Raw genomic sequence first — 57,671 nt, forward strand, 5'->3', positions numbered from 1 at the left:
CCCCCCCCCCCCCCCCCCCCCCGGGCCGGGTGGGAGCGCGGGCCCGCCGGCCCGGCCGGCGGCTACTCGGCCACGTAGGTGGTGCGCGTCCAGTGGAAGACGCGGAGGGCGCGCTCGCCGTGCGGCACCGTCTCGGCCGTCGGCGCGAAGTGCGCGTAGTGGTTCCCGCGGTGCAGCTTCAGCGTCGCCCCGGGGTCGTGCACGTACCGGATGCGTTCGTGGTCGGGGAGGTCTGCCGCGGGTCCGCCGCGGAGGATGACGTTGGCCTCTTCGGCTACGGTCGGCTGCGTCAGCACGTCTTCGGTCACGAGTTCATGGGTCACGGTGGGAAACTCCTCCGGTGAGCGGCACTGTGGAGGCGGCGAGTGGTCTCCAGTGAACGGCGGGTGGGCCTCTCCCGGGCACAGTTCAGCAGCAGGTCAGCGCCCCAAGTAACCCCTAAATCCGATTCGTCGGGCCGCGGGGGTTTCTGGGGGCCCTAGGGGCTTGGCAGTGACCTACGCCACTGACGTCGATCCCGTGGCCGGGAGGTGGCCGGCGAGCAGCGCCCGGGTCACGGCGTGCTGCGGCGCGTCGAACACCCGCCGCGTCGGCCCGGATTCGACGGCGCGGCCCCCGTCGAGCACCAGCACCGCGTCGGTGCGGTCGGCGACCAACCGCAGGTCATGGCTGATCAGTACGAGCGCGAGCCCGTGCCGGTCGCGCAGCGCCCCCAGCAACTCCATGACCGAGGCGGCCGTCGCTTCGTCCAGGGCCGAGGTCACCTCGTCGCACACCAGCACGTCGGGGCCGGCCGCGAGGGCGCGGGCGATGGAGACGCGCTGGCGCTGCCCGCCGGACAGCTCGTGCGGACGGCGCGCCGCGACGTCGGCGTCCAGCGCCACCTGGGCCAACAACTCCACCACCCGGGCCCGGGCCGCGGCCCCGGCCATGCCGTGGTGCAGGCGCAGCGGGCGGGCGAGCGTGGCGCCCGCCGTACTGCTCGGGTTGAGGGCTCCGAGCGGGTTCTGCGGCACGAGTTGGATGCGCCGTCGCTGGTCACGGGTGCGCCCGCGGACCGAGGCGGCGAGTGGCGCGCCGGCCAGGTGCACGTCGCCGCCGGCCGGTTCGTGCAGCCCCACCACGCAGCGCGCCAGCGTCGTCTTGCCCGATCCCGAGACCCCGACGACGCCGATCGCCGCGCCGGCCGGCAGCGCGAGCCCGACGCCGTGCAGTACGCCCCGGCGGGCCCGGCGCGGCCCGACGGCCGCGGACAGCGCGCGTACGCGGAGAAGTGGTTGCGGTGGGTCCTCGGTGGGGTGGTCCGTGGTGTCCGCGGCGCCGGCCGTGCCCTGGCTCGGGGCCTGGCTCTCAGCCCTGCCGCCGTCCGCGTCCCTGATTCCGCTCGCGCTGGGGGGACGGGTGTCCTCACCCGTACGCGAATCGCTGATCGGTGTGCCGGTGCCGGCCGCCCCTGGTGCAGCCACCGCTTCCCCGCGGCGCGAGGGGCCCGTGTGGTGCGGTGATGCCGTAGAGGCGATGCGGGGAGTGGGCGGGTGGAGTTCGACCACTTCGTCGGCGAGGCGGGTGAGGAGGTCGGTGTCGTGGCAGGAGAGAGCGATGGCGAGGCGGTGCTCAGCCGCCAACTCCCGTAACAGGTCGGCCACTTCATCGCGCAGCGCCGGATGCAGGCCGGCCGTCGGCTCGTCGAGGAGGAGTACGGCGGGTTCCCTGGCCAGAGCCCTGGCGAGGGCGACGCGGCGCTGTTGCCCGCCGGAGAGGCTGCCGGGGCGGCGGTCGGCAAGGCCCTCGTCCGCCGGTAGTCGTACCGCGGCCAGCAGGCGGCCGACCGCGTCGGGGTCGCGCCCCGCCGCCGTCTCGCGCAGCAGCGAACGGACCCGCATCCGTGGGTTGAGCCCGGAACCCGGGTCCTGCCCCACGTACGCGACGTGCCGCCGGCGCAGCTCCCGCAGTTCCCGCTCGGCGAGTTGGAGCACGGGGTGGCCCAGTACCTCGACCGTGCCGCCGACCCGGGCCGTCCCCGGTGGCAGCGCCCCGCAGGCGGCCCGTAGCAGGGTGGTCTTGCCGGCCCCCGAGGGGCCGGTGAGCGCCACCACCTGGCCGCGCCGTACGGTCAACGAGCCCTCGCTTAAAAGGAGTTGGTCGGTCGCGGTGGTCGCTACGGTGAGGGCCGTGATCTGGATCGCCGGTCGGTCGGGGGTGGCGGGGGCGGCAGCGGCAGCCCCGGTCAGGGGGCGTCGCCATGCCCGCGACCCGTCCTGCTGTCGGTCCTGTTGGCGGCCCAGCCGTGGGCCTCGGCCGTCGCGCCAGGGGGAGTTCACAGTGCGGTCACCGCCTTCCGACCGGTTGGTGGGGCGAGGGCGACGGCCGCCAGGTTGACGCTCATGGCCAACAGGCCGATGGCGATGCTGGGGGCGACGACCGCCCAGGGGTTGAGGAGGATGCCGGCCGCGTTCTCCCGGATCATCAGCGCCCAGTCGGCGGCCGGCGGCTGCGGCCCCACCTGGAGGAAGCTGGCGGTGGCGACCAGGTAGACGGCGGCGACGAACCGCAGCCCGAAGAGGGCGAGCAGGGTGGCCCGCATGTTCGGCAGTACCTCGCGCACCACCAGGTGCGCGAGGCCCTCGCCGCCGGCCACCGCCGCCTCCACGTAGCCGGCGGTCGCGATCGGCGCCGCGGCGCCCGCCGCCAGCCGGACCGCGTACGGCACGCCGAGCACCACCGCGGCCACGATCACCGCCAGCCGACCGCCGTCCGGCCAGGAGAGCGCGACCAGCAGGATGCCGAGGACCGCGGGCAACAGCATCAACACGTCGGCCAGCCGCTCGATGAGGGCGCCGACCGCGGGGCGCAGCGCGCTGACCGCGCCGAGCACCGCGGCGACCCCGGTGACCAGCACCGCCACCAGCAGCGAGGTGCCGATCAACTCCCGGCCGCCGGTCAGCAACCGGCTGAGGACGTCCCGGCCGAGCTGGTCGCCGCCGAGCGGGGCACCGCCGCCGGGCTGTGCGTACGGGGCGGTCACCGGCGCCGCGGCCGGGTGCGGTGCCCACCACGGGCCGCAGGTCGCCAGCGCCACCAACAGCAGCGCGGGCAACGTCCGCACCAGGACCGGCCAGCGGCCGGGGCGGCGCGGGGGCGCGGCCGGACGCGCGGCCCGGGCCCGACGGCGGGCGTGGCCGCAGCGCAGTGGGCTCCGCAGCGGGTTGCGCGGTGGGGTGCGCCGTGGGGTGGCGGTCATGTGCGGCCTCCGGAGGACTTGGCCCGGATCAGGTCGGCGAGCAGCAGCACACCGGTGATGACCGCACCCGTCAGCGCCACCACACCGGCGATGACGGGGCCGTCCCGATCGGTGACGGCGCCGGCGAGCACCGAGCCGATGCCCGGATAGTTGAAGATCGTCTCCACCACGACGGCGCCGCCGAGCAACATGCCCGTCGAGGTCGCGAACCCGGTGGCGATGGCCGGCAGCGCGCCGGGCAGCAGGTGGTGGGTGAGGACGCGGTGCCGGGGCAGCCCGTCGACGACGGCGCTCACCACGTGCGGGGCGGTGGCCTCGTCGGCCAGGGCCGCCCGCACGATCCGGGTGTTCCAACCGATCTGCGGTACGGCCAGCGCGAACACCGGCAGCACCAGCATGTCCCAGGAGGCGGGCGCGCCCGACGCGTCGGTGAGGGTCACGGCCGGCAGCCAGCCCGTCCACTGCGAGAACACCAGCACCAGCGCGACCGCCACCACGAACTCCGGCAGCGCGAGCACCGCCGTGGCCGCCCCGGACACCACCCGGTCCACCGGCCCGCCCGGGCGCAGCGCGGCCCAGCAGCCGAGCGCGAGCGAGAGCGCCACGGTCACCAGCAGGGCGAGCCCACCGAGCAGCAGGGTGTTCGGGAACGGCGTGCCGAGCAGCGAAGCGACCGGTTCGCCGCGCGCCGAGGTGCCCAGATCGCCGGTGGGCAGGGCGGCCATCCAGTCCACGAAGCGCTCGAACACCGGCTTGTCCAGGCCGAGTAGCCGGCGCCGGGCGGCGAGGTCGGCGGCGGACTCGCCGCGTTCGGCGGTGGCGCTCGCGGTGTCCCCGGGCAGGAGCTCCACGGCCCCGAAGACCAGGGCGAGGAGGACCGCGAGCAGCAGGGCGCGCCGGGCCAGCAGCCAGGCCAGCCGCAGCGCCAGCGCCGCCGCGCGGGTCGTCCGTCCGGCGGCCGGCGCCGCGCGCCCGTCCGGGGACGCCGGCCGCCCGTCGACCACGGCCGTCCGGGCGCCCGGCCCCCGCGCCCCGCCCTTCAGCGGGCCAGCCATGCGCCCGCGAGCTGGACGCGGCTGTACCCGGGCAGGTGGGGCAGCCCGCGCACCGGCGCCGCGGCCAGGTCGATGCCGTCGGCGACGCCCCACAGCAGATAGCCCGACCGCTCGTACTGGATGCGCTGGAGCCCGCGCAGCAGCATGGTGCGCTGCTTGACGTCGGCGGTGCGCATGGCCTTGCGGTACGCGGCGTCGAAGGCCGGGTCGTGCCAACCCGCCTCGTTCTGCGCCGCGTCGGAGGCGAGGGTCTTGCTGGCAAAGAACACCACGGAGTCGTTGGTGCCCCAGTAGGTGGTGTAGAGGTCGCCCTTGAGCCAGGTCTCGTCGTAGAAGGCGGCGGACTCGCGCCGTACGACCTTCACCTTCACGCCGGCCTCGCGGACCTGGTGGGCGAAGAGCGTGGCGGACTCGGCGAGCGCGGGCACGTCCTCGGTGGTGACCAGGTCGTACGTGGCGGAGCGGTCGAAGCGCGCCGCGGTGAGCAGCTTCTCGGCCCGGCCCAGGTCGCGGACCCGCTGCGGCAGGGAGCGGTCGTAGGCCGGGTCGCCGGTGCCGAGCACGTCGTTGCCGACCGTGCCGTAGCCGGAGAGCGCCTGCTTGACCATGGCCTCCCGGTCCACCGCGAGCCGCAGCGCGGTGCGCACCCGCACATCGGCGAACGGGCCGTCGGCAGCCCGCATCACGATCGGCAGGGCCATGTCATTACGGCGGCGTACGACCTGCACGTCCCGGCGCCGCTCCGCGGTCCTGGCGGCGACCGCGCCGACGTTGGACGCCAGGTCGAGCTGGCCGGCGAGCAGGGCGCTCGACATCGCCTGCGGGCTCTCGAAGAGCCGCACCTCGATCGCGTCGAGCAGCACCTCGCCCCCGTACCAGGCGTCGTTGCGCACCAGCCGGGCGTTGCCGCCGCGGAACCAGTCGAGCTTGAACGGCCCCGTACCCGGGCTCCGGTGGATCGCGCGCTCCGGCGTGCCGTGCTTGAGCACGAACGTGGAGAGCCGCAGGAGCTGGGGCAACTCCGCGTTGGGGTAGTCGGACACGAGCTCCACGCCGCGCGGCCCGTACGGCCTGATGTGCTGCGCCGAGATGCCGGGCAGCCGGGAGGCGCCCGACGGGGTGCCGCGCAGCCGGCGCAGCGACCAGACCAGATCGGCGGCCGTGACGGGCGAACCGTCGTGGAAGGCGGCGCCGTCGGCGAGCGTGAACCGCCAGCGGGTGAGGTCGGCCGACGAGGTCCACCGCGCGGCGAGCCGGGGCACGGTGGTCGTCTTCTCGCCGGGCGTGGTCAGTGTCTCGTAGCAGAGGGCGATGATCAGGTAGTCGCTCTCGTTGGCCTGGACGCCGTGCGGGTCGCGGGTGACGGCCGAGGCGCGCCCGAGCGCGCCGACCCGCAACGTGCCGCCCTTGCGGGGCTTCTCCGAGCCGTGCGGACCGGCCGCCGACTGCTGGTCGCCGCCGCACGCGCCGAGCAGCGCGGTGGTCCCGAGCGCACCGCCCGCCCACAACAGTTGCCTTCTGGTCGCGTTCACACGGCCCCCGATCCGCAGGTGTGTTCGTCCTGTTCAGACGCGGCTCGAACAGTAGGTAAGGCATGCCTAAGGGGCAATGGGGGGCGGGGCGGTGGCTGGTGCCGGTCGTCGCACGGCGGAGGTGCGTGCGCCTTGCGCGCCGCCGCGCGCCCCCGCGCGGACGTGACGCGCGCGGGGGCCCCGGTCACCGGTTCGGTCAGGAACCGTCCTGCCGGACCGGTCAGGAACCGTCGCGGATCCAGCCCCCTTCGGATGACCAGTAGCCGTATTCAGGGCGCCCCTTGAGACCGCTGGTCCTGAAGGGCCGGCCGCCGTCGTCGATCCGTACCGTGCCCTGCCGATCACCGCTGGTCCAGTCCAGCTCCAGGTACCACTGGCAATCGCAGTCGACGGTACGGGCGTTGACGCGCAGCACCTCCGGGTCGGTGGCGGAGACCCGGTAGGGGAAGCGCACCGCGGGCAGCGGGCGCCCGCCGTCGTTCCCGTCGGTCGGCTTGGCCAACGGGCGGGCGGCGTCGAGGTCGACGGCGAAGGCGCGCGGGGTGAGCGAGCCGCCGCAGCCGTTCTCCATCGCGAACGAGGGCCAGGCCAGCGGCGCTTGCCGGCCCACCACCCGCACCTGGAGCCCGCGCAGCACCACCGCCCGGTCCGACCGCCCGGCCACCGTCACCTCCACGTTGGTGGTCCCGCCGTGGACGGCCCCGTGCGCCGCGGCCCACCCCGGCGCGTCCTGCTCCACCGGCGGCGGGGCCACCGCGGTCGGCTCCCGGTCGACGAGGTAGCGGTGGTCGCAGCCGTTCTCCCACACGTGCGAACGGGTGCTGACGGTCAGCGGCGTCCCCGCCCCGGCCGCGGGTCCCCGCCCGGGGTTCGGGCCGCCCCGCGTCGGCTGGGGGCGGGGGGAGGTGGCGCCGCCGGGCGATGGGGTGGCCCGGGGCCCCTGCGTCCGTGGCGCGGGCGCGTCCCGGCCGTCGGCTGGCCGCTGACCGTCGACCCGCCGCCCGGTGCCGTGCTCCCGCCCGTCGCGCCCCTCGCCGACCGCCCCGGCGGTCTCCCCGGCCTCGTCCGCACCGCCGTCTCCCGTGGCGTCCGCCGGTCGCCCGGTGCGCCCGCCCGAGCCGGCCGGAGCACCGGTCTCCTGACCTCCGGTACGCGCCGGCGCCGCCTCCCGCGTGGTGCGCCCGGCCTCCGCCTCGCCCGAGGACGAACGGGCCGCCGCCACCCCGATCAGCGTCGCCGCAGCGAGCCCACCGGCCGCGGCCCAGACCACGGCCCGCCGCCCGCGCCACCGGACCCCGGACAGCAGGGCGGTGGCACGGCGCCGGGCCGGCGTCGGCGTACGGGCCGGGGCGAGCAGTACGGCAGGACCGTCCGGAGCGGCGCCCGCCGGCAGGTCGGAGGCCGTGGCACCGGGGACCGCGCCGCTCGTTGCGGCCGTGCCGACTGCTGGGTGCGTACCGCTCGTTGCGGCTGTACCGCCAGCGGCGCCCGTGCCGGCGGCGACGCCCGTAGCGGTGGGAACGCTCGTACTTTCGGTGGCGTCCGTACGGTCTGTGCTGTCCGCGGCGTCAGCACGGCCCGGGCCGCCCGCGACGCTCGTACGCGCGGCAACGCCTGCACTCGCGGAAACCCCCGTACTACCTGCAACCCCCGTACTACCTGTAACTCCCGCGCTACCCGCGGCGTTCGCACCGTCTGCGCGATCCGCATCGCCCGTACGATCCGGGCCCGCTGTGCCGCCCACGGCTCCCGCAGCGCCCACCGCGCCCGCACCGCGGGGCGTGCCAGCCACGCGGCCCGGGGTCGTTCGGCGGGTTGCGTCCGCGCGGAGCCAGAGGCGGTGCAACTCCACCTGTTCGTCCGGGGTGGCGGCGCACAGCCTGGCCAGTCGCTCGATCGGTGCGTAGGACGCGGGTACGGCATCGCCGTTGCAGTAGCGGTGCAACGTGGAGGTGCTGACGTGCAGTCGCCTGGCCAGCGCCCCGTAGCTGCGTCCCGACCGTTCCTTTAACTCCCGCAGACGGTCGGCGAACTTCTCCCCATCGGCCGCGCTCCCCACCCGCGCCACCCCCTGTTCCTCTTGATCCCGCACGGTGCTCGGTACCGGCGGGCGTCGGCCCGCCGCGTCACGCCACGCCCTACCGGCCCGTCGCTGCGGGGCCGTCGGCCCGGTCGGCCCACCCGTGGTCGCACGGGCCGGGCCGACCGCGGTCGACACCGGGGCCGGGCGCGTCGCCGATGACCTGCCCTCGCGCGCGCCCGCCCGCACGGTGAGCGGCGGTGACACCCAAGGTGACCGCTGTACGGCCGGCACGGTTGCGGTCCACGGGCCACGGATTGGATCAGGGGCGGCGGGGCAGCCCGCCCACCCGCACCGTCATGTCGGAAAACCGCCAGCCGCGGCGGGGACCGGGCTGGTGAACTGGCCCGTATGAACGACGGAACGCACACCCCTGCCGCCACCACCGACCCCGCCGCCACGGCTCGACGGGCCGAACTCGCCCGCTCCCTGCACGCACTGCACTCCGGTGGGCGGGTGCTGGTGCTGCCGAACGCCTGGGACGCGGCCAGCGCCCGGCTGATCGAGGACGCCGGCGCGAGCGCCGTGGCCACCACCAGTGCGGGGGTCGGCTGGGGACTCGGTTCGGCCGACGGTGAACGGCTGGCCCGACAGCGGGCGTTGGAACTGGTCAGCAGCGTGGTGGCCGCCGTACGGGTACCGGTGACGGCGGACATCGAGTGCGGCTACGGGGACGACCCGGACGCGGTCGCCGATACGGTGCCCGGCGTGCTCGCGGCAGGCGCGGTCGGCGTCAACCTGGAGGACGCCAGGTACGGGGCACAGGGCGCCGCGGTGCGCCCGGCGGACGAGAACGCGGCCCGCATCGCCGCCGCCCGCTCCGCCGCCGACGACGCCGGGGTTCCGCTGTTCATCAACGCCCGCACCGACATCTACCTGAAGTCCGTGGGCGATCCGAAGGAGCGGTTCGCGGAGACCGTACGGCGCGCGGGCGCGTACGTGGCGGCCGGCGCCGACGGCATCTTCGTGCCCGGCGTGGTGGACCCCGAGACCGTGGCCGCGCTGGCGCGCGAGATCACCGTGCCGCTCAACATCATGGCCGGCCCCGGTGCGCCGAGCGTCGGCGAGTTGGCCCGCCTCGGCGTGGCCCGGATCAGCGTCGGCGCCGCCATCGCACAGGCGGTGCACGCGCTCACCCAGCGGGCGGCGCGCGAACTGCTCACCGACGGCACGTACACCAGCTTCGCCGACGGGCTCGGCTATCCGGAGCTGAACGGCCTCTTCAGCCGCCGCCCGTAGCGCGCCGCCCCCGACCGCGCGGTGCGGGGCTGCGCGGGGCGGGGCCGCGCGGTCAGCGCCGGGCGCTGCACGGCGAGCAACGCCATGTCGTCGGCCGACGCGCCGCCGGCGTGCCGGAGCACGTCGCGGTGGACCGCGTCCAACAGTTCGCCGGGCGCGGCGCCGCCGAGGCGGGCCAGCCGCGCCAGCGGGTCGTAGAAGTCGCCGTCGGCGTTGCGCGCCTCGGTCAGCCCGTCGGTGACCAGCAGCAGGGTGGAGCCGGCGGGGAAGGGCAGTTCGTCGTGCGGGCGGGCCGCGGCCGGGCGCCTGCCGGGCGTGTCGCGGGCGCCCGGCCGCGGCCCGTCGCCGTCCGGCCCCGGGTCAAGCCCGAGCCCGAGCGGCAGCAGCCGCCGACCGGGTTCGAGCCACCGGGCCCGGCCCTGGCGCAACAGCAACGGGGCCGGATGGCCGCGGTTGACCAGCCGCACCCGGCTCCCGTCCACACTCACCTCGACGACCAGCACGGTCGCGAAGTGCTCCGCTGCCTCGGCGTCCGGCACCGCATCCGCATCCGTGCCGGTGGCCGCATCGATGTCCGCAGCCGTGTCCGCGGCCGTGCCCGGTGTCCCGACGACGGCGCGGTGGCGCGGCCGGCGGCGGTACGGGGCGCGGCGCCCGCGGCCCGGGCGGCGTCGTCGACGCGTCCCGTGGACGGCGCGGCACCCGCACGGAGCGGCGCGCCGTCGGCCACCGGGTGCGGCCCGAGGCCGGCCGGGTGCGCGGGCTGGGTGCCCGCCCCCAGCAGCGCCCGCTCCAACACCTCCACCAGCGCGGGCAGCGTGGGCGTCCGATCGGCGGCCTCGGCAAAGGCGCGGTGCAGCGCGGCGGCCCCCACGGCGGCGCGCGGGCCCTTGCCGCGCACGTCACCGATGAGCAGCCGCAGGCCGTACCGGGTACGGCGCACCGCGCACACGTCGCCGCTGGCCCCGCTCACCGCGTCGGCGGCCAGGTTGCGGGCCGCGGTCATGAGCACCGGTAGCCGGGCGGTGGCGGAGCTTGCCGCCAGGCCCGGCGCCTTCCGGGCCCGCGGTGCCTGCTGCGCTTGCTGGACCTGCCGTGCTTGCCGGGCCTGCTGCGGTGCTTGCTGGATCTGCCGGGTCTGCTGGGGCTGCCCCTCCGGCAGCCGGGCCGGGGAGCCGGACGGGCCGGCCGCCGGCTGGGCCGGTCTGCGTGGCCCCGGCTCGGCCGGCCGGGCCGCCGCAGCGGGCGCCTGGCCCGGGCGGGCGCTCCCGCAGCGGACGCCCATCGGCTCAGGCATCCCGCAGCAGGGCGGTCAGTTCGGCGTCGACGTCGAGGTGCCCGCCCTCGTCGCCCGCCGCCACCAACGCGTACGAACGCCCGAGGAACTCGCGCACGTCAGCGGTGTGCAACTGCACCATGGCCATGCCCTCCACGGCGCGGAACTCCAGCACCGTACGCTCTGGGCCGCACGGCCAGACGTGGACGTCACCGCGCCCACTGGGCCGCAGCGTCCCCGCCTCCAGCAGCTCACGGCCGAAGGTCCACTCCACCTCGTAGCCGTCCAGGGAGGCGGCGGGTGGGAAGGAGACCCGGACCGCGAACGGGTCGGCGGGCTCGTAGCGCAGTCGTGCGGGAATGGCGCGGCTCCCAGGCGCCGAGGCGATCAGTTGGGCCCGGATGGCTTGGTCAATGACGATGGACAACGCCTGCTCCCTTGCTCGTGGTGCGGGTCCCTGCCTCTTTGAACCGTTAGACGGCCCGTTCATTACGGCCGTGCACTCGATACATCCGTGAGTTGTGTCACCACGGGGTGGCTGCGGGGCTCGACGGGCGGCTTGCGAAAATCCTGGCAGTGCCCGCGAGTCCCCGCGCAGCCCCGTGCCACACCCCGAGGTGCCCCCCACATGACCGAAGCTTCCGCTGCGCCGGACACGGACGCCTACGCGCGGCTGTACGAGCGCGAACACCCCCGCCTGGTCGCCTACGCCCGCTCGCTCACCGGCAACCCCTGGGTCGCCGAAGACCTGGTGGCCGAGGCGCACTTCCGCGTCTGGCGCCGGCTGCACACCGGGCACCAGATCGACAACGTCTCCGCGTACCTGACCACCACCGTGCGGCACCTCTCGTCCGCCAACGCCGGTCACAGCGCCCGCGAGATACCGCAGGACCCGGCGACCGCCGCCGAGGACCGGGGCGGGCCCGATGAGCGCCCGGCGAGCCAGGACCCCGCGCAGCGCGTCGCCTACGTCGACCTGCTCGCCCGGGTCATGGGCCAGTTGCCCGAACGCTGGGTGAAGGCGCTGTGGCTGGCCGAGGCCGAAGACCAGCCGCTGGAGACCGTCGGCCGACAGATCGGTGCCAACAGCGGGGCCACCGCCGTACTGCTGCACCGCGCCCGCGAGGGCATGCGGCAGGCGTTCCTGCGCGAACACCCGGGCACCCCGGACGACCCGGCGTGCGCGGTCCACTGGGAGCGGATGCCCGCCCACGTCCGGGGCACCGACTCGCCCCGGCAGGCCGAGTCCATGGCGCTGCACGCGGACGCCTGCACGGACTGCCGCGACCGGCTCGCCCTGCTCGCCCAGGCCAACACCCGGCTGCCGGCGCTGGTCGGCCCGGCGCTGCTGGTGCTGTTCGCCGGTGGCGGGGCGAAGTTCCTCGCGCCGCTGTTCGGCGCCGGCGCGGCGGTCGGTGCCGGAGCGGGCGCCGGCGCCGCCGGCAGCCAGGCGCCCACCCCGGGCGCGGCCGGCTCGCTGCGGCACCTCCTGCGCGGCCAGGTCGGGCAGGCCGGCCCGGTGGCCGCCACGGTGGCCGGGCTCGGCGTCCTCGTGGTGGCCGGGGTGGCCGTCGCGGCCGGCCTGTCCCTGAGCGGGAGCGACGGTACGGGCTCGCGCGCGCAGGCGCCCGCAGTGGCCTCGTCCACCACCCCCGACCGGACGCCCGCACCGGCCACTCCAGGCCCGGGGACCACCCCGGAACCGGGCGTCACCGTGCCGGACGCGACCGACCCCCGTACGCCCGGCGCCGACCGGCCGGCCGCGCCGGACCGCCCGCAGTCCGCCACACCGCAGTCCGCCACACCGCCGTCCGTGCCCACCGCCGCCGCGTCCGGGCCCGGGCGGGTCCAGCCACCCGTGCCGGCAACCCCCGGCGCACCGACCGGCCCCACCCGGCCGAGCAAGCCCACTGAGACCATCGGCCCCACCGGGCCCGCCGGGTCACCCGCCCCGACCCCGCCGCGCACCCGGCCCGCGCCGCAGCCTTCGGGCAGCGCCGCCACCCGACCCACCCACACCCCCAGCGCCACCCCGCAGCACCCCACCCCGCCCCGGCCGAGGCCCACCCCGCCGGGCCTGCCCACACCCACACCGGACCCCACCGAGCCCACCCCAGGCCCCACCGAGCCCACCCCAGGCCCCACCGAACCCACGCCCACCCCGCCCGAGCCGACGCCGGAGCCCACCCCGACCGTCGAGCCCACGGCACCCACCCCCGAGCCCACCGGCAGCGCCCTCATCTGCAAGCCGCTGCTCCCCGGGGTGACCCTCTGCTGGTACGGCTGAGCCGTCCGGCGCGCCCTACGGCCCCCGCTCCGACCCCGCTGCTCCCGGGCGGCCGGACCACGCGTCCGGCCGTACCGCCATCCTGCTCCCGCCCCGAGCGGCCAGCGTCCGCGCCGTAGCCGTACGACCACCCCGTAGTCAGCCACCACCGACCGTGTTCGGCGCCGTCACCACCCGAATCCGCCCAAGACCACCTGCAACCACCCGCTCACGCGCGCGCAGCCGTGCGGGGGTGCGGGCGGTGCCGCGCCGTCCGATGTGTCCAGACCGTGGACGTCGCCGGGGGAATGGGCTAGCTTCCAGCGCCATATGACGGCCATGGGGACAGTGAGGCGTATGCGGCAGATGAGGCAGTTGAGGCAGACGGGTCGGGTCGGTCGGATACGGCGCGTGATCACGGCGGGGCTGAGCGGGGTGGCCGTGGCGGCCGTGCTCGTCACGCCGGCCGGGGCCGCGGACGCACCGGGCACCGACGCACCGGGCACCGCCGCACGGAGCGCGGCCGACCGCGGCCAGGCGGCGCGCGCGACGACCACCGAACCCACCGCGGCGGCGTTCGGCCGCTCACCGCTGAGTTGGCGGCTGACCGAGAGCGGCAGCGACGCCAGGTTCCGGGGGCTCGCCGCCGTCAGCCGGCACACCGCCTGGGCCGCCGGTACGAAGGGCACCGTGCTGCGCACCGTGGACGGCGGGCGGAGTTGGCGCGACGTGTCACCGGCGGGCGCCGAGGCGCTGGAGTTCCGGGACGTGGAGGCGTTCGACGCGCGGCACGCGGTGGTCCTGGCCATCGGCGAGGGCGAGGCGTCCCGCGTCTTCCGCACCAGCGATGGCGGAGCCACCTGGACGGAGAGCTTCCGCAACACCGACCCCGCGGCCTTCTACGACTGCATGACCTTCTTCGACCGCAAGCACGGCATCGCGCTCAGCGACCCGGTGGGCGGCAAGTACCGCATCCTGTCCACCGCCGACGGCGGCCGGAGCTGGCGGGTGCTGTCGTCGGCCGGGATGCCCGCGGCCCAGCCCGGCGAGGCGGCCTTCGCGGCCAGCGGCCAGTGCCTGGTGAGCTCCGGCAGCCGGGACGCCTGGATCGCCACCGGCGGTGCCGCCACCGCCCGGGTGCTGCACTCCGCCGACCGCGGACTGACCTGGAAGGTGGCGCAGGCCCCCATCCCGGCCGGTGACCCGGCCCGCGGCGTCTTCGGGCTCGCCTTCCGCGATGCCAGGAACGGCCTGGCCGTGGGCGGCGACTACCGGCCCGGCGAGCCGTCGCCGCTGACCGCCGCCACCACCAGGGACGGCGGTGCCAGCTTCACCCCGGCCGGGCAGCAGCCGCCCGGCTACCGCTCCGGCGTCGCCTGGGTGCCGCACACGCGCACCGCGGCCCTGGCCGTCGGCCCCACCGGCAGCGAGCTCACACTGGACGGCGGCCGGCGCTGGCACACCTTCGACACCGGCTCCTTCGACACCGTCGACTGCGCCCCCGACCTCGGCTGCTGGGCCGCGGGCGAGCAGGGGCGGATCGCCCGCCTCGGGCTCGGCGGTCGCTGACCGCGCCGCACGGTCGCCCGGCCGTGCGGTGGGGTCGCTGACTGTGCCGCCGAGCCGGGGTCCGGGTCGCGCCCCGTGGCGCAACCCGGATCAGGCCGGCGGCTGCTGCCGGTAGGCGGCGAGCTCGGGTCCGGTCTTGGTGGCCACGAACTCCGTGATCCGGTACGTGGCGACGCCCTCCACGGTGAACGGATCGGCCGCCACCACCTCCTCGATGCCCGCCCGGTCCGCGCCGACGGCGATGATCACGCCGCCGTCGCGCGGTTCCTTGCGGCCGGAGGCGATGAAGGTCCCCGCGTCGTAGTGCGTGGTCAGCCAGTCCACGTGGTCCTCAAGCAGGGCGTCGACGCGTTCCAGCGGAGCGGTGTAGGTCAGCTCTAGTACGAACATGCCCGCCAGGCTAACGCCGGGCGCCCGCCGGTGATCGCCGCGGCCGGTGCCGGGCAACCGTTTCGCCTCCCGTAGCGTGCTCCCTGCCATGAGACCCAGCACTCCCGCGTCATCCCCCGCCCCCCAGAACCCGCCGGCCGTGGCCCGGGTGCCCGCCGACTGGCCGCGTACCGAGGCCGAGGCCACCGCCGTCCAGGAGCGGCTGCGCGCCGGCGTCGACGCGACCAGCACCGCCTTCGCACCCGGCGCGCCCGGCGTGGTGGTCGGCGTGGACGTGGCGTACGACGACGCGCGGGACCTGGTCGCCGCGGCTGCGGTCGCGCTCGACGCCCGGACGCTGACGGAGGTTGCCCGGGCCACGGCGGTCGGCCGGGTGACCTTCCCGTACGTGCCGGGGCTGCTGGCCTTCCGGGAGGTGCCCACCGTGCTGGCCGCCATCGAGCGCCTGGGCCATGCGCCCGACCTGGTGGTCTGTGACGGCTACGGCCTCGCCCACCCGCGCAGGTTCGGGCTGGCCAGCCACCTCGGGGTGCTGACCGGCCTTGCCACCATCGGCGTCGCCAAGAACCCCTTCGCCTTCCGGTACGACCCGCCGGGCCCGGGCCGTGGCGCGAGCGCGCCCCTGTGGGACGCGGCTACAGCCGGGACGGCAGCCGGAGCGGGGACCGGACCAGCCGAGCCAGGGGAGGGGGCGGAGGAGGTGGGCCGGGCGCTGCGCACCCAGCCGGGTGTGAAGCCGGTCTTCGTCTCGGTCGGCCACCGCATGACCTTGGACGCGGCCTGCGCCCACACGCTGCTGCTCAGCCCCCGCTACCGGCTGCCGGAGACCACCCGGGCGGCCGACGGCGCGTGCCGCCGGGCCCTGGCCGCGCTCGCCGCCGAGCACGGCTAGCGACACCGGCCGCTCGGGGTGCCGACGCGTTTATCGGTATCTTGAGGGCATGGCAGAGCATGACTACCAGTCGATGAACCGGTCCCGTTGGCAGCGCCGGGTGGACCCGATCGTGGCCACGGTGCTGATGATCGGCATCGTGTACGGCGCGTTCTGGCTGACCTGGCAACTGTGCACCTCGTACGCGGGCGTGATCAGCAACCTGTGGGACTGAGCCCCGCCGCACCGACCCCGCCCCACCGGACGGCCCTGATCCACCGCCCGCCCCGGCCCACCTGGCGGCCAGCACGCACCGGCCCGCCCCGATCCACCGCGCCGCCCCGATCCGTCAGGCCGCTCCGGCCCGCCCGGCCGCCCGGGCCCACCGGGGCGTGAGACTCACGCGGCCCCGGCCGAGCCCACCCGTCGGGTCTCCGCGTGGAAGCAGCCGAACTCCACGGCCCTGATGTGCACCGCGGCCACCCGCGGGTCCTCGTACCAGGTGGCAAGCGCCTCCTCCACGCTCTCGCCGTGGTCCGCGCTCCCCTCGATCAACAGTCGCCCGCCGAGGATCTGGCCGGTGGCCCCGTAGGCGCGCAGCACCCGCCGCTCGCCCCGCATCGGCTCCGGATAGCGGCCCGCAGCCGCCGCGTCCGGGGTCCAGCCACCGCACGGCTCGGGGTGGATGAAGACCGGGCCGACCTCGTCGTACGCGCCCGGGTCGGCGCCGGTCTCGGCGGCCCAGCGGCGCAGCGGCGCGTACGAGACGAGCAGCATCCGCTCGCCGGGCTCGCTGCGGCCCAGGCAGCAGCGCAGGGGTGTGCCGCCGTTCTCGCTGACGTGGGTCCGGGGCGCCTCGCCCGCGTCGTCGCGCACCCGCAGCGCGCTCACCACGTCGGGGGCGATGGCCCGGATCTCGTAACGGGGCGCCGCTGCTGCGGAGTCGGGCGCGACTCCGGCGGCGGGGCGAGCACGCTGGGTGTGCTCTGCGTTCTCTGTGCTCTCTGTGTGCCTTGTGTGCCCTGTGTGCTGGGTGTGTGTGTCGGTGCTCATGCGCACCATCGTGGTCGTCTGCGGATGGAGGTTCTGGCGGATATCGGACATCGCGTTCCGGGTGGCGGATGGGCCGCGGGCGCGCGGGACGGACCCGGCCCGCCCGCGGGGTGGCCGCCCGCCGAGGGGCGGCGCGGGCGGGGCGGTGGCCCGTGGCAGGGCGGCGCGGGCGGTCGCGTCACCGCGATGACTGGGCGCGGTGCGGCCCGGGACGCCGCTGCCGCACCTCAGCCCTGTGCCACCACCCGGAAGACCAACCCGGCGCGGACCAGCCGGGCGGTGAGGGCGTCGCCCATCGCCGTGGCCGGCGTGACCTGGCCCGCCGTGGTCGGCAGGTCGTCCTGGGTCAGACAGAGCGCGGCCTCGGCCAGCATCTTCGCGGTCTCCGCGTAGCCCGGGTCGCCGCCGGAGACCTCGGTGACCACGCGCCGCCCGCCGCCGCGCCCCACGAAGCGCACCGCGAACCAGCTCTCGGCCCGCCGCTGCGCGTCCGGCCCATCGCCCGGGCCGCGGCGGCCGGCGAGCCAGGCCCGTACCGGCGGCACCTGTACGGCCGCCGCCAACGCCCCGGCCCCGGCCACCGCGGCGACGGCCACCGGCAGCCGCTGCACGGCCGCGAAGTGGCGGTAGCTGAAGGCCGGCCCGTACCGCTCGGACGCGGCGGCCGAACGCGCCACCACCTGCGGGTCGATGGTCGGCAGCGGCAGCCCCCAGGCCCCGACGGCCCGGCTGTGGTGCGGCGCACCCAGCGGTGCGCGCACCGTACGCCCTGCCGGGGGCGGCTCCCTGCGGCGTCTGGCCCGGGCCGTGCGCGCCATCGCGACCGGCCGGGAGATGACGGTCAGCGCCGAGGCCAGGGTGCCGCCGGAGATCGTGGCGTTGGTGCGTACGTAGCCGTCCACCCGCAGCGGCGCCCCGGTCGGCAGCAGGCCCACCGTGTAGCGGGCGCCGAGGTCGGCCGGCACCGAGTCGAAGCCGCAGGCGTGCACCAGGCGGGCCCCGGTCGCGTGGGCGCGCGCGTGGTGGCGCAAATACATCAGGTCCACGAACTCCGGTTCCCCGGTCAGATCGAGGTAGTCCGTACCGGCCGCCGCGCACGCGGCGACCAGCGGCTCGCCGTGCGTCAGGTACGGGCCGACGGTGCTCGCGACCACCCGGGTACGGGCCGCCAGCGCGGCGAGCGCGGCCGGGTCGGCGCTGTCAGCGGTGAGCAGCGGCAACTCGGCGTGGGCCGGGTCCGCGGCGGCCAACCCGGCGCGTACCGCCGCAAGCCGCTCCCGACTGCGCCCGGCCAGCGCCCAGCGGAACCCGGGTGGCGCATGCTCGGCCAGATACCCGGCGGTCAGTGCGCCCGCGAAGCCGGTGGCGCCGAAGAGCACCAGGTCATAGGCGCGCGGTGGGCCGGGATAGGAGCGCGACATGGTGTCCTTCCACGGTCACGGGCGGGCCCGGGGACCGGTCGTACGGGGGCGGTTGGGCGGGAATTCACGGGAGTGGTGGGGCGGGCGAGAGGCAGCGGGAGTTGCGCGGTGGGTCGGGTGGGAGAGGGCAGCCGGGTGGGCAGGGATACCGGGGCCGGCCCGGGGTGCGGTGGGGGGCGCCGCGAGGCTGGTGCGGGGGGAGGGGCGGGAAGCCGTCACGCTAGGCAGCTCTTGACGATCAGTCAATGCGCCGCGGCCGGGCGCCGTGTGCTTGACAGGCGTGCGGCGCTCCGTCACATTCACCCCCATCATGGGACGTCCGACGTCCTTATTATCGCCATTACAGCATTCTCGTGGTTTTCGTGAATTTCGCCGTCCCAGCCGCCGCCCTCGCTACCGTCCCCGTCCCCGCCGTCGCGTCCACCACAGCCGTCGTGTCCGCCGCAGTCGTCGCTCCCGCCGCCGTTGGCGGCGCACTAGCGCCGCCCCCCACCCTGGCCGACACCCCCGTAGAAAGCTGGTCCTGATGCGCTTTCCGGTTCCCCTCACCGGCGTCGTCCCGCCGCTGTGCACCCCGCTCACCCCCACCGGCGACGTGGACACCCGCTCGCTGGCCGCGCTCACCCGCCGGCTGCTCGACGCGGGCGTGCACGGGCTGTTCGCCCTCGGCTCCAGCGGCGAGGCCGCCTACCTCACCGACGCCCAGCGCCGCACCGCGCTGGAGACGGTGGTGACGACCGCGGCCGGCCGGGTGCCGGTGCTCGCCGGGGCCATCGACATGACCACCGCCCGGGTGCGCGAGCACGCCGCCAGCGCCGCGGCCAGCGGCGCCGACGCGATCGTGGCCACCGCCCCCTTCTACACCCGCACCCATCCGGTCGAGGTCGCCGACCACTTCCGGCGCATCAGGGCCGGCAGCCAGCTCCCGCTGTTCGCGTACGACATCCCGGCCTCCGTGCACACCAAGCTCACCGCGTCCGTGGTGCTCCCGCTGGCCGTCGAGGGGACGCTGGCCGGGCTCAAGGACAGCAGCGGCGACGCGGGCGCACTGCGCCGGCTGCTGGTCGAGGCCCGGGAGGCGGGCCTGGCCGACCGGTTCTCCGTACTGACCGGCAGCGAACTGGTGGTGGACGGGGACCTGCTGGCCGGCGTGCACGGCGTGGTGCCCGGCCTCGGCAACGTGGACCCGGCCGGCTACCTGCGGCTCTACGCCCACGCCAGGGCCGGCCGATGGGCCGAGGCCGCCGCCGAACAGGACCGGCTCGTCGCCCTGTTCGCCCTCACCGACGCCGGCGACCCGGCCCTGATGGGCGGCAGCTCGGCCGGGCTCGGCGGCTTCAAGGCCGCGCTCCACCTGCTCGGCGTCATCGACCACCCGCACACCGCCGCCCCGCAGGTCCCGCTCGACGCCGCCGCCGTGGAGCGGGTGCGCAAGCTGCTGGAAGGGGCGGGTCTGCTCTCATGAAGGACAGCGGTCACGTGAAGGGCACCGGCGGCACGGCCCGCCCGCGCTGGTACCGCCAGGTGTCACCGGGCCAGTGGAAGGCCATGTTCGCGGCCTGGCTCGGCTACCTCCTGGACGGCTTCGACTTCGTCCTGATCACCCTGGTGCTGACCGAGATCGCCGACGAGTTCGACCTCAGCGGGGTGCAGGCGGCCAGCCTGGTCTCCGCCGCGTTCATCACCCGCTGGCTCGGCGGCGCACTGCTCGGCGCGCTCGGCGACCGCTACGGCCGCAAGTCCGCCATGATCATCAGCATCCTGCTGTACTCCCTCGGCACCTTCGCCTGCGGCTTCGCCTGGGGCTACGCCAGCCTCTTCGTCGCCCGGCTGCTGATCGGCATGGGGATGGCCGGCGAGTACAGCGCCAGCGCCACCTACGTCCTGGAGAGCTGGCCGCCGCGGCTGCGCAACCGCGCCTCCGGATTCCTCATCTCCGGCTACGCGGGCGGCACCATCATCGCCGCCAAGCTGTACGAGTGGCTGGTCCCGCAGTGGGGCTGGCGCTGGATGTTCTGGATCGGCGTGCTGCCCGTGCTCGTCGCCCTGTGGGTACGCCGCGCGCTGCCGGAGGCCGAGGAGTGGAGCGCGCAGGCGGCCACCGGCGGGCAGCGGCCGAACCCGTTCGCCCCGCTCTTCGCCGACCGCCGCCGGAGCTGGCTCAACGTGACCCTCACGGTCGTCGCCAGCGCCGCGCTGTTCTGCGTCTTCACCCCGCTCGGCAAGGGCCTGGTGTGGCCGTTGTCGCTGCTGGCCGCGGGCGCGCTGATCGCCTTCGGCGTGCAGGTCGGCGGCCGGCGGCAGTGGATCCTGTACGTGTCGCTGATGGCCACCGTCTTCTGTGCCTTCCTCTACAGTTGGCCGATCCAGGCTCTGCTGCCCACCTACCTCAAGACCGAACTCGGGTACGCGCCGGGCCAGGTCGCCGACGTCATGTTCTACGCGGGCTTCGGCACCATGTGCGGCTGCTGGCTCGCCGGCTTCGTCGGCGACTGGATCGGCACCCGGCGCGCCTACGCCCTGACCCTGACCGGTTCGCTCGCCTTCGTCTTCCCGGTCTTCGCCGTCCAGGACCACCTGGTGGCGCTCGGCGTGCTGCTCTTCGGACTCCTGGCGCTCAGCCAGGGCATCTCCGGCATCCTGCCCAAGTACATCGCCAGCCACTTCCCGACCGGCAACCGGGCCGCCTCGCTCGGCTTCGTCTACAACGTGGGCGCGCTCGGCGGCGCGGTCGCCCCGGTGCTCGGCGCCCATCTGGCCGAGGGGATGCCGCTCGGCCGGGCGCTGGCCGTGCTCACCTTCGGGCTCACCCTGGTGGTGATCGTGCTCGTCGGCTGCGACGTGCCGCGCCGGCTGGCCCGGCTGACCGACCCGGACGGACCCGACGACCACCTGGTCCCCACGGCCCGGCCCACCCCGCGGGTCCCACCGACTCCACCGGCCCCGACCGGACTGCCGGACCGCGCCCCGGCCGACTGAGGGCCACCGCCCGCGGCCCCGCGATCACCCACGGCCCCGTGACCACCCGGGGCCGGCCACCGCCCACAGATCCGCGATCACCCACAGGCCCCTCCACCGCCCGGGGGGCCGGCCACCGCCCACACACCGCCACCACCCACAGCACCCGCGGCGCGCGCTTGCCGCGGCCCCCGTCACCGGCTCAACTCGGCCGCCCGACGGGGGCTTTCGGTCTTTCCGGGCCGGGCCGCCCGCGCCCCGCCGCCGACGCGCCGGGGGCTTGTGGAAACTGGAACGTGTTCTTAGCATCGGCGGTGTTACAGCAGAAGTGTCACAACGACGTGGGGGCCGGATGACGGCAACACCGCACGGTCCGCTCACCGGGGTGCGGGTCGTGGAGCTGGCAGGCATCGGCCCCGGCCCGTACGCGGCGATGGTCCTCGCCGACCTCGGCGCCGACGTCGTCCGCGTCGACCGCCCCACCGGCCCGGTCCTCGGCATCGTCCCGGCGCACGACCTCACCAACCGCAACAAGCGCTCGGTGACCGTCGACCTCAAGTCCGACCGGGGGCCGCACACCGTGCTCGACCTCGTCGAGCGCGCCGACGTCCTCATCGAGGGCATGCGGCCCGGCGTCGCCGAGCGGCTCGGCGTCGGCCCCGACGCCTGCCTGGCCCGCAACCCGCGCCTGGTCTACGGCCGGATGACCGGCTGGGGCCAGCACGGACCGCTCGCCCCGCGCGCGGGACACGACATCGGCTACCTCGCCACCACCGGCGTGCTCGGCATGATCGGCGCCCCGGACGCGCCGCCCGCCATCCCGGCCAACCTGCTCGGCGACTACGCGGGCGGCTCGCTCTACCTGGTCATCGGCGTCCTCGCGGCGCTGCAACACGCCCGCACCCCCGGCGGCACCGGACAGGTCGTGGACGCCGCCATCGTGGACGGCGCCGCCCACCTGTCCACCATGATCCACGGCATGTTGGCCGCCGGCGCCTGGCAGGACCACCGCGGCGTCAACCTGCTCGACGGCGGCTGCCCGTTCTACGGGGTGTACGAGACGGCCGACGGCGGCTACATGGCCGTCGGCGCCCTTGAGCCGCAGTTCTACGCCGAGTTCACCAACCTCATCGGGATCGCCGACCAGGCTCCGGGACAGGGCGACACGACCCGCTGGGAAGAGCTGCGCGCCCAGGTAGCGGCCCGTTTCAAGACCCGTACCCGGCAGGAGTGGACCGAGGTGTTCGAACCGTCGGACGCGTGCGTGGCGCCCGTGCTCTCGCTGCGCGAGGCGCCCACCCATCCGCACCTGGCCGCCCGCGGCACCTTCACCGACCACGCCGGCGTCGTGCAACCCGCGCCCGCGCCCCGCTTCTCCGCCACCCCGGGCAGCGTGCGCCGGCCGCCCGCGCTGCCGGGCGCCGACACCGCCGAGGTCGCCGCGGACTGGGACGTCCCCCGGCTCACCGGGCCGACCGCCGCCCCCTAAGCCCCCGCCGGCGCCCCGCCCGCCGGCCCGCCCGCCCGCAGGACCCGTACGGCAGCCCCCGAGGAGAACCGAGTGAAGCGCCAGATCTTCGCCGCCGAGCACGAGGCGTTCCGCACGACCGTGCGCACCTTCCTGGCCAAGGAGGTGCTGCCGCACTACGAGCGCTGGGAGGCGAACGGCATCGTGGACCGCGACGCCTGGCTGGCCGCCGGGCGGCAGGGGCTGCTCGGCCTCGCGGTGCCCGAGGAGTACGGGGGCGGCGGCACGCCCGACTTCCGCTACAGCGCCGTACTCGCCGAGGAGTTCGCCCGTGCCGCCGCCCCCGGCATCGCCATCGGCCTGCACAACGACGTCATCGGCCCGTACCTGACCTCGCTCGGCACCGAGGAGCAGCGGCGCCGCTGGCTGCCCGGCTTCTGTAGCGGCGAGCTCATCACGGCCATCGCCATGACCGAACCCGGCGCCGGCTCCGACCTCCAGGGCATCCGCACCACCGCCACTGACCAGGGCGATCACTGGCTGCTCAACGGCTCCAAGACCTTCATCTCCAACGGCATCCTCGCCGACCTGGTGGTCGTCGTCGCCAAGACCACCCCCGAGGGCGGCGCGCACGGCACCAGCCTGCTGGTGGTCGAGCGGGACACGTCCGGCTTCGAGCGGGGCCGCAACCTCGCCAAGCTCGGGCAGAAGTCGCAGGACACGGCGGAACTCTTCTTCCACGACGCGCGCGTCCCCAAGGAGAACCTGCTCGGCGAGCTCAACGGCGGTTTCATCCACCTGATGAACAACCTGGCCCAGGAGCGGCTGCACATCGCGATCTCCTCGCTGGCCGGCGCCGAGCACCTCCTCGAACTGACCACCACGTACGTCAAGGAGCGCGAGGCGTTCGGCCGGCCGCTGGCGAAGCTGCAACACGTGCGCTTCGAGATCGCCGAAATGGCCACCGAATGCGCCGTCACCCGCACCTTCGTGGACCGCTGCATCGTCGACCACGACGCCGGCGAACTGGACGCCGCCCACGCCTCCATGGCCAAGTGGTGGGCGAGCGAACTCCTCAAGCGGGTCACCGACCGCTGCCTCCAACTGCACGGTGGATACGGGTACATGGCCGAGTACCCCATTGCCCGGGCCTTCACCGACGGCCGCATCCAGACGATCTACGGCGGCACCACCGAGATCATGAAGGAGATCATCGGCCGGTCCCTGCTCTCCTGACCCCACCGCCCCGGTGCGCGCGGACACGCCGACTCCGGTGGCCCACCCCGTACCGCACCCCTGAAAGGCTTCCGACGTGAGCACCGAAGCGTACGTATACGACGCGATCCGCACCCCGCGCGGGCGGGGCAAGGCCACCGGCTCCCTGCACGGCACCAAGCCCATCGACCTGGTGGTCGGCCTCATCCACGCGCTGCGCGAGCGCCACCCGGGCCTGGACCCGGCCGCCATCGACGACATCGTGCTGGGCGTCGTCGGACCCATCGGCGACCAGGGCTCGGACATCGCCAAGATCGCCGCCCTGGCCGCCGGACTGCCCGACACCGTCGCCGGAGTACAGGAGAACCGCTTCTGTGCCTCGGGCCTGGAAGCCGTCAACCTCGCCGCAGCCAAGGTCCGCTCCGGCTGGGAGGACCTGGTGCTGGCCGGCGGCGTCGAGTCGATGTCCCGGGTGCCGATGGCCTCCGACGGCGGCGCCTGGTTCGGCGACCCGATGACCAACCTGGAGACCGGCTTCGTACCGCAGGGCATCAGCGCCGACCTGATCGCCACCATCGAGGGCTTCAGCCGGCACGACGTCGACTCCTACGCCGCGCTCTCCCAGGAGCGGGCCGCCCAGGCGTGGAAGGACGGCCGCTTCGACCGCTCCGTCGTCCCGGTCCGCGACCGCAACGGCCTGACCGTCCTGGACCGCGACGAACACCTGCGCCCCGGCACCACCGCCGAGTCGCTGGCCTCCCTCAAGCCCTCCTTCGCCGCCATCGGCGACGCGGGCGGCTTCGACGCGGTGGCGCTCCATAAGTACCACTGGGTGGAGTCCATCAACCACGTCCACCACGCCGGCAACTCCTCCGGCATCGTGGACGGCTCCGCGCTGGTGGCCATCGGCAGCAGGGAGGTGGGGGAGCGGTACGGGCTGACGCCGCGCGCCCGCATCGTCTCGGCGGCCGTCTCCGGCGCCGACCCCACCATCATGCTCACCGGGCCCACCCCCGCCTCCCGCAAGGCGCTGGCCAAGGCCGGTCTGACCATCGACGACATCGACCTGGTCGAGATCAACGAGGCGTTCGCCGCGGTCGTCCTGCGCTTCGTCAAGGACATGGGCCTGAGCCTGGACAAGGTCAACGTCAACGGCGGTGCCATCGCGCTCGGCCACCCGCTCGGGGCCACCGGCGCCATGCTGCTCGGCACCGTCATCGACGAACTGGAACGCCGCGCGCAGCGGTACGGCCTGATCACGCTGTGCGTGGGCGGCGGCATGGGCGTCGCCACCGTCGTCGAGCGCGTCTGAGCGCCCCGCCGCCAACCCCTCATACGGAGACAGACAGATGAGCACCGAGCAGTCCCCGCAGCCCACCACCATCCGCTGGGAACAGGACGACACGGGCGTGGTCACCCTGGTCCTGGACGACCCGGACCAGTCGGCGAACACCATGAACGCCGCCTTCAAGACGTCGCTGACCGCCGTCGCCGACCGGCTGGAAGCCGAGCGCGACACGGTCCGCGGCGTCATCGTCACCTCCGCCAAGAAGACCTTCTTCGCCGGTGGCGACCTGCGCGACCTGATCGCTATCACCCCGGACCAGGCCCAGCAGGTCTTCGACGCCAGCCTGGCGCTCAAGCGCGACCTGCGCCGCATCGAAACCCTCGGCAAGCCGGTCGTGGCGGCCATCAACGGCGCCGCGCTCGGCGGCGGTTACGAGATCGCCCTCGCCTGCCACCACCGCATCGCCGTCGACGGGTCCGGCGGCAAGATCGGGCTGCCCGAGGTCACCCTCGGCCTGCTGCCCGGCAGCGGCGGCGTGGTCCGCACCGTACGCCTGCTCGGCATCACCGACGCGCTGTTGAAGGTGCTGCTCCAGGGCACCCAGTACGCCCCGGCCCGCGCCCTGGAGGCCGGCCTGATCCACGAGCTCGCCGCCGACCGGGACGAACTCATCGCCAAGGCACGGGCGTTCATCGACGAGCACCCCACGGCGCAGCAGCCGTGGGACACCGATGGTTACAAGATCCCCGGCGGCACCCCGGCCCACCCCAAGTTCGCGGCCAACCTGCCCGCCTACCCGGCCAACCTCAAGAAGCAGCTCAACGGCGCCCCCTACCCGGCGCCGCGCAACATCATGGCCGCGGGCGTCGAGGGCGCGCAGGTCGACTTCGAGACCGCGCAGACCATCGAGGCCAGGTACTTCACCGAGTTGGTCACCGGCCAGACCGCCAAGAACATGACGCAGGCGTTCTTCTTCGACCTCCAGGCCGTCAACTCGGGCGCCAACCGGCCGCAGGACGGCGCGCAGCACACCGTGCGCAAGGTCGCCGTGCTCGGCGCCGGCATGATGGGCGCCGGCATCGCCTACTCCTGCGCCAGGGCCGGCATCGAGGTCGTCCTGAAGGACGTCAGCCAGGAGGCCGCTGACCGGGGCAAGGGTTACTCGGAGAAGCTGTGCGCCAAGGCGGTCTCCCGCGGCCGGACCAGCCAGCAGAAGGCGGACGCGCTGCTGGCCCGCATCCGGCCCACCTCCGATCCGCAGGACCTGGCGGGCTGTGACGCGGTGATCGAGGCGGTCTTTGAGAACACCGAGCTCAAGCACCAGGTCTTCCGCGAGATCGAGTCCGTCGTGGCACCGGACGCGCTGCTGTGCTCCAACACCTCCACGCTCCCCATCACGCTGCTGGCCGAGGGCGTGCAGCGGCCGGTGGACTTCGTCGGCCTGCACTTCTTCTCGCCGGTGGACAAGATGCCGCTGGTGGAGATCATCAAGGGCGGCAAGACCGGGGACGCGGCGCTGGCCCGCGCCTTCGACCTGGTCCGGCAGATCAACAAGACCCCGATCGTGGTCAACGACTCCCGCGGCTTCTTCACCTCCCGCGTCATCGGCCAGTTCCTCAACGAGGGCGTCGCCATGCTCGCCGAAGGCGTCCCGGCCCCCACCATCGAACAGGCCGCGGGCCAGGCCGGCTACCCGGCCAAGGTGCTCTCCCTGATGGACGAACTGACCCTGACCCTGCCGCGCAAGATCCGCGAGGAGAGCAAGCGGGCCGTCGAAGAGGCCGGCGGCGTCTGGCCAGGACACCCGGCGGAGGCGGTCATCGACCGCATGGTGGTGGAGTTCGACCGCCCGGGGCGCAGCGGTGGCGCCGGCTTCTACGACTACGTGGACGGCGAGCGGGCCGGCCTGTGGCCCGGCCTGCGCGAGCACTTCGGCGAGCCGGACGGCGCGCCCGACGTGCCCTTCGACGACCTGGTGGAGCGGATGCTGTTCGCCGAGGCGCTGGACTCCGTGCGGTGCCTCGAAGAGGGCGTGCTGACCTCGGTGGCCGACGCCAACATCGGCTCCCTCTTCGGCATCGGCTTCCCGGCCTGGACCGGCGGTGTCCTCCAGTACATCAACGGCTACCGGGGCGGCCTGCCCGGCTTCGTCGCCCGCGCCCGGGAACTCCAGGCCGGCTACGGCGACCGCTTCGCGCCGTCGACCCTGCTGCTGGAGAAGGCCGAGCGCGGGGAGCGGTTCACGGACGCGTGAGTGTCCACCCGGCCGGGCACGTCACCCGGCCGGGTCGCGCTCCCCGTAGCCGGCCCGCAACTCCTCGCGCAGTGACCGCTGGAAGGCGGTCACCAGGGCCTGGACGACCATCGGTTGCATGTGCGCGGACAGCGACCGCATGGCCGACAGGTCGGGGGCCGGTTGGCCGGCGCGGTGCGGGCCCCACACCTCGTCGCGGAAGAGGCGGCTCAGCTCGCGGGCCGCGGTGCGCGAGTGGTCCAGGACGACGGCGCGGGCCGCCCGCACCGTCTCCAGCGGGATGGGCACGTCGAGCAGTCTGATGCCCAGGTGCAGGATGGCCGGGTCGACGCGGAACACCTCGGGGTCGGCGGTGCGCTCCAGCACGTCCATCGCGGCCAACCGGTCCAGGTCCTCTTCGGTCAGGGCCCGGCCGGCCCGGCGTTCCAGCGCCGCGCGGTCGGTCTCGGCCGCCGCGTCCGGCGTCCAGGAGGCGACCAGCGCCCGGTGGATGGCCAGGTCGTGGGCGCTGATGTCGGGCGGCAACTGCTGGAGGTAGCGCTCGATGGCGGCCAGCGTCATGCCGTGGTGCTGGAGTTCCTCGATCAGGGCGAGCCGCGACAGGTGCTCGGGCCCGTACCGGCCCACCCGGCGCGGCCCGATGAGCGGCGGCGGGAGCAGGCCGCGGGTGCCGTAGAAGCGCACCGTGCGCACCGTCACCCCGGCCCGGGCCGCCAACTCGTCGATGGTCAGGCCGAGCTTGGTGGCGCTGCCGCCGGCCGGTGCGGTCTGGCCCGGTGCGGTCTGGTCCGGCGCGGCGTGGCCGGGCGCGGGGTCCGTGCCCGGCGCCCCTTCGTCGCCCGGGCCGCTGGGGTCGCTGGTCGCCGGCACCGTCATCGGCTGCGCCTCGCTCTCTGACCGCTCGGGTGCCGTGGGGCGGCCGGTCGGGGCCCGGTGCGTACGCGGCACGGGGTACGTCTGGGTTCAACAGTATTGCTGTCGCACCGCCCCTGTGAAACCTCCCGTACACGGACCGTCGGTGTCCAAGGCCGGTGGACGCGGCATCGGCGGCGCGTCGTCCCGGCCCCCGGCCGGCATCCGATCCGCACCGGCTCCGCGCAGGTCACCGCGGAGGTGGACGTGATGTGAGAAGACCCACGAGTGGGCGTGCGGGGCGTTCCCCAGATGTGAGACTGCCGCGGGCCACCGGTCCACTGGCCCAGACCAATTGGCATGCGCTTCCCCCAAGGCGAAAGGCATAGTTCGTGAGCAACGAGGCCGTTCAGGACGGAACCGCGCCGAATCCCGGCGAGGTCGTGCAGGACGCGGGTGACGCGGGGTACAGCAAGGACCTCAAGGCGCGCCACATCAACATGATCGCGATCGGCGGTGCGATCGGCACCGGCCTGTTCCTGGGCGCCGGCGGACGCCTGGAGTCCGCCGGGCCCGCGCTGGCCATCGCGTACGCCGTCTGCGGGTTCTTCGCCTTCCTCGTGGTGCGCGCACTGGGCGAAATGGTGGTCTACCGGCCCTCGTCCGGCTCCTTCGTCTCCTACGCGCGGGAGTTCCTGGGCGAGAAGGGCGCGTACGTCGCGGGCTGGATGTACGTGGTGAACTGGTCGACCACCGGCATCGCGGACATCACGGCCATCGCGCTGTACACGCACTACTGGAGCATGTTCAGCGACATCCCGCAGTGGGTGCTGGCGCTGATCGCGCTGGCCGTGGTGCTGTCGCTCAACCTGATCTCCGTGAAGATCTTCGGCGAGTTGGAGTTCTGGTTCGCCATCATCAAGGTCGCGGCGCTGGTGATCTTCATGGCCATCGCCATCTTCCTGCTGGTCACCCAGCACGAGGTGGGCGGCGAGACGCCGGGCGTCAGTGTCCTGACCGACAACGGCGGCATCTTCCCGACCGGGCTGCTGCCGGTGGTCGTGGTCCTCCAGGGCGTGGTCTTCGCCTACTCCGCCGTCGAGTTGGTCGGCGTCACCGCCGGTGAGACCGCCGAGCCGGAGAAGGTCGTCCCGCGGGCCGTCAACTCCATCATGTGGCGGGTTGGCATCTTCTACGTCGGCTCGGTCATCCTGCTGGCCCTGCTGATGCCCTGGGACGGCTACAGCGAGGGTGAGAGCCCGTTCGTCACCGTACTGTCCAAGATCGGCGTACCGGCCGCGGGCCACGTGATGAACCTGGTGGTCCTCACGGCCGCCATGTCCAGCCTCAACTCCGGTCTCTACTCCACCGGCCGCATCCTGCGCTCGATGGCCAAGGCGGGCTCGGCGCCGCGCTTCACCGGCCTGATGAACCGTCATCAGGTGCCGTACGGCGGCATCATGCTGACCTCGGCGGTCTGTGTGGCCGGCGTGGGCCTGAACTACGTGGTGCCGGGCAAGGCGTTCGAGATCGTGATCAACATCGCAGCGCTCGGCATCATCGCCGCCTGGTCCTCGATCATGCTCTGCCACATCGTCTTCGTCCGCCGCGCCGAGGCCGGCCAACTCACCCGCCCCGCCTTCCGGCTGCCCTTCTCGCCGTACACCGAGATCGCCACCATCGCCTTCCTGGCCAGCGTGATCGTGCTCATGTGGTACGACGGCGGGGTCGGCCGGGACACCGTGATGCTGGCCCCGGTCATCGTCATCGGCCTGGTCGTCGGCTGGTTCGTGGTACGCGGCCGGGTGCGCGAGACCAGCGCCGCGCAGGGCGGGGCGGTCGACGCCGAGAAGTGAGCGCCGGGGCGGGGGCGGGCGCGGGGACGCGGCCGGGCGCGGTGCAGGCACGGCACGGCGGCGGCACCCGTGCTCCGGTCGCCGCTGCGGCCCCGCGCCGAAGCCCCCGCCCACGCCCCGGATCGAAGCCCCGTGCCCGCCGCCCGCATCCCGTACCACCAAGCCCCCGCGGCACCCCTCCGACGCCCATCGGCGAGGTGACGTAGGCCCCGTAGACGACACCCGTTCGTCGCTACGTCATCCGCAACCCCGTCACATTCCTTGTGTCGCACCCCATTTACCGCTTTCTTATGGTCATGCGCGCCACGGGGAACGAGAGCGACGGGGGTCGGCATGAGGCTGGAGCGGGCTGGGGCGTCAGAACGGGACCGGGCCGTGGAGGAGTACGTCGAACGACGGCTGCACCGTGCCCCCACCGCCGGCGGGCCCGGCCGTAACCGGCCCCCCACCGCGAGCGCCGCCGCGCCGGAGACCACGCTGCTGCTCGGCCCGCGCGGCAGCGGCAAGACCACCTTGCTGCGGCACCTCGCCGACTGGGCCGAGCGCGCCCCGGTGGCCCACCTCGACCTGGCCGCGCTCGGCCGCGACGGCGGCAAACCGATCGACGCGCTGGCCGCCCTCGTCTTCGACCTCAACGCCCGCAAACGGGACTTCCCGCCGCTGGACTTCCCCTCCTTCGCCCTGTTGGCCATCGCCGTGGCCACCGAGGTCGACGGCACCGCGCGGGACCGCGCCGTACGGGAGATGGAACAGGCCCTGGCCGGCCCGCCCGACCAGCGGACCGACTCGCTCGCCACCTTCGCCGACGCAGCCGCCACCCTCGGCGCCCCCGCCCTGGTACGGGCCGCCCTGTTGCTGCTGCCGCAGTGGCGCGGCGGCTGGGCGAAGCTGCGCACCCGCTGGCGGCTGGCCAGGCTGCGCCGCTCGGCCCCGCACCAGCCCGTCAGCACCTTCCTGCTGGCGCTCAACAGCCGCTACGGGGCGCAGGAGGAGAGCCAGCGCGGGCGCGCCGAAGCCGTGCTCTTCCGGGCCTTCGTCGACGACCTGTGCCGCGCCTACCAGGGCCGCGGGGCCCGCCGCCGCACCACCCGCTGCCTGGTCCTGCTCGACAACGTGGACTGCCCGCTCGGCGACCAGTTCCTGCGCCACCTGCTGGAGGCCAGACGGCGGGTCGACGGGGGCGATCCGCTGCTCGTGGTGGCCTGTGCGGGCAGCTACCCGGAGGTCCTGAAGACCTTCTCCTGGGGCGGCCCGCCGCCACCGGGCGGCTACCCGGGCCGCTGGCCGGCCGGGCAGGCCAGGTTCGCCCCCGAGCGGGTCGCCCCCGGCCTGCGCGTGGGCCAACTCCGCGACCTGCACCGGCACGAGGTGGAACAGCAGGCCAGACAGATCCTGCGGACCGCCGGCCACCAGGTGCCGCCGCCGCAGGTGGACAGCGGCGTGAAGTGGCTGGGCTGGGCCGTGTACGAACTCACCCGCGGCCAGCCGGCCGCCACCGCCCGGGTGCTGGACGCCCTGCTGACCCACGGTGAGCAACTGGCCTGGGACGAGCGGCTGCGCCGCAGCTTCGAGCCGTCCGGCCCGCTGGTGGACGAGTTGCTGGCGCGCCTGTTGCCGATCGGCGCCAGCGGCGAACTGGTCCGGGTGTTGACCCGGGCGTCGGCCGCCGTCGACCTGGCCCAGGCGGGCGCCGCCCGCACCCTGTGGGACGAGGCGGACGCCGCCGTGCAGAAGGAGTTCGAGGACTTCTGCGCGGACGTGCTGTGCACCTTGCACATCGACACCGGCGACCGGGCGGCCGACGGCAGGCCCGAGACCCCGCACCCGGTGCTCCGCTTCCTGCTGCTGCGCAAGCTGGCCGCCGCCGACGCAGCGGGGGCCGGCGCGGGCCCGGGCACGGGGGACGCGGCGCCCTCGCCCTGGCACGCCGCGCACACCGCCCTGCGGACCAGGGCCGCCGAGAGCGCGCCCGGCGTCGCCGCCTACCACGCACTGGCCGTCGGCGACCTGCCGGCCGCCGCGCACTACCTCAACGACCGGTTCGAACAGGGCACGCCCCAGGAGTGGTGCACGGAGCTGTGCCGGCTGCGCCGGGCCCCCGTACACGCTCCCGGCGGCGCCCTGGAGGGCCCGCCCTGGGAACACTACGAACAGCGCGTCGCCTTCCTCGCCGAGGGCGAGATCGACAGCAGGCTGCGCACCGTCACCCGGCTCCTGGCGGCGAGTTGGATCGCGCCCGAGCCGCCCACCAGCGCCGAGACCGACCGCGCGGGCGACCCGTACCGCAACCCGCTCGGCGACCCGTACGCCAAGCTCTACGGCGAGATCGCGGCCCGCTTCCGCACCCTGGCCGCGCACACCGACAGCGCCGACTGGTATCCGGTGCTGCTGGCCAAGGCGGCCCAGTACGAGGGGGAGCCCTGGTGAGCGAGGCGAGTGCACGACGGTTCACCCCGGCGCGGCCACCGGTGCGCTGGCACCTGTGGACGCTGGTCGCCCTGGTGGGCATGGCGCTGGTGGCGGTCGGGCTGCCGATGGCGGCCGACCGCTGGTGGGGCACGGACCACCGGTGCGCCGACGGGGTGGTCGAGCGCGGCCCGGCGCAGGAGTGCGTGGGCGTCACCGACGGCTCGTACGTGTTCAGCGCGGAGCTCGCCGAGGTCAGTGCGAAGATCCGGGCGGAGAACCAGCGGGTGGCGGAGTCCGGCGAGGACTGGGTGGCCATCGCCTACACCGAGCCGATGACCCGCCGCGCCGACACCCCGGCCCACAGCGACCGCTCGCCCGAGGTGATCCGACAGGCCATCGAGGGCGCCTACCTGGCCCAGGTGGAGCTGAACCGGGGCGGCGGCCGGGGCCGCACGCCACAGATCAAGCTGTTGCTCGCGAACAGCGGCCAGGGCGGCGAACAGTGGCGCCCGCTCGTCTCCCAACTGGTCGCCCTGGCGCGCGGGGACGCCGGTCGACTGGTGGCCGTCGCCGGCTTCGGCCAGAGCACCTCCACCACCCGGGCGGCCGTCGGAGCGCTGCGCGCGGCCGAGGTGCCGATGGTCGGCTCGACCGTGGCCGCCGACGACCTGGCCACCCCCGACCCGACGTTCTTCCGCGTCTCCTCGCCCAACACCGACCAGACCGCCGTCGCCGCCGCCTACCTCAAACGGCGACAGACCCGCGGCTTCCGGCTGGACGTGGTGCGCGACATCAAGCGGGACGACACCTACAACCAGTCGCTCGGCACCGCCTTCGTGCGGGCCGCGAAGGCCGCCGAGCTGCGCCTTGAGACGCCCAACGGCCACCGCTTCGTCTCCGGCAGCCCCTCGGCGGCCAACACGCTGGCCGGCATCGCGGAGACCGTCTGCCGTCCCGAACGCCGGCTGGACGCGGTGTACTTCGCCGGTCGCGGCCGGGAGCTCAAGCTGTTCATCGAGGCGCTGACCGCCCCCGGGCGCAACTGCCCGCTGACCGTGCTCTCCGGCTCCAGTGCGCTGGGGGTCTTCTACGACCCGCCGGCCACCGGTGACGGCGCGGTCGGCGGCGACGTGCTCGCCCGGTGGCGGGCGAACACCGGTCTGCGCGTGCTGTACACGGCCTACGCCCATCCGTCCGGCGCCGCCCGCATCTACCCGGCCAGGGCCGACAACCCCTTCCCCGCCTTCGCCGACGCCTACGACCTGGCCTTCGGCGGGGACCGCGACCTCCAGAGCGGCCAGGCGATGATGGGGCACGACTCGGTCCTCACCCTCGGCACCGCCATCCGGGCGGCGGCCGGCCCGCAGGGCGGCGACGCGGTGGACGCGGCCGGCGTGCGCAACATGCTGCTCCAGATCGGCCAGAGCCGTACGGTGCCCGGGGTGAGCGGCCCGATCGCCTTCGACGCCAACGGCAACCCGCACCACAAGCCGATGGCCCTGGTCGAACTGCGCCCCGAGCCGGAGCGGCGCTACACCTACCGGGAGACGATCTGGGCCGACGACGCGCGATAGGTGCGGACGCGCCGCCCGGGTTGCTCGCGAAGGGGCTGGTCGGGGTCAGGGTTGCCCGGGACGTGGCGTGGGTTGTTGGGGGTGGCTGCGGTTGCTCGGGGTTGCTCGGGGTTGCTCAGAGTTGCTTGGGCTGTTCGGGTCGCCCGGTGGTGTCCCTGGGCGTTCGGTTCGGTCGGTGGGTCTCGTGGTCGCTCGGGGTGTGGCGCGGGTGCGGGGTGACGGGGCGCCAGGGAGAGGCCGGTCGGCCGGCGCGGGCCCCGTGGGCCGGTGACCTGGGTGGGACCGGTCCCACCCGGCGGCTGTGACACTGCCCGGCATGCCACACAGGCCATGCGGACCGGCCACAGGGAGTTGCCCGCCATGGACGAGCAGGACGATCACACACCGACCGGTATGCCGGCAGCGGTCAGGTTCAGCGTCGTCGCGCTGTGGTTGCAGGTGGTGGTCTGGGCCGTGTCGGGTTGGTACGTGCTCTCCCGCATCGACGAGCGGCATGAGCACGGCCAACCGGTGGAGGCCGAGGGCCCGCTCCAGTTCCTCGCCGTCTTCTTCTTCGCCCTGGCGCTGTGCCTGCTGGTGGCCGGCTTCTGCTTCTTCCGGCGCTCGCTGCTCGCCTGCAAGCTGGTCTACGGCTACGAGGTGGTGGCCGTGGCGCTCGGGGTGCTGGGCATCGCGGTGACGACGGCGTCCACCGGGTTCGAGCCGGCCCTGTTGATCGGCCCCGTCCTGCCGGGCGCCGTCTGCTGGGCGCTCAGCAGCGAGGGTTCGGACGACTGGTTCCTCCCCCTGCCGCAGTCGGACGCGCCGTCGGGGCCCGCGGACGAGGACGGGTGCTGAGGGCTGAAGGCCGCGCCCATGCCCACGCGCCCGTACGGCCCACGCGCCCGTACGGCCCACGCACGTCGGCGCGCCCTGGGCGGAGCCCCGGCCACCGCGGCGGTCAGCCCTGTGGGGCCGACCGCGGCCGTCAGTGCTGGTGGCCGTGGTCGCCGTGGTCGTGCACCGAGTTGGTGGCCTGGATCTGCTTCCAGGACTTGGGCTGCTTCAGGGACGCGGTCGCCGAGGGGGCGGCGGACGCCTTCGCGCTGCGGGCGATGCCCGCCTCGTGGGCGACGCCGGTGGCCGGCTTGCTGTCGGTGTACAGCCACGTGTCGAAGAGCTCGGCCAGCGGCTTGCCCGACGCCTTCTCGGCGAAGTGGACGAAGTCCTTCACCGAGGCGGTGCCGTACTTGTTGGCGGTCGGCCAGTCCTTCAGGATGGCGAAGAAGTCCTCGTCGCCGATCTCGTTGCGCAGCGCCTGGAGGGCGATGGCGCCGCGGTCGTAGACGGCCCCGTGGAACTGGTTGTCCGGGCCCGGGTCGCCCGGCTTGACCTGCCAGAACGGGTCATCGGCCGGGTGCTGGTCGTAGGCGTACTGGGCCAGCTCCTGCGCGGTGCCCTCGCCCTCCTTCTCGGACCACAGCCACTGGCTGTAGCGCGCGAAGCCCTCGTTGACCCAGATGTCCTTCCAGTCCTTGAGGGAGACGCTGTCGCCGTACCACTGGTGGGCCAGCTCGTGCACGACGACGGAGACGTTGCTGCCCCGGTCGAACGCCTTCTTGCCGTAGAACGGGCGGGTCTGGGTCTCCAGCGCGTACCCGGCCGGCACGTTCGGCACGTACCCACCGACCGAGTTGAACGGGTAGTCCCCGAACACCGTCTCCAGCCACTCGGTGACCTCGGTGCTGCGCTCGATGCTCGCGCGGGCCGCGCCGTCGTTGGCGCCCAGGTCCTTGCTGAAGGCGTTGATCACCGGCAGGCCGGAGGCCGTGGTGTCCTTGGTGATGTCGAACTTGCCGATGGCGAGCGTGGCCAGGTAGGTCGCCTGCGGCTTGTCCGAGCGCCAGTTGTAGCGGGTCCAACCGAGCTTCGAGGACTCCGAGAGCAGCACGCCGTTGGAGATGGCCTGGGTGCCGTCCGGCACCGAGATGGAGACGTCGTACGTCGCCTTGTCGGTGGGGTGGTCGTTGCCGGGGAACCACCAGGCGGAGCCCTCGGGCTCCTGCGCGATGACCCCGCCGTCGGGCGTACGGGCCCAGGCGGTGAAGCCGTCGATCGCCAGGTCGGAGGGCTTGCCCGCGTACCGGACGACGACCGAGATCTGCTTGCCCTTGGCCAGCGGCGTGGCCGGGGTGACGACCAGCTCGTGCTTGCCGGCGGTGCTGAACGACGCCTTCTTGCCGCCCACCCGCACCTCGCTGACGGGCAGTCCGAAGTCCAGGTTGAAGCTGGTCAGGTGCTGCTTGGTGGTGGCGATCAGGGTCGCCGTGCCCTCCAGCAGGTCGGTCTTCGGCTGGTACTTCAGCCGCAGGTCGTAGTGCGAGACGTCGTACCCGCCGTTCCCGCTCTCCGGGTAGTAGCTGTCACCGACGCCCGGGGCGCCCGGAGCGGGCTGTGCGGCCGATGCCGGGATCGCCAGCAGCAGGCAGGCGGCAACCGCGCTCGGGGCGAGGAATCTGTAGCGCACGAGTCCTCCAACTCAGTCAGTGCAGATCAGTGCAGAAACGATCAGTCCTGGTTAGGAACGATGACCGGTGAGATGGCCACGACCTTATGTATTTCTGACTGGAAGGGACATGTCCATGGCGCTCACTGTCATGTGATCGACATGCGCCAGACGTAGATCACTCCTGTCGCACCGGGCCAAACCGGACCCGCGCCCTCTTCTGTCCGTGCCGCCACTCGCGCTACCGTCCGCCCCGTGCTGAATCGTCAGCGGGGCACCCGCATCCAGTGGACGACGCTCATATTGGCGGTCGTGACCGCCCTGATGACCTCACTCGCCGGCACGGCCACCGCACAGGGCAGCCGTACGGCGGACGGGGCCAGACCCGGCGATCCGAGCCGGCCGAGCTATTCCTACGCGGACGCCGTCCGGGAGTCCGTCTGGGTGGACATCGGCCTCGACCTGGACCGCGACGGCCGATCCGACCGGGTGGCGGCCGACATCGTGCGGCCCGGCGAGGCCGCCCGCCAGGGCCGCAAGGTCCCGGTGATCATGGACGCCAGCCCGTACTACTCGTGCTGCGGGCGCGGCAACGAGAGCCAGAAGAAGACCTACGACAGCACCGGCACCGCGGTGCAGTTCCCGATGCACTACGACAACTACTTCGTGCCGCGCGGATACGCCGCCGTCCTCGTCGACCTGGCCGGCACCAACCGCTCCGACGGCTGCGTGGACATCGGCGGCCCGTCCGACATCGCATCGGCCAAGGCCGTCGTGGAGTGGCTGAACGGCGCCGGCACCGCGTACACCAGCCGCACCGGCAGCACCAAGACGGCCGCGACCTGGAGCACCGGCGCCACCGGCATGATCGGCAAGAGCTACGACGGCACCATCGCCAACGGCGTCGCCGCCACCGGCGTGCCGGGCCTGAAGACCATCGTGCCCATCGGTGCCATCTCCTCCTGGTACGACTACTACTTCGCCAAGGGCGCCCCGTACTTCAACGGCGGCCCCGACGGGCTGGCCCGCGGCGTGGAGAGCGCGGGGTCGGCGGCGCGCTGCGGCGCGGTCAAGGACGAGCTGGTGCGGGGCGCGCCGCGCACCGGCGACTGGACCTCGCTGTGGACCGCGCGCAACTACGTGCCGGACGCCGGCAAGGTCAAGGCCAGCGTCTTCGCCGTGCACGGCGGCCAGGACCTCAACGTGCGGATGAACCACCTGGGCCAGTGGTGGGACGCGCTGTCCAAGGCCGGCGTCGAGCGCAAGATCTGGCTGACGCAGGCCGGGCACGTCGACCCGTTCGACATCCGCCGCGCGGAGTGGGTGAAGACCGCCCACCGCTGGTTCGACCACTACCTGCTGGGCATCGACAACGGCATCGAGCGGGAGCCGATGGCCGACATCGAGCGCGAGGTGGACAGCTGGACCACCGACGCGACGTGGCCCGCCGCCGGCACCCAGGTCACCACCCTGCGCCCGCGCAGCGGCACGACGCCCGGCGTGGGCGAACTGGGCACCGTCCAGGCCGCCCCCGGCAGCACCGAGACCTTCACCGACGACCCGCGGCAGAGCGAGGCCGACTGGGCGGCGGCCGTCGACCAGCGCACCGCGGCCAAGGTCGCCTTCACCACCCGGCCGCTCGCCCGTGACCTGCGGGTCTCCGGTTCGGCCAAGGTCCGGGTGACCGCGACGCCCAGCACCCGTTCGGCGCATCTGACGGCCGTTTTGGTGGACGTCGGCCCGGACACCATCCGCAACTACACCGGCGCCGGCGAGGGCATCACCGACCTCACCACCCGCAGTTGCTGGGGTGAGAGCAGGACCGGTGACAGCGCCTGCTTCCTGGACACCAAGGCCGACACCCGCCGGGTGGGTTACACCGTCTTCAGCCGCGGCTGGGCCGACCTCGGCAACCACGCCGACGACCACACCGGCCGCCCGCTGACTCCGGGTCAGCGGTACACCATCACCCTGGACCTGGCCGCCAGCGACCACGTGCTCAAGGCCGGGCACCGGCTCGCACTGATCGTCGCCGGCACCGACCGCGGGCTGATCACGGCCCCGAACAGCACCCCGCGGCTGACCGTGGACCTCGCCGGGACCAGCGCCGAGGTGCCGCTGGTGGGCGGCGCGCCGGCGCTGGTGCAGCGGCCGACCGCGGCCCGTGCGCCGGGCGCTGGCACGCCGCTGACCTCGGTACCGGCGCCGGGCCCGATCGACCGGAAGCCGGCCGGCTCGGGCACGGTCCCGCCGGCCCGCACCGCGCGGTGACCTGGGCGCGGGCTGCCGGCGGCGGGTGACGCACCGGCAGTCCGCGCAGGCTGCCGGGGGCGTGGCCCCGCCTCCGGCAGCCCCGTACGGCCCCTCGTACGGCCCAAGAACAGAGGGGAGTGCGTTCCCCGGTCGGGGGTAGCGGGCAGGTGAATCGTTTGCCAGTTGCCCCTACCGAGAGGTCTACGCGTGTCACAGAACAACCAGGAGAAGGGCGTCCGGGGCGACCCGGTGGAACCGACGGCGCCGGCCGTCATGCCCGGCAGCCCGCAGCGGACCGCGGCGCCGCGTACCGACCGGGTGGTCTTCGGCGTCACCGCCGTCCTCACGCTCGCGTTCGTGACCTGGGGCGCGATCGCCACGGACGCGCTCCAGGACGTCTCGTCCGACCTGCTCACCGATCTCATCCACCACGGCGGCTGGGCCTTCATGCTCGCCGCGTCCGGATTCGTGGTGTTCGCCCTGTGGCTGGCGCTCAGCCGCTACGGCAAGATCACGCTGGGCAAGGAGGGCGAGGAGCCGGAGTTCCGCACCGTCTCCTGGGTCGCGATGATGTTCAGCGCCGGCATGGGCATCGGGTTGATGTTCTACGGCGTCAGCGAACCGATGTCGCACTTCATCGACGCGCCGCCGGGCACCGACCCGAAGAACGACTACGAGGCCATGCAGACCTCGATGGCCACCACGCTCTTCCACTGGACGCTGCACCCGTGGGCGATCTACGCGGTGGTCGGTCTCGCCATCGCGTACAGCACCTTCCGGCGTGGGCGCCGACAGACCATCAGCGCCGTGTTCACCCCGCTGCTCGGCAAGCGACACGCGAACGGCGCGGTCGGCCGCGTCATCGACATCCTGGCCATCTTCGCCACCCTCTTCGGCTCCGCCGCCTCGCTCGGCCTCGGTGCGGTGCAGATCGGCAGCGGCATGGAGAAGCTGGGGTGGATGAACGACGTGAGCACCGGGTTGCTGGTGGCCGTCATCGCCGTCCTGACGGTCGCGTTCGTGGCCTCGGCGGTGTCCGGCATCGCCAAGGGCATCCAGTGGCTCTCCAACATCAACATGGTGCTGGCGCTCGGCCTCGCCATCTTCGTCTTCGTGGCCGGGCCGACCATCGTCATCCTCGACATGCTGCCCACCTCCATGGGCGCCTACCTGGGCGACCTGCCGCAACTCGTGGGCCGTACGGAGGCGACCGGCGGCCAGTCGGTGGCCGACTGGCTGGGTTCGTGGACGGTCTTCTACTGGGCCTGGTGGATCTCCTGGACGCCGTTCGTCGGCATGTTCATCGCCCGCATCAGCCGCGGCCGGACCATCAGGCAGTTCGTCGGCGGGGTGATCCTGGTGCCCAGCACGGTCTCGCTGCTCTGGTTCGCGATCTTCGGCAGCTCCGCGATGAAGCTCCAGTCCGCGGGCAAGCTGGGCGACGACGCCTCGCCCGAGGGACGGCTGTTCGACGTGTTGGAGCAGTATCCGGTCGCCACCGTCACCAGCATCCTGGTGATGGTCCTGGTCGGCATCTTCTTCGTGTCGGGGGCCGACGCCGCCTCGATCGTGATGGGCACGCTCTCGCAGCGCGGCTCCTTCGAACCGACCCGACTGGTCGTCATCTTCTGGGGCGTGGTCACCGGTGCGGTGGCCGCCATCATGCTGCTGGTCGGCGAGGGTGGCTCGGACGTGCTGACCGGCTTGCAGAACCTCACCATCCTGGTTGCCGCGCCCTTCGTCCTGGTGATGGTCGGCATGTGCGTGGCGCTCATGCGCGACCTGCGGCGCGACCCGCTGATCGTCCGGGGCGAGCAGGGCGAGGAGGCCGTGGAACTCGCGGTCATCGCCGGCCACCAGAAGTACGCGGGCGACTTCGAGTTGCAGATCGCGCCCGCGTCGGGCGCGACGGCGGAGCCGGCGGACGAGCCGGTGGGGAAGGCGTAGTACGGGGCGCACGGGGCGGGGGCGTTGGGTTGGGCGTTCCTGCTCCCGCCGCCCGCCCCCGTACGACCTCAGCGGCTGAGTGCCCGTACCGGGCCGCGGGCGGCGGCCACCGGGGTGCCGCGGGTCGGCGCCGGGCGTCGTGGCGCCGGGCGTCGCCTGGCCGGCGGTCCGGCGGCGGTGACCGAGCGGAAGGCCACCGCGAGCGCGTCCCGCCAGTGTCGGGGCGCGCTCAGCCCCGACTCCTCCCACCGGGCGTGGCCGAGCACGCTCCAGGTGGGCCGCTGGGCGATGGCGGCGAAGTGCGCGCCGTCCACCGGCACCACCCGGTCCGGGTCGGCCCCGGCCAGCCGGAACACCTCCCTGGCCAGGTCGTACCAGGTGGTGCGGCCCCCACCGGTGGCGTGGAAGATGCCGGCGGTCTGCGAGGCGGGCAGCCGGCCGAGCGCGAGCAGCCGCTCCGCCACGTCCCTGGTCCAGGTCGGCTGGCCGTGCTCGTCGTGCGCGACCGCGAGGGTCCCCTCGCCCGCGGCGGCCCGGGCGGCCATCGCACGTACGGCGTTCGGCCCGTACGCCCCGTACAGCCACGAGGTGCGCACCACGGTGCCGGTGCGCGGCAGTTCTTCGAGTACGGCGCGTTCGCCGGCCAGCCGGGTGCGCCCGTAGGCGGTGCGCGGGCCGGGGCGGGCGGTCTCGTCGTAGGGGGCGCTGGCCCGGCCGGGGAAGACCTGGTCGGACGAGACGTGCAGCAGCCGGGAGCCGGTCGTGGCGCACGCGCGGGCCAGGTTGCGCACCGCCTCGCCGTTCACCCGCAGGGCCGCGGTCTCGTGCAGTTCGGCGGTGTCCACGTCGGTCCAGGCCGCGCAGTTGACGACGACGGCGGGCCGGGTGCGGCGCACCGCGCGGGCCACCGCCTCGCTGTCGGTCAGGTCCAGGTCGGCTTGGGTCAGTGGGAGCGCGGGCACCGAAGCCGCGGCCAGGTGCGCCCGCACCTCGCGTCCGAGCATGCCGCCCGCTCCGGTGATCAGCCAGCCGTTCATGATGCTGCCTCCAGTTGCTCGGGGTGCTGCGGTTGCTCGTTCTGCCACCGGGTGCGGTGGTGACGGTGCGGGGCGCCTGACGCGGCGACGGCCGGTGCGTCGCCGCGCCCCTGCGGTCCGGTGCCGGGCCGCAGGGGGAGGGGATCGAGGCGTCCGGCCCCTGGGGTGACGGGGATCTTCATGCGCATTCCGGGGGGTCGGGGACAGTACGGCGGATGGGAGTGCCGCCGCCGGACGGAGGGGGCCCGTTGGCGGGGCGCGTACGGCGGTCGCGCGACGGTTGCGCCGTCAGGGGCGGGCCGCTGACCTGAACGCCGTTCCGGGCGGCGGGAGTTGGCCGTGCCGGGTGCGGGTGCGGGGGAGTGGCCGGGACCGGTGAGGCGGGCCCGTGGAACCGAGTTGAGGTATCTGACCTGGAAGTGTTGTTGAGCTGCGATGCACGTGGTTAGCTTAGGCTTACCTAAGTAAACCTTGGTCATGTTCTCCCTGTGACCTCACCCACAGTCACCCAACTAGGCGTCTCCGTGTCGGCCTGCCCGTCGCGTACCGCCCGCCGTGTCGTTCGCGTACCCGGCCGACCACGCGTCGGCCCCCTGAACGTGCTCCCCGCGAGCCCGACGGTCCCCAAGGCCCTGGCCGTCAGGACCTCGCGGGGAGCACTACCTTTCGGTGGTTGGTGGTTGGTGGTTGGGTGGTGGGTGTGGCCTTGGTGCGCGACCGCGGTTGGACGGTCGAGCGCGCGCGGCCCCGGCCGGACGGGCGCGTAACGGCGGTGGCCCGGGCGGCTGTCGATCGGTTGGACGGCCGCCCGGTGGCTGTGGCCGGGCGGCAGCCGCAGCCCCGGCGTATCGCCTCCCGCTCCGCGCACCCCGTGTGGCCCCCGCGCAGGTGTCGCACGGGCCGCCGCGTGACGCAAGACGAGGCGCATGGCGCGGCGCCGATCCCGCACCGTCCGCGGCCCGCAGGGGCGGTCTCAGGCGCCGAGCAGCGCCGCCACCTCGCGGGCGCAACCCCAGGCGACGGTGACGCCCGCGCCGCCGTGCCCGTAGTTGTGGACGCACCGGGTGCCGCCCGGGAGTTCCGCCAGTTCGAGCCTGACCCGGGGGCGGGCCGGGCGCAGGCCGACCCGGTGGGCGAGCACCGGCGCCCCGGCCAACTCTGGCCGCGCCCGAAGGCAGCGCGCCAGGATCGCCTCGGCCGTCGCGGGCTCGGGGCGCAGCTCCCAGGAGTGGGCCCGGGCGGTGCCGCCGAGCACCACCCCGTACGGCTGCGGCAGCACGTACAGCGTCTCGTCCGCCGCGTCGTCGGCGGCCACCAGCCACTCCGTCAGGCCCGGGTTGGCCACGACCACCACCTGTCCCTGCACCGGGTGGACGGTCGGATCGGGGACCAGGTCGCGGGCGCCGAGGCCCGCGCAGTTCACCACGGCCCCGGCCGCCCGGCCGGCCTCGGCGAGCGAGGTCAGCGCGCGGATCTCGACGGTGCCGCCGGCGGCGGTCAGCCGGCGTTCCAGGTGGCGCAGGTGCGCGGGCATGTCGATCAGCGGGACACGGGCCCGCAGCCCGGCCGTGAACCCGGCAGGCAACTGCGCCGCCGTGGCCGCCTCCAGCCCGGGCAGGTCATCGGCCCAGGCCCCCAGGCCCGCCCGGGTCAGGCCCGCGTGCGTGCCGTCCGCGAACCGTACGCCGCTCTCCTGCGGGTCGGCGGCCAGCGCGGTCAGTTCCGTCAGCGCGGCCAGCGACCAGCGGCCCGCGGCATCGGCCGGCTCGATGCGGTAGGGCCACCAGAGCCCACCGGCCACCGCAGAGGTGGTCGCAGCGGCCGGCTCCCGACCCCACACGGCCACCCGAAACCCTCGCTCCGCCAGCGTAACGGCGCAGGTCAGGCCGGTGACGCCGGAGCCGATCACGATCACATCGCGCACCATGCGGGGACGCTATCCGCTGATCGGACGCAGCGCGAGCCCCCGCGGGGTACGGAGTGCGGCGTACGACGTGGAGCGGAGTGCGGCGTACGCGTGCGGGCTGTCGGCCCGGGCCCCGCCACGCCACACCCCACCGCACCGCACCGGGAGGCCGGGCCGGACCGCGATCCCGGCGTGCTCCCCGCGCCGCCGCTACTCCCACCCGGGCCGGCACCACCTCCCGCCAGCCACACGAGCGCCCCGGTCAGGGAAACAGCGCCGCCGGCCAAGGGGCCAGCCCCAGGGATATGCAGGGGCGCGGCGACGGGGCCCGCGGCTAGGATCACCCACTGATGACTGCCACTCTCGTTGCCAAGAACCTCGCCGCCGGGCACGGTGACCGCACCCTCTTCGCCGGTCTCGACCTCGTCGTGGCCCCCGGGGACACCATCGGCCTCGTCGGCGCCAATGGGGCCGGCAAGTCCACCCTGCTGCGCATCCTCGCCGGCCTGGTCGAACCCACCGAGGGCAGCGTCACGCTCAACCCGCCGCACGCCACCATCGGCCATCTGCCGCAGGAGCACGAGCGGCGCCGCACCGGCGGCTCCGACCCGGCCACCGGCGCCGAGACGGTGCGTGACTTCCTGGCCCGCCGCACCGGGGTCGCCGCCGCCGAAGCGGCCCTCGAAGCCGCCACCGAAGCACTGGCGGCCGGGCAGCCGGGTGCCGACGACGCGTACGCCACCGCCTGGGATCGGTGGCTCGCGCTCGGCTGCGCCGATCTGGCGGAGCGCGCCGAGGGCGTCACCGCGTCGCTCGGCCTCTCGGTCGGTCTCGACCGGCCGATGACCGCGCTCTCCGGCGGCCAGGCGGCCCGCGCCGGACTCGCCTCGCTGCTGCTCAGCCGGTACGACGTCTTCCTGCTCGACGAGCCGACCAACGACCTGGACCTGGACGGCCTGGCCCGGTTGGAGGAGTTCGTCCGCGGGCTGCGCGCCGGCACCGTGCTGGTCAGCCATGACCGCGAGTTCCTGGCCCGCACGGTCGACAAGGTCCTCGAACTCGACCTGGCCCAACAGCAGATCACCCTCTTCGGCGGCGGCTACACCGCCTATCTGGAGGAGCGCGAGACGGCGCGCCGGCACGCCAGGGAGCGGTACGAGCAGTACGCGCAGACCCGCGCGGGGCTTGAGGAGCGGGCCCGCACCCAGCGCGCCTGGATGGACAAGGGCGTGCGCAACGCCCGCCGCAAGGCCACCGACGGTGACAAGTTGCTGCGCAACGCGCGCATCGAGAGCACCGAGAAGCAGGCGGCCAAGGCCCGGCAGACCGACCGGCTCATCGAGCGCCTCGAAGAGGTCGAGGAGCCGCGCAAGGAGTGGGAACTGCGCCTTGAGATCGCCCAGGCGCCCCGCTCGGGCTCGGTCGTGGCCACCCTGCGCGGGGCCCGGGTGCGCCGCGGCAGCTTCGACTTCGGCCCCGTCGACCTCCAGGTCGACTGGGCGGACCGGGTGGCGATCGTCGGCGCCAACGGCTCGGGCAAGTCCACCCTGCTGGCCGCACTCCTCGGCCGGCTGCCGCTGGACGAGGGGCACGCCGCGCTCGGCTCGGGCGTGGTCATCGGCGAGGTGGACCAGGCCAGGGCGCAGCTCTTCGGCGCGGACCGGGTCGGGGCGGAGGCGGACACGCCGGGCGGCCAGGAGGGGGCCGCCGCGCCGCAGCCGGCCCGGGCGCCCGGCGGCGAGGGGCGACCCCACGCCGGATCGCTGCTCGACACCTTCAGCGAGGTCGTGGCCGAGCTCGAACCGGCCGAGGTGCGGACGCTGTTGGCCAAGTTCGGGCTGAAGGCCGACCACGTGCTGCGCCCCGCCGCGACCCTCTCGCCCGGCGAGCGGACCCGGGCCGCGCTCGCCCTGCTCCAGGCCCGCGGGGTCAACCTGCTGGTGCTCGACGAGCCGACCAACCACCTGGACCTGCCCGCCATCGAGCAGTTGGAGTCGGCGCTCGCCGCGTACGCCGGCACGCTGCTGCTGGTCACCCACGACCGCCGGATGCTGGACGCGGTGCACACCACGCGCCGCATCGAGATGGCCGACGGGCGGGTCACCGAGCGCTGAGCCCGCTTCGCGTGGTGCCGGCCGGGGGCCGGCACCACCACGAGCGCGTACGGGGCGGGGCGTGCTCACCCCACCCGCGCGCCCGGCGTCACTCGGGCCACGCCGACTCGCGGATGACGGTCACGAAGTCGCCGCGCTGGAAGCCGGGTACGAAGTGGGCCAACACATCGGCCTTCACATTGCCGAACGTGGTCTCCGGCTTGGGCGCGATGCCCTCGGTGAACGCCGCCAGGATGCGCCGCTTGAAGTCGGGCCGCGGGTGCAGGGCGACGATCGCGGCCCGGTCGTCGGGGCTGATCCGGTCGTAGTCGATGCCGAGCACGTCGTACTCCACCCCCGCGGTGACCAGCGCCACCTCCGGCTCCATGAACTCCGGCACGCCGGGCGTGGTGTGCAGGGCGATCGCCGTCCACACCCGGCGCACCGCGTCCTCGGGCACCTGGTGTGCGCGCAGGAACGCGGCGGCCTCCTCCGCCCCGTCCACCTCGAACCGCCGCCCGCTGGTGCGGAACTCCTCGTTCAGGCCCAGGTCGTGGAACATGGCGCCGATGTACAGCAACTCCTGGTCGCACTCCAGGCCGCGGGCGCGCCCCAGCAGGCTGCCGAAGAGGTACACCCGGCGCGAATGGTGGTAGATCAGGTCGTCGGTGGCGTCCCGCACCAGGGCGGTGGCCTCCTTGGCCAGGGCGCTGTCGGGCACGGTGAGGTCGGCGGCGTGCGGTACGTCGGGCATGGGCTGGTCTCCTCGTCCTCGGGGTCCGCGGCGGCGGGGCCCCGTCGGCGCGGCGCTGGCCACGGGCGCGGTGGGCGGCGACGGCACGTGCGGCACCAGTCAACCAGGGCCGGCGGCGGTGCGCCGCCAGGACCGCCCGGCGCGTACCGCTCCCTTACGACGCCGGAGCCTCCGGCCTCCTACGACGCCGGCGCCGCGCGGTCCGCGTCCGGCTCGGACGCCGCCGGTTCCCGTGCGGTCTCCAACAGGTCGCGCACCTCGTCGGCGGAGGTCTCCCGCAACGTGTCGGAGACGAACAGCCAGCGCGTGATGCCGATCGCGGTCAGGAAGGCGAGGTCGTGGCTGGCGACCAGGAGTGCGCCCTGGAAGGAGTCGAGTGCGCTGGTCAGATGGCGGACGCTGGCCAGGTCGAGATTGTTGGTCGGCTCGTCCAGCATCAACAACTGGGGCGCGGGCGCGGCCAGCATGGTGGCGGCGAGCGCGGCCCGGAACCGTTCTCCGCCCGACAGGGTGCCGGCCGGCTGCGCAGCCCGAGCCCCCCGGAACAGGAAGCGGGCGAGCTGCGAACGGATGTGGTTGTCGGTGACGCCGGGCGCCATCCTGGCCACGTTCTCCGCGACGCTGAGCTCCTCGTCCAGCACGTCGAGCCGCTGTGGCAGGAAGCGCAGCGGCACGGACGCCCTCGCCTCGCCCTCGGCCGGTGCGAGCTCGCCGGCGAGGGTGCGCAGCAGCGTCGTCTTGCCCGCGCCGTTCCGCCCCACCAGGGCGATCCGCTCCGGCCCGTGCACGTGCAACTCGCCCGCGCGCAGCCTGCCGTACGCGGGCCGCAGCGCGTGCAGGGTCAGTACGGTACGGCCGGTCGGCACCGCCGTGTGCGGCAGGCTGACCCGGATCTCGGCGTCGTTGCGCAGTGCGTCGGCGGCCTCCTCGCGCCGCTCGCGCGCCTCTTCGAGCCGCGCCTCCTGGACCCCGCGCAGCTTGTCGGCCGACTCCTGCGCGGACCGCTTGCGCTCACCGGCCACGATCCTGGGCGCCCGCCGCTGGGCGTCCATCTTCTTGCTGTGCCGCTCCCGGCGGGCCACCTTGATCTGTGCCTCCTCCAACTCCCGCTTCTGCTTGCGCACATCGGCCTCGGCGGCGCGCAACATGCGCTCGGCCGACTCTTGTTGGGTGGCCAGCGCCTGCTGGTAGTCGGACCAGGCGCCGCCGTACCAGGTCACCGAGCCGGACCGCAGCTCGGCGATCCGGTCCACCCGCTCCAGCAGGTCGCGGTCGTGGCTGACGATGATCAGTACGCCGGAGCGCCAGGAGTCGACCGCTTCGTAGAGTCGGCGGCGGGCGAACAGGTCGAGGTTGTTGGTCGGCTCGTCGAGCAGCAGGATGTCGGGGCGCTCCAGGAGCAGCGCGGCCAGCCGCAGCAGCACGGTCTCGCCACCCGACAACTGGCCCACCGTACGGTCGAGTTCGATGCCGTCGAGCCCGAGCGTGGCGAGCGTCGCCGCGGCCCGTTCCTCCACGTCCCAGTCGTCCCCGAGCGTCTCGAAGTGGACCTCGCTCGCGTCGCCCGACTCGATGGCGCGCAGCGCGGCCCGCCGCTCGGCGATGCCGAGCGCCTGGTCCACGCGGAGGTCGGTGTTGAGGGTGATGTTCTGCGGCAGGTAGGCGAGGCTGCCGCGGAGGGCGATCGAGCCGGCCGCCGGGCGCAGCGCGCCGGCCAGCAGCCGCAGCAGGGTGGACTTGCCGGTGCCGTTGTTGCCGACGAGGCCGGTGCGCCCGCGGCCGACGGTGAACGACAGGTCGTCGAAGACGGTGGTTCCGTCCGGCCAGCGGAAGGAGAGCGCCGAGCAGGTCACGGCGGCGGGGGAAGTCGAAGCGTGGGCCATGGTGAATCTCGCAGTCGCAAGCGCAGGGATGGGGGCTTCGTATGCGAGCACCACGCGGCGACGGGCCTAAGCCGAAGGGGGAGCGCGGCCGTCCGACGGGTCGGGACGGTCCGGGCACCGAGGTCGCAGGCGCGGGTCACGGGCGGCGAAAGGGCCGGCCTGAACGTGACGGGAGTACGGCTCGGCCGTACCGCGCGATGTCGCGAACCTCAGATGCGCAACGTCCACCTCTATCGGAGACAACAGGACCCGGCCACTGTACCCCGTCATCGCCGGCCGTCCAGTGGCTCGGCGTGCGAGACCGGTCACGCCGGGCGGGTGTGGGTGGCAATGCGGGGTGGGTGTGAGTGGGGGTGTGGGTGTGTGTGGGGGTGGACGGTGGCGCGGGGTGGGTGTGTGTGGGCTGGCATGGGGAGGGCGTGGGCGGGTCGCGCAGGGGTTTGCCGGATCGGCAAAGGTGCTGGCCGCGGGGTGGCGGGCCGCTCGATGATCGACTCACCCACCCAGATCCACCCCCATCCGACACACCCACCCTGGAGGAAGCCATGGCACACCCGGACCCGACGTGGTCGCTCACCCACCGGATGGTGGCGTCTCCCGCCGGCCGCACCTACGTCGTGGAGTGCGGCAGCGGGCCGCTGGTGGTGCTGGTGCACGGGTTCCCGGAAAGTTGGTACTCCTGGCGCCACCAGCTTCCGGCGCTGGCCGCCGCCGGGTTCCGGGCCGCCGCCGTGGACGTGCGCGGTTACGGCCGCTCCGCGAAGCCGGCCGGGGCCGCCGCGTACCGGATGCTCGACCTGGTGGCCGACGAGGTCGCCGTGGTGCGCGGGCTCGGCGCCGAGCGTGCGGTGATCGTCGGCCACGACTGGGGTGCGAACATCGCGGCGCACGCGGCGCTGCTGCGCCCCGACGTGTTCCCGGCCGTCGCCATGCTGAGCGTGCCCTACGCGCCGCCCGGCGGCCCGCGGCCCACCGACGCCTTCGCCGCGCTCGGCGGGGACGAGGAGTTCTACGTCAGCTACTTCCAGGAGTCCGGCCGCGCCGAGGCCGAGATCGAGCCCGACGTACGCGGCTGGCTGGCCGGCTGGTACGCGAGCCTGTCCGGCGACACCATGCCGGGGCCCGACGAGCCGAGCCCGTACTTCGTGGCGCCCGGCGGCCGGTTGCGCGACCGCTTCCCACAGCAGCGCGCCCCGCACTGGCTGGGTGAGACCGAACTCGACTTCTACGCCGCGGAGTTCGAGCGCACCGGGATGGCCGGGGCGCTCCGGCGCTACCGTGCCGTCGACCTTGACTGGGCCGACCTCGCGACCTGGGAGGGGGCGCCGATCGGCCAACCCTCGCTGTTCGTCGGCGGCGCGCTGGACGCCACCACGCACTGGATGGCCGACGCGATCGCGGCGTTCGACCACACCCTGCCCGGGTTGGTCTCGCGCCACCTCATCGACGGCTGCGGCCACTGGGTGCAGCAGGAGCGGCCCGCGGAGGTCAACCGGCTGCTGACGGAGTGGCTGCGTGCCCTGCCGGCGCCGGGCTGAGACGCGCCGCGGCGGTGTCGCCGCGGCTGGGCCGGGGCGACACGGCCCCTCGTCGGGCTGCCGTGCTGCCGCCGCTGGGCCGGCGCGCCGCCGGGCCTGCCCCTGCCGCTGGGTCGGCACACCGCGACGCCCCGCCCGCCCCCGCGATCCGTAACCGACCCAACTCCCGCGTGTTCAGCGCTCGTTGGTGGTCAACATCAACGTGGCGAGCTCCACTCGGGAGCGGAGCCCCGTGCGGTGGAAGAGGCGGTTGAGGCGGCTGGCGACGCTGCCTTCGCTGACCGCGAGGGCGCGGGCGATCTGGCGGTTGGCCAGCCCCTCGGTGACCAGGGTGGCCAGTAGCCTTTCGTTCTCCTCGGTCACGGTGCGCCGGCCCGGCACCGGCAGCCCGGCGTCGCGCAGTGCGGTGCGCGTACGGTACCGCCACACCAGCGCGCCGAGCTGTCCGAACACCTCGTACGCCTCCCGCAGCAGCGACTCGGTCTCCGGCCTTGCCCGGCCGCCACTGCTGGCCACGGCCAACAGGGTGCGGGCCAGCTCGAAGGGTTGCTCGTCGGTGCGGGCCAGGGTGAGTGCCTCGTCGGCGAGCGCGGAGCCGTCGGGCAGGTCGGAGGCGAGTTCGGGGTGCCGGTCGAGCGCGCCGAGGCAGGCGCGCAGATAGCGCAGTCGGCTGCGGTCGCTGGCCATGGCAGTGGCGACCCGGTCCACCTCGCGCAGGCACAGCAGGACACGCTCCGGCCGGTCGCCGTCGCCCTGGAGTGCGGCCAGCGCCGTCCACAGCGACTCGGTGCCGAAGACGTGGCCGCGCTCGCGGGCCTCGCCGAGCCCGCGGCGCACGGCCTCCTCCGCGAGCGCCGGCTCGCCGAGGAAAAGGGCGATGGCCGCCTCCTGCGCGTCGAGCAGGTAGGCCGCCGCGATCGGCTGGGCACGTGCCTGGTCGAGCACGGTCCGCGCGCGCGACGGCCGGCCGTGCGCGAGCAGCATCGTCGAGGTGTGGGCGTGCACCAGCACACTCACCGGCGGCCTGGCCGTCGCCCGCCGGCTGACCATCACCGTCCGCGCGGTGGCCAGCGCCTCGTCCCAGGAGCCGGTCAGAAACTGCCACAGGAACCGCGTCTCGGCCGGCAGCCGTGCGGTGTCGTGGCCGCGCCGCTCCAGCAGTGCCACGGCCTGCCGCACACTGCCGAGCGCGAGCAGCCCATCGCACTGGAGCAGGGTCAACTCGAAGGCGAGGTGCGGCGGGAGCGAGGGGTCTGCGGGGGCGTCGACGGCCGCGTACAGACCGGCCGGGGTGCCGACCATCAGCCGTGCGGCGTCCCGCAGCAGGGCACCGAAGTGCCGGGTCACCGGGTCGGGGCGGGTGCCAAGGCCGGTGGCCGCGATCAGGTCGAGCGCCTGCGCCCAGTGGCCGAGCAGACACAGGGTCAGCGCCCCGGCGATGGCGGACGGGCCCTCGGTGGCACGCGACGCGGGCCCGTGCTGCCCGCCGAGCGCCGCCATGTCGCCCGCCGCGGCCAGCGCCATCAGCCGTACGACGGTGAGTTCCTGGCGGGCGGCCGGGCTGAGGTCGGCGCCGTGCGTGCGCAGTACCGCGCCGGCCGCGTCGGCGGCCTCCCGGGCGTCGCCGGCCCGGTACGCGGTGGCCGCGTGTCGGGCCAGGGACGAGGCGCGGAGCAGCGGATCGTCGGTGAGGTCGGCGGCGGCCCGCAGCCAACGCGCCGCATCGCGCGGCCGTACCGGTGCCAACTGGGCAGATATGAAAAGAAGTTCGGACAGCGCACGAGAGCGGTCGACCAGGGCCCCGGCGTCGACGATACGATTCGCCAGATAGGCCCGCCGCTCGGCGTCGCGCCGCTGCCCGCCACCCTCGCCAGGCGCCGCCCGGTCACTCTCCTCCCACAGCGCCCGCACCGCCGCCGCCGACACCGCGCGCCGTTCGTACGGGCCGAGCCTGGCCCGCAGCGCCGCGGCCACCAGCGGAACGCGGAACGACCAGCGCCGGGCGGGTGTGTCGGCCCGCGCCGCGGGCCCGGGCTCCGCGGCCTCGTCGACCAGCCCGGCGGCCGTCAGCTCGGCCAGCGCGCCGGCGACGGCCGCGGCGGACAGACCGGTGGTGGTGGCGAGGATCGCGGGGGTGCGGCTGCCCAGCGGTTCTAGGACGCTCAGCGCCTTGGCCACCCGCCAGGTCGCCTCGCCGAGCCCGGCGAGGGCGCGGACGAAGCGGTCGTCGTCGGGCAGCACCGGCGGCGCCGCCCCGGGACGCAGTTGGGCGTGGCCGATCAGGGTGCCGATGGTGGGCTCGCCGGCCGGGCCGAGCACCGCCGCGAGCGCCCCCGGGTTGCCGGCGCTGAGCCGGTACAACTCGGCCACCAGATCCCGGTCGGGCACCGCCCGCAGCCGGTGCGTGACCAGGCGCGCCACTTCCTGTCGGGTCAGCGGCGGCAGCCAGACCGGGTCCCCGGCCAGGTCGTCGGGGAACGGCCAGCTCGGCCCCCGCGGCGCGCGCGGCGCCGACCCGGGCGGGCGGACGGGGGAGACGCCGAGGACCAGCCGTACCGCGGACAGCGCCAACAGCGGCGCGAGTACCCGGACCAGGTCCACCGTCTCCGGATCGGCGAACTGGGCGTCGTCGACCAGCACCACCGTACGCGTACGGGTGCGCAGCGCGCGGGTGAGCTGGCGGGTGAGCAGGCGCCCCGGGTCGTCCGGGCCGGGTTGGCTCGCGTGGGCAGGGTGGCTCGGGTGGTGTGCCGGGCCCGGCTGACCTGCATGGCTTGGCTGGCTCGGGTCGGTGGGGTGGCTCTGATCGGTCCGCGGCTGGCCGTCCGGGCGGCGCGCGGCGGCGGGGCTCGACGTGCCGGGCGCGGACGGTTCGGCGGTCACCGCGCGCAGTGCGGCCGTCGGGGACAGGGCCGTCACCAGTCGGTGCGCCAACAGGTAGGCGGTGTGGTGGTCGCGGGGCAGACAGGCCACCTCGTGCACGGTGACGCCGGTGGCCCGCACCCGCTCCGCCAGTGCGGCCAGCACCGCACTGCGGCCGATGCCGATCTCGCCGCGCACCAGCCAGACGGCAGGACCGGTCAACGCCGTTGCGCAGTCGATCAGTTGCTGAACCACCGTGTCCCGGCCAATGAGTTGGGGCGTGCTCCGCGGTGGCGCCCCCGTATCGACGGCCCCGATACGCCCCGTGACGTGGTTCGCCGCCCTCACCCCCTCGCCTCACCGAGGCAGGCCGAAAGGCGCCACCCCCCGTTGACCAATCATATGAAGGTGCGGATGGTGAAGGGAGTGCTTAATCAGTGAAGATCTTGACCAAAGGGTCAAGGTCGACCCCGCGGGATGTGGTGCGAACTGATGCCGGCTCACGGCAAGACGGCGCTCGTCGGCCGCCGGGAGGAGGTGCGCGAGGTCAGCGCCGCGCTGCGGCGGGCCAGCGACACGGCCCGTCTGTTGATGCTGCACGGTGAGCCGGGCATTGGTAAGACCACGGTGGCCGAAACCGCCATCGAGGCCGCCTCCCGCGCCGGCGTCCTGGTGCTCCGCATCGACCTGCCGGCAGCCGGCCGGGCCGGGCTCGGCACGGTCGCCGACCGCACGTGTGAGCTGCTGATGGAGGCCGGCGCCCGGGACGCGCTGCCGCTCATCAAGGCCGTACGCCGGGTCAGGGCCGAGGCCGCGGGAGACCGCCGACACCATCTCCCCCTCATGCTCCATACGCAGGCGCTGCTACAGCAAGTGGCGCAGAGCCGACAGGTGTCCCTGGTCCTGGACGACGTCCACCACCTGGCGGACGAGGACGTGGGCGTGCTCGGCGCGCTGCTGTGCGGGCTGCGGGCGGACGGGGTGCCCGTCGTCGTGTGCGGCCAGTGCCCGCCGGACGGCCCCGCCGAGGTGCTGCCCACGCTCGCCGCCGCGGCCGACCAGAGCCTGGAACTGTCCCCGCTGACCTGGGCGCAGACCGGCGCGCTGGCCGGTCGCAGGCTCGGTCTGCCGGCCGCCCCCGAACTGGTCACCGCGGTCCGCGCGGCCCTGGGCACGCTGGCGGGCAACCCCCGGGCCGTACTCGCCACGGTCGCAGCCCTGTGGCGGGAGGAACGGCTGACGGTCGTGGACGGGCACGCCTGCCCCGCCGACCGGGCGCTGGTCATCGCGCTGCCCGTACGACGCCCGGAGCAGCCCGCCGCCGACGCCGCGGACGAGACCGTACCGATCAGTCAACTCGCCTTCGCCGACGATGCGTTGGCGCTTCTGGCCCGACTGACCGCGGTGGCGGAGACCACCGTGGACGACTTCCTCGGCCTGGCTCCGGAACTCGGCGGCACCGTCGCCCACGTCGGCCAGGTGCTCGACACCCTGGTCGCCAGGCACCTGGTCACCGTCGACGACCGGCAGCGGCTGTCCTGCGCCGTGCCCGCACTGGGCCTCGCCCTCCAGCGCAACCCCGCCCGCTGGTACGGTGCCAGGCTGCACGCCCAGGTGGTGCTCAACGCCAAGCGGCGGGCCGGCGCGGGCGGCGGCGCGCTCGACCCGCGGCTGTGCGACCACGTGCTGGCCGCCGGCAGCGAACTGCCCGTCTCGCTCTCCACCGAACTCCTGCTGGCCGCCGTCCGCCGGGACCACGGCGGCAGCCAGCGGCGCACCGCCCGCGCCTGCCTCGCCCTGCTGTGTCAACTCCCGCGCGACGACGAGTGCCTGCCCGGCATCCTGCGCGGCGCCATCGGGCTGATGCTGGACCACGGGGACGCCGCCGGCCTGCTCGGCCTCGGCGCCGGACTGCTGCCCGGCGGCAACGACCGCACCCTGGCCCGCCGCGAACACCTCGTCGACCTGGCATCGGCCTGGGCCCTGGCCGCCCTGCACGAACAGTGGCTCGGCAACCACGTCGTCGCCCACGACAGCCCACCGGCCCGTACCGCCATGCGGGTGCCGACGGCCGCCGCGCTGATCGCGCTCGCCCTGCGGATGCGCGGCGAACCACCGCCCCCACCCGCCGCCGACCCGCTCCCCGACGTCGCCCAGCCGGCCCGCCCCACCGCCGTGCCGCTCGCCCAACCGCCCGCCTCGCAGATCCCGGCCGCCGCCGAAATGCTGTTGCTGACCGGCACGTTGGGCACCCGCGAGGAGTTCGAGCACGGGCTGCTGGCCGTCCGCGGGCTCCGCGCCGAAGCCGGCCTACCGCCGCCCCGCGACATCGAACAGCTCCGCGGGGCCGCGGCCTTCGGCGACTGGGCGACCGCCTTCGAGGCGGTACTCGGCGACCGCTGCGCCCGCTTCGAGGACAGCCCGCTGCGCCTGTACCAGGCACTGGTCCGCGAGTACCTGACCGGCTCCTGGGAGACCGCGCTGACGCTGGCCCGCCGGGTCGAGACGTACGCCAGGGGAACCGACGGCGGTCCGCTGTACGACCACAGCCGCAGCCTGGCGGCGGAGATCTGCCGCTGGCAGGGTGACACGGGCCGGGCCGCCGACTGGCTGCGCGGCGTCGTCGCCCCGCACGGCCGCGGCCCACTGGCCAGTTGGGCCAGGGCCGGGCTGCGGCACGACGACGGGGACGCGGTCGGCGCCTGGCGGGAGGGCTGGCGGGAATACCGGGTGCTGCGCGCCGGTGGTCACCTCGCCGGCCTGGAGCGGCTGCTGCTGCGACTGGCGATCTACGCCGTCCAGCGCGGCCACCACCGTGCCGGGCTCGAAGCACTTGAGGCGCTTGAGGAACTGCACGCCTGTGTGGGCGCGCAGAACACCCAGGTGGCACTGTTGCTGGCGCGGGCCGTGGTGCGCGAGGACGTGGAGAGCGCGCTGGCCGCCCGGGCCCTGCCCGCCTGGCAGGGCGACCAACTCCTGTCGTTCCTGACCAGCCTGTGGCTGGCCCGCACCACCGGTTCCCAGACCTGGCTGACCGAGGCGTGGGAGTGGTGCGAGCGGCTGTCGGCGCGGCGGGCCAGGCAACTCCTGGTGGAGGTCACCGACTCGCTCGGACAGCCGGTGCCGCGCCGCCGCGCCAGCCGGTCGGTCTTCACCGCGCAGGAGCTCAGGGTGGTCAGACTGGTGGCCGAAGGCCGCACCAACCGGCAGATCGCGGCGGTCCTCGCGCGCAGCGAAAAGAGCGTGGAAACCTATCTGGCCAGCATCTTCGAGCGCACCGGCTGCCGCTCCCGGCTCGAACTCGCCACCGCCTGGCTGGACGGCGCGCTCTCGCCGTTCGTACCGGGCTGAGGGCGCAGGCTGGGCTGAGATCGCGGATCGGGTCGACACCGCGCACTGGCTGAGGTCACGCGCCGGGCCGGCGGCTCGGAAACGGTTGCCGCGTAGGCCGTGGGTTACGGGGACTGTCACGGGCGTCACGGGGGTTGGGGTGCTGGTCGCGTGCGCCGCGAGGGCGTGCAGGCCCGGATGCGGCCTGCCGGCTCGCGGACCACTCCGGCACGGGTATCTCCCTTTCGGCGCCACCCGAACGCGCCCGCCCGATGGCCCCGCAACCCGGCCCGCGGGCCGTCGCGAAGATCGGGCAAGGGTGCGAGTACGAACAGGCACGAAAGCGGGACACCGTTGGACGGCCCATCGCGGCGGTGGTTGTGTGGGACGCGCCCGATGGGGGCCCCGCTCTTCCGGTAGCACCTGGCGCGCCAGTGGGCCAGGGCAACTCCGTTCCCGACAGCACGGCAGCGACGTCCCCCGCTCCGCACCGGAGCACTGGCACCCGGCCGGACAGGTGGTCCACGAGCGACGTGGCCTGCGGTCACCACCGGCAGTGGCGGGCCCCGCGCCCGCGGATCGCCCCGAGCCGGCCCGCCGGCACCGCGCAGCGACCAGGAAACCGCCCGGGGTGTGCAAGGAACCTCGCTGACTACGGAAAGAGGTTGTCATGAGCTCCCTGGCCGACGCCCTGCTCGGCGGCGTGACGCCCGAAGAGATCGAACGCCACGCCTTACCCGACACCTACGAGGCGGCCTATCTCCGCAAGGAGGACGCGGACATGTTCCGCGGCGTAGCGGACAAGGACGTCAGGAAGTCGCTCCGGGTCGGCCAGGTGCCCATGCCCGAACTCGCCCCGGACGAGGTCGTCGTCGCCGTCATGGCGAGCGCGATCAACTACAACACCGTCTGGTCGGCCATGTTCGAGCCGCTGTCCACCTTCCGCTTCCTGGAGCAGTTCGCCCGCCAGGGTGGCTGGGCGACCCGGCACGACCAGCCGCACCAGGTGGTGGGCTCGGACGCGGCCGGTGTGATCGTCCGGCTGGGCTCCGGGGTACGCCGCTGGCGGGTCGGCGACCACGTGGTGGTCAGCCCCGCGTACGTCGACGACCAGGAGCCGGCCAGCCACGCCGACGGGATGCTCGGCGCGGAACAGCGGGCCTGGGGATTCGAGACCAACTTCGGTGGCCTGGCCCACTACACGCTGGTCCGCGCCAGTCAACTGGTTCCCAAACCCGCCCACTTGACCTGGGAAGAGGCCGCCTGCAACACCCTGTGCGCGGGCACCGCCTACCGGATGCTGGTCGGTGACAACGGGGCCCGGATCAAGCAGGGTGACGCGGTGCTGATCTGGGGCGCGGCCGGCGGGCTCGGCGCGTACGCCGTGCAGTTCGTCAAGAACGGCGGCGGCATCCCGATCGGCGTCGTCGGCTCCGCGGCGAAGGCGGACGCCGTCCGTAGGCTCGGCTGCGACCTGGTCGTCACCCGCGCCGAAATCGGCCTGGACGACGACGCATCGGGCGACCCGCAGCAGACGATCGAAGTCGGCAAGCGGCTCGGCTCGATCATCCGCGGCCACATCGGGCGCGACCCGGACGCCGTCTTCGAGCACGTGGGACGGGCCACCTTCGGCATCTCGGTGTTCGTGGTGCGCCGCGGCGGCTCCGTGGTGACCTGCGGCTCAAGCACCGGCTACGAGCACGTCTTCGACAACCG

General features: G+C 74.4%; 40 protein-coding genes and 1 pseudogene (1 of these 41 only partly in view). 21 read left to right on the plus strand and 20 right to left on the minus strand.

Annotated elements, in window-relative coordinates:
* Nucleotides 1–62 precede the first annotated feature (62 nt).
* The 7 genes and pseudogenes from ACMA1D_RS01155 to ACMA1D_RS01185 form a co-directional block, all read right to left on the minus strand.
* Entirely contained in the window at nt 63–323 is a 261-nt protein-coding gene (locus tag ACMA1D_RS01155) for a DUF5988 family protein (RefSeq protein WP_414721924.1), read from the minus strand.
* 174 nt (nt 324–497) lie between these two features.
* The gene (locus ACMA1D_RS01160; RefSeq protein ID WP_414721925.1) at nt 498–2,321 is read right to left on the minus strand and encodes an ABC transporter ATP-binding protein; all 1,824 of its coding nucleotides are present in this window, start codon (nt 2,319–2,321) and stop codon (nt 498–500) included.
* Nucleotides 2,318–3,241: an ABC transporter permease gene (locus ACMA1D_RS01165; RefSeq protein WP_414721926.1), complete on the minus strand. Its 924-nt coding sequence runs from the start codon at nt 3,239–3,241 to the stop codon at nt 2,318–2,320. The genes ACMA1D_RS01160 and ACMA1D_RS01165 overlap by 4 nt, the downstream gene beginning before the upstream one ends.
* Nucleotides 3,238–4,296, minus strand: a complete 1,059-nt coding sequence (locus ACMA1D_RS01170; protein ID WP_414721927.1) for an ABC transporter permease — start codon at nt 4,294–4,296, stop codon at nt 3,238–3,240. Before ACMA1D_RS01170 ends, ACMA1D_RS01165 begins: the two co-directional genes overlap by 4 nt.
* Entirely contained in the window at nt 4,281–5,828 is a 1,548-nt protein-coding gene (locus tag ACMA1D_RS01175) for an ABC transporter substrate-binding protein (RefSeq protein ID WP_414721928.1), read from the minus strand. The genes ACMA1D_RS01170 and ACMA1D_RS01175 overlap by 16 nt, the downstream gene beginning before the upstream one ends.
* 220 nt (nt 5,829–6,048) lie before the next feature.
* Nucleotides 6,049–7,098, minus strand: a complete 1,050-nt coding sequence (locus ACMA1D_RS01180) for a hypothetical protein (RefSeq protein ID WP_414721982.1) — start codon at nt 7,096–7,098, stop codon at nt 6,049–6,051.
* Nucleotides 7,099–7,686: 588 nt separating this feature from the next.
* Nucleotides 7,687–8,142: pseudogene (locus tag ACMA1D_RS01185) on the minus strand (helix-turn-helix domain-containing protein); the annotation flags it as partial.
* 117 nt (nt 8,143–8,259) lie between these two features.
* Between ACMA1D_RS01185 and ACMA1D_RS01190 the strand changes: the two are divergent.
* Nucleotides 8,260–9,147, plus strand: a complete 888-nt coding sequence (locus tag ACMA1D_RS01190) for an isocitrate lyase/PEP mutase family protein (RefSeq protein ID WP_414721929.1) — start codon at nt 8,260–8,262, stop codon at nt 9,145–9,147.
* Here the strand turns inward: ACMA1D_RS01190 and ACMA1D_RS01195 are convergent.
* Genes ACMA1D_RS01195 through ACMA1D_RS01205 form a run of 3 tightly spaced genes read right to left on the minus strand, consistent with a single transcriptional unit; the run spans nt 9,108 to nt 10,850 of the window.
* On the minus strand, nt 9,108–9,686 hold the full coding sequence (locus ACMA1D_RS01195; RefSeq protein ID WP_414721930.1) for a PP2C family protein-serine/threonine phosphatase: 579 nt from the start codon (nt 9,684–9,686) through the stop codon (nt 9,108–9,110). The genes ACMA1D_RS01190 and ACMA1D_RS01195 overlap by 40 nt on opposite strands.
* On the minus strand, nt 9,632–10,444 hold the full coding sequence (locus tag ACMA1D_RS01200; protein ID WP_414721931.1) for a SpoIIE family protein phosphatase: 813 nt from the start codon (nt 10,442–10,444) through the stop codon (nt 9,632–9,634). Before ACMA1D_RS01200 ends, ACMA1D_RS01195 begins: the two co-directional genes overlap by 55 nt.
* Nucleotides 10,437–10,850 (minus strand): SsgA family sporulation/cell division regulator, encoded by a 414-nt coding sequence (locus ACMA1D_RS01205; protein ID WP_414721932.1) that lies wholly within the window; start codon nt 10,848–10,850, stop codon nt 10,437–10,439. Before ACMA1D_RS01205 ends, ACMA1D_RS01200 begins: the two co-directional genes overlap by 8 nt.
* Before the next feature lie 201 nt (nt 10,851–11,051).
* Here ACMA1D_RS01205 and ACMA1D_RS01210 point away from each other — a divergent pair, with 201 nt between their 5' ends.
* Together ACMA1D_RS01210 and ACMA1D_RS01215 are read left to right on the plus strand one after the other, a co-directional pair.
* Nucleotides 11,052–12,710 (plus strand): sigma factor, encoded by a 1,659-nt coding sequence (locus tag ACMA1D_RS01210; protein WP_414721933.1) that lies wholly within the window; start codon nt 11,052–11,054, stop codon nt 12,708–12,710.
* 336 nt (nt 12,711–13,046) lie between these two features.
* Nucleotides 13,047–14,258, plus strand: a complete 1,212-nt coding sequence (locus ACMA1D_RS01215) for a WD40/YVTN/BNR-like repeat-containing protein (RefSeq protein ID WP_414721934.1) — start codon at nt 13,047–13,049, stop codon at nt 14,256–14,258.
* A gap of 90 nt (nt 14,259–14,348) precedes the next feature.
* On the opposite strand, the gene ACMA1D_RS01220 is transcribed toward ACMA1D_RS01215, so the two are convergent.
* Complete coding sequence (locus ACMA1D_RS01220) at nt 14,349–14,648, minus strand: YciI family protein (RefSeq protein WP_414721935.1); 300 nt, start codon at nt 14,646–14,648, stop codon at nt 14,349–14,351.
* A gap of 88 nt (nt 14,649–14,736) precedes the next feature.
* On the opposite strand from ACMA1D_RS01220, the gene ACMA1D_RS01225 reads away from it, so the two are divergent.
* The gene (locus tag ACMA1D_RS01225; protein ID WP_414721936.1) at nt 14,737–15,540 is read left to right on the plus strand and encodes an endonuclease V; all 804 of its coding nucleotides are present in this window, start codon (nt 14,737–14,739) and stop codon (nt 15,538–15,540) included.
* Between the two features lie 49 nt (nt 15,541–15,589).
* A complete protein-coding gene (locus tag ACMA1D_RS01230; RefSeq protein ID WP_349997081.1) occupies nt 15,590–15,754 on the plus strand; it encodes a hypothetical protein in 165 nt (54 codons plus the stop codon).
* Between the two features lie 164 nt (nt 15,755–15,918).
* Here the strand turns inward: ACMA1D_RS01230 and ACMA1D_RS01235 are convergent, their stop codons facing one another.
* Together ACMA1D_RS01235 and ACMA1D_RS01240 are read right to left on the minus strand one after the other, a co-directional pair.
* On the minus strand, nt 15,919–16,572 hold the full coding sequence (locus tag ACMA1D_RS01235) for a DUF1203 domain-containing protein (RefSeq protein ID WP_414721937.1): 654 nt from the start codon (nt 16,570–16,572) through the stop codon (nt 15,919–15,921).
* A gap of 227 nt (nt 16,573–16,799) precedes the next feature.
* Nucleotides 16,800–17,993 carry a saccharopine dehydrogenase family protein gene (locus tag ACMA1D_RS01240; protein ID WP_414721938.1) on the minus strand — a complete coding sequence of 398 codons (1,194 nt, stop codon included), beginning with the start codon at nt 17,991–17,993 and terminating at the stop codon, nt 16,800–16,802.
* A 526-nt stretch (nt 17,994–18,519) separates the two neighbouring features.
* Here ACMA1D_RS01240 and ACMA1D_RS01245 point away from each other — a divergent pair.
* From ACMA1D_RS01245 to ACMA1D_RS01270, 6 genes are all read left to right on the plus strand, one after another.
* Nucleotides 18,520–19,458, plus strand: a complete 939-nt coding sequence (locus ACMA1D_RS01245) for a dihydrodipicolinate synthase family protein (RefSeq protein WP_414721939.1) — start codon at nt 18,520–18,522, stop codon at nt 19,456–19,458.
* Nucleotides 19,455–20,972, plus strand: coding sequence for a sialate:H+ symport family MFS transporter (locus ACMA1D_RS01250; protein ID WP_414721940.1), 1,518 nt, complete (start codon nt 19,455–19,457; stop codon nt 20,970–20,972). Before ACMA1D_RS01245 ends, ACMA1D_RS01250 begins: the two co-directional genes overlap by 4 nt.
* A gap of 331 nt (nt 20,973–21,303) precedes the next feature.
* Nucleotides 21,304–22,440 (plus strand): CaiB/BaiF CoA transferase family protein, encoded by a 1,137-nt coding sequence (locus tag ACMA1D_RS01255; RefSeq protein ID WP_414721941.1) that lies wholly within the window; start codon nt 21,304–21,306, stop codon nt 22,438–22,440.
* A 72-nt stretch (nt 22,441–22,512) separates the two neighbouring features.
* The gene (locus ACMA1D_RS01260; RefSeq protein ID WP_414721942.1) at nt 22,513–23,655 is read left to right on the plus strand and encodes an acyl-CoA dehydrogenase family protein; all 1,143 of its coding nucleotides are present in this window, start codon (nt 22,513–22,515) and stop codon (nt 23,653–23,655) included.
* A 76-nt stretch (nt 23,656–23,731) separates the two neighbouring features.
* A complete protein-coding gene (locus ACMA1D_RS01265; RefSeq protein ID WP_414721943.1) occupies nt 23,732–24,946 on the plus strand; it encodes an acetyl-CoA C-acetyltransferase in 1,215 nt (404 codons plus the stop codon).
* A 37-nt stretch (nt 24,947–24,983) separates the two neighbouring features.
* Nucleotides 24,984–27,176 carry a 3-hydroxyacyl-CoA dehydrogenase NAD-binding domain-containing protein gene (locus ACMA1D_RS01270; protein WP_414721944.1) on the plus strand — a complete coding sequence of 731 codons (2,193 nt, stop codon included), beginning with the start codon at nt 24,984–24,986 and terminating at the stop codon, nt 27,174–27,176.
* 21 nt (nt 27,177–27,197) lie between these two features.
* Here ACMA1D_RS01270 and ACMA1D_RS01275 read toward each other — a convergent pair whose 3' ends face one another.
* Nucleotides 27,198–28,052, minus strand: coding sequence for a MerR family transcriptional regulator (locus tag ACMA1D_RS01275; protein ID WP_414721945.1), 855 nt, complete (start codon nt 28,050–28,052; stop codon nt 27,198–27,200).
* Nucleotides 28,053–28,420: 368 nt separating this feature from the next.
* On the opposite strand from ACMA1D_RS01275, the gene ACMA1D_RS01280 reads away from it, so the two are divergent.
* The 4 genes from ACMA1D_RS01280 (at nt 28,421) to ACMA1D_RS01295 (ending at nt 34,704) form a co-directional block, all read left to right on the plus strand.
* Nucleotides 28,421–29,884, plus strand: coding sequence for an amino acid permease (locus tag ACMA1D_RS01280; protein WP_414721946.1), 1,464 nt, complete (start codon nt 28,421–28,423; stop codon nt 29,882–29,884).
* Nucleotides 29,885–30,217: 333 nt separating this feature from the next.
* Nucleotides 30,218–32,311, plus strand: coding sequence for an ATP-binding protein (locus ACMA1D_RS01285; RefSeq protein WP_414721947.1), 2,094 nt, complete (start codon nt 30,218–30,220; stop codon nt 32,309–32,311).
* Nucleotides 32,308–33,867: an ABC transporter substrate-binding protein gene (locus ACMA1D_RS01290; protein WP_414721948.1), complete on the plus strand. Its 1,560-nt coding sequence runs from the start codon at nt 32,308–32,310 to the stop codon at nt 33,865–33,867. Before ACMA1D_RS01285 ends, ACMA1D_RS01290 begins: the two co-directional genes overlap by 4 nt.
* A 360-nt stretch (nt 33,868–34,227) precedes the next feature.
* Nucleotides 34,228–34,704, plus strand: a complete 477-nt coding sequence (locus ACMA1D_RS01295; RefSeq protein WP_414721949.1) for a hypothetical protein — start codon at nt 34,228–34,230, stop codon at nt 34,702–34,704.
* 130 nt (nt 34,705–34,834) lie between these two features.
* Here the strand turns inward: ACMA1D_RS01295 and ACMA1D_RS01300 are convergent, their stop codons facing one another.
* Entirely contained in the window at nt 34,835–36,373 is a 1,539-nt protein-coding gene (locus tag ACMA1D_RS01300; RefSeq protein WP_414721950.1) for a M1 family metallopeptidase, read from the minus strand.
* Nucleotides 36,374–36,676: 303 nt separating this feature from the next.
* Between ACMA1D_RS01300 and ACMA1D_RS01305 the strand changes: the two genes are divergently transcribed.
* Together ACMA1D_RS01305 and ACMA1D_RS01310 are read left to right on the plus strand one after the other, a co-directional pair.
* Nucleotides 36,677–38,623, plus strand: coding sequence for a Xaa-Pro dipeptidyl-peptidase (locus ACMA1D_RS01305; protein ID WP_414721983.1), 1,947 nt, complete (start codon nt 36,677–36,679; stop codon nt 38,621–38,623).
* Nucleotides 38,624–38,878: 255 nt separating this feature from the next.
* Nucleotides 38,879–40,552: a BCCT family transporter gene (locus ACMA1D_RS01310; protein WP_414721984.1), complete on the plus strand. Its 1,674-nt coding sequence runs from the start codon at nt 38,879–38,881 to the stop codon at nt 40,550–40,552.
* 68 nt (nt 40,553–40,620) lie between these two features.
* On the opposite strand, the gene rfbD is transcribed toward ACMA1D_RS01310, so the two are convergent.
* Both rfbD and ACMA1D_RS01320 read right to left on the minus strand, forming a co-directional pair.
* Complete coding sequence (gene rfbD / locus ACMA1D_RS01315) at nt 40,621–41,589, minus strand: dTDP-4-dehydrorhamnose reductase (RefSeq protein WP_414721951.1); 969 nt, start codon at nt 41,587–41,589, stop codon at nt 40,621–40,623.
* A gap of 973 nt (nt 41,590–42,562) precedes the next feature.
* A complete protein-coding gene (locus tag ACMA1D_RS01320) occupies nt 42,563–43,516 on the minus strand; it encodes an FAD-dependent oxidoreductase (RefSeq protein WP_414721952.1) in 954 nt (317 codons plus the stop codon).
* Nucleotides 43,517–43,845: 329 nt separating this feature from the next.
* Here ACMA1D_RS01320 and ACMA1D_RS01325 point away from each other — a divergent pair, with 329 nt between their 5' ends.
* Nucleotides 43,846–45,609 carry an ABC-F family ATP-binding cassette domain-containing protein gene (locus tag ACMA1D_RS01325; protein ID WP_414721953.1) on the plus strand — a complete coding sequence of 588 codons (1,764 nt, stop codon included), beginning with the start codon at nt 43,846–43,848 and terminating at the stop codon, nt 45,607–45,609.
* Between the two features lie 88 nt (nt 45,610–45,697).
* Here ACMA1D_RS01325 and ACMA1D_RS01330 read toward each other — a convergent pair whose 3' ends face one another.
* Both ACMA1D_RS01330 and ACMA1D_RS01335 read right to left on the minus strand, forming a co-directional pair.
* The gene (locus tag ACMA1D_RS01330) at nt 45,698–46,342 is read right to left on the minus strand and encodes an HD domain-containing protein (protein WP_414721954.1); all 645 of its coding nucleotides are present in this window, start codon (nt 46,340–46,342) and stop codon (nt 45,698–45,700) included.
* Between the two features lie 179 nt (nt 46,343–46,521).
* On the minus strand, nt 46,522–48,225 hold the full coding sequence (locus ACMA1D_RS01335) for an ABC-F family ATP-binding cassette domain-containing protein (protein WP_414721955.1): 1,704 nt from the start codon (nt 48,223–48,225) through the stop codon (nt 46,522–46,524).
* 545 nt (nt 48,226–48,770) lie between these two features.
* Between ACMA1D_RS01335 and ACMA1D_RS01340 the strand changes: the two genes are divergently transcribed.
* Nucleotides 48,771–49,763, plus strand: coding sequence for an alpha/beta fold hydrolase (locus ACMA1D_RS01340; RefSeq protein ID WP_414721956.1), 993 nt, complete (start codon nt 48,771–48,773; stop codon nt 49,761–49,763).
* A gap of 174 nt (nt 49,764–49,937) precedes the next feature.
* Here the strand turns inward: ACMA1D_RS01340 and ACMA1D_RS01345 are convergent, their stop codons facing one another.
* The gene (locus ACMA1D_RS01345; RefSeq protein ID WP_414721957.1) at nt 49,938–52,973 is read right to left on the minus strand and encodes an AAA family ATPase; all 3,036 of its coding nucleotides are present in this window, start codon (nt 52,971–52,973) and stop codon (nt 49,938–49,940) included.
* A 144-nt stretch (nt 52,974–53,117) separates the two neighbouring features.
* Between ACMA1D_RS01345 and ACMA1D_RS01350 the strand changes: the two genes are divergently transcribed.
* Nucleotides 53,118–55,976: an AAA family ATPase gene (locus tag ACMA1D_RS01350; protein WP_414721958.1), complete on the plus strand. Its 2,859-nt coding sequence runs from the start codon at nt 53,118–53,120 to the stop codon at nt 55,974–55,976.
* A 649-nt stretch (nt 55,977–56,625) separates the two neighbouring features.
* A protein-coding gene (gene ccrA / locus ACMA1D_RS01355) for a crotonyl-CoA carboxylase/reductase (protein ID WP_414721959.1) crosses the window boundary here: on the plus strand, nt 56,626–57,671 show its 5' portion. The gene runs 310 nt beyond the window's last position; 1,046 of the gene's 1,356 nt are visible here — the first part of the coding sequence; the start codon lies at nt 56,626–56,628; its stop codon lies beyond the right edge, outside the window.

This window comes from Streptomyces sp. 796.1, assembly GCF_047525675.1.
Lineage (GTDB): Bacteria > Actinomycetota > Actinomycetes > Streptomycetales > Streptomycetaceae > Streptomyces.

What these genes read in the sequence shown, in the direction of transcription:
- ACMA1D_RS01165 (WP_414721926.1), bottom strand. Translation starts at nt 3,241, where the DNA reads ATGACCGCCACCCCACGGCGCACCCCACCGCGCAACCCGCTGCGGAGC.
- ACMA1D_RS01170 (WP_414721927.1), bottom strand. Translation starts at nt 4,296, where the DNA reads ATGGCTGGCCCGCTGAAGGGCGGGGCGCGGGGGCCGGGCGCCCGGACG.
- ACMA1D_RS01190 (WP_414721929.1), top strand. Translation starts at nt 8,260, where the DNA reads ATGAACGACGGAACGCACACCCCTGCCGCCACCACCGACCCCGCCGCC.
- ACMA1D_RS01200 (WP_414721931.1), bottom strand. Translation starts at nt 10,444, where the DNA reads ATGCCTGAGCCGATGGGCGTCCGCTGCGGGAGCGCCCGCCCGGGCCAG.
- ACMA1D_RS01210 (WP_414721933.1), top strand. Translation starts at nt 11,052, where the DNA reads ATGACCGAAGCTTCCGCTGCGCCGGACACGGACGCCTACGCGCGGCTG.
- ACMA1D_RS01215 (WP_414721934.1), top strand. Translation starts at nt 13,047, where the DNA reads ATGCGGCAGATGAGGCAGTTGAGGCAGACGGGTCGGGTCGGTCGGATA.
- ACMA1D_RS01220 (WP_414721935.1), bottom strand. Translation starts at nt 14,648, where the DNA reads ATGTTCGTACTAGAGCTGACCTACACCGCTCCGCTGGAACGCGTCGAC.
- ACMA1D_RS01225 (WP_414721936.1), top strand. Translation starts at nt 14,737, where the DNA reads ATGAGACCCAGCACTCCCGCGTCATCCCCCGCCCCCCAGAACCCGCCG.
- ACMA1D_RS01230 (WP_349997081.1), top strand. Translation starts at nt 15,590, where the DNA reads ATGGCAGAGCATGACTACCAGTCGATGAACCGGTCCCGTTGGCAGCGC.
- ACMA1D_RS01235 (WP_414721937.1), bottom strand. Translation starts at nt 16,572, where the DNA reads ATGAGCACCGACACACACACCCAGCACACAGGGCACACAAGGCACACA.
- ACMA1D_RS01240 (WP_414721938.1), bottom strand. Translation starts at nt 17,993, where the DNA reads ATGTCGCGCTCCTATCCCGGCCCACCGCGCGCCTATGACCTGGTGCTC.
- ACMA1D_RS01245 (WP_414721939.1), top strand. Translation starts at nt 18,520, where the DNA reads ATGCGCTTTCCGGTTCCCCTCACCGGCGTCGTCCCGCCGCTGTGCACC.
- ACMA1D_RS01250 (WP_414721940.1), top strand. Translation starts at nt 19,455, where the DNA reads ATGAAGGACAGCGGTCACGTGAAGGGCACCGGCGGCACGGCCCGCCCG.
- ACMA1D_RS01255 (WP_414721941.1), top strand. Translation starts at nt 21,304, where the DNA reads ATGACGGCAACACCGCACGGTCCGCTCACCGGGGTGCGGGTCGTGGAG.
- ACMA1D_RS01270 (WP_414721944.1), top strand. Translation starts at nt 24,984, where the DNA reads ATGAGCACCGAGCAGTCCCCGCAGCCCACCACCATCCGCTGGGAACAG.
- ACMA1D_RS01275 (WP_414721945.1), bottom strand. Translation starts at nt 28,052, where the DNA reads ATGACGGTGCCGGCGACCAGCGACCCCAGCGGCCCGGGCGACGAAGGG.
- ACMA1D_RS01285 (WP_414721947.1), top strand. Translation starts at nt 30,218, where the DNA reads ATGAGGCTGGAGCGGGCTGGGGCGTCAGAACGGGACCGGGCCGTGGAG.
- ACMA1D_RS01295 (WP_414721949.1), top strand. Translation starts at nt 34,228, where the DNA reads ATGGACGAGCAGGACGATCACACACCGACCGGTATGCCGGCAGCGGTC.
- ACMA1D_RS01305 (WP_414721983.1), top strand. Translation starts at nt 36,677, where the DNA reads ATGACCTCACTCGCCGGCACGGCCACCGCACAGGGCAGCCGTACGGCG.
- ACMA1D_RS01310 (WP_414721984.1), top strand. Translation starts at nt 38,879, where the DNA reads ATGCCCGGCAGCCCGCAGCGGACCGCGGCGCCGCGTACCGACCGGGTG.
- rfbD (WP_414721951.1), bottom strand. Translation starts at nt 41,589, where the DNA reads ATGAACGGCTGGCTGATCACCGGAGCGGGCGGCATGCTCGGACGCGAG.
- ACMA1D_RS01320 (WP_414721952.1), bottom strand. Translation starts at nt 43,516, where the DNA reads ATGGTGCGCGATGTGATCGTGATCGGCTCCGGCGTCACCGGCCTGACC.
- ACMA1D_RS01325 (WP_414721953.1), top strand. Translation starts at nt 43,846, where the DNA reads ATGACTGCCACTCTCGTTGCCAAGAACCTCGCCGCCGGGCACGGTGAC.
- ACMA1D_RS01330 (WP_414721954.1), bottom strand. Translation starts at nt 46,342, where the DNA reads ATGCCCGACGTACCGCACGCCGCCGACCTCACCGTGCCCGACAGCGCC.
- ACMA1D_RS01335 (WP_414721955.1), bottom strand. Translation starts at nt 48,225, where the DNA reads ATGGCCCACGCTTCGACTTCCCCCGCCGCCGTGACCTGCTCGGCGCTC.
- ACMA1D_RS01340 (WP_414721956.1), top strand. Translation starts at nt 48,771, where the DNA reads ATGGCACACCCGGACCCGACGTGGTCGCTCACCCACCGGATGGTGGCG.
- ACMA1D_RS01350 (WP_414721958.1), top strand. Translation starts at nt 53,118, where the DNA reads ATGCCGGCTCACGGCAAGACGGCGCTCGTCGGCCGCCGGGAGGAGGTG.